The organism is Pseudarthrobacter sp. ATCC 49987 (assembly GCF_009928425.1).
Taxonomy (GTDB): domain Bacteria; phylum Actinomycetota; class Actinomycetes; order Actinomycetales; family Micrococcaceae; genus Arthrobacter.
Window position 1 is genome coordinate 2390650 of sequence record NZ_JAABNS010000001.1, and the last position, 56272, is coordinate 2446921.

Below are 56272 nucleotides of genomic sequence, written 5' to 3' on the forward strand. Positions count from 1 at the left end.
CCTGTACCGCTTCGCCACCCGGGAGGAATTCCGTGCCACCGGCCAGCGCTGGATCCGGATGCTGCTGGACGAGTCCATTCCGCCCCTGTCGCTGCCGCCTGGGGACTGAGGTGTCCGGGGACTGAGGTGCCCGGGCCCTCGCCCGGGCACCCGTCCATCCGGACTAGACCGACACCTCGTCCTTCACCGACACGGCCTCCAGCGAGGCCTGGCGGCGGCGAAGCCACCAGGAGCCCACGAAGATCAGGGCCATGGAGACGTAGACCACCACTGCGAAGGGCGAGGAGAACAGCGCCGTGGGGTCGTTCTGCGAAAGCTGCAGCGAGCGCCGCAGCTGCACTTCGAACATCGGCCCGAGGATCATCGCCACCACCATGGGCGCCACGGGGTAGCCGTAGCGGCGCATGAAGTAGCCCAGAATGCCGACCAGCAGGAGGATGCCGACGTCGGCCGCGGCGAAGTTCACCGAGAAGGCGCCCAGCGCCGCGAAGACCAGGATGCCCGCGTAGAGGTAGGGCCGCGGGATCTGCAGGATCTTCACCCAGAGCCCAACCAGTGGCAGGTTCAGCACGAGCAGCATCAGGTTGCCCACGTACAGCGAGGCGATCAGGGTCCACACCAATGCACCCTGGTTCTCGAACAGGAGCGGCCCGGGCTGGATCTGGTAGCGCTGGAATGCGGTGAGCATCATGGCCGCGGTCGCCGTCGTCGGAATTCCGAGCGTCAGCAGCGGGACCAGGACGCCGGCGGCGGCGGCGTTGTTCGCCGCTTCCGGGCCGGCCACGCCCTCGATAGCGCCCTTGCCGAACTGTGCCTTGTTCGCGCCCTTGGCCAGTTTCCGTTCCGCGGCGTAGGACAGGAAGGTGGAGACGTCCGCGCCGCCGGCCGGCACCGTGCCGATGGGGAACCCGATGAAGGTGCCCCGCAGCCACGGCTTCCAGGACCGTTTCCAGTCCTCCTTGGACAGCCAGGCGTTTTTGCCCTTGCTGACCGGGATGACCTCGACCGGCCCGTGCCGCAGCTTCGATGCCACGTACAGGGCCTCCCCGAGGGCGAAGAGGCCCACGGCGACGAGGACCATGTCGATCCCGTCCACCAGCGTGGGGTTGTCGAAGGTGAAACGCTGTTGCGCGGTGCTGTCATCGATGCCGATCATCCCGATGAACAACCCCAGTGCCAGGGAGGCGAGGCCGCGCAATACGGAGGCGCCCAGCAGGGCACCGACGGTGAGGAATGCCACCACCATCAGGGCCACGTAGTCCACGGGGCCCAGGCCCACGGCCAGTTCCGCGACGACGGGCGCCAGGAATGACAGCAGCACGGTCGCAATGGTGCCGGCGACGAACGAGCCGATCGCCGCTGTCGCCAGTGCCGCGGCGCCCCGGCCCGCCTTGGCCATCTTATTGCCCTCAAGCGCCGTGACAATCGAGGACGACTCGCCCGGAGTGTTGAGCAGGATGGAGGTGGTGGAACCGCCGTACATGCCGCCGTAGTAGATGCCGGCGAACACGATCAGGGCGGCCGCGGGATCCAGCGCATAGGTGATGGGCATCAGCAGCGCGACGGTCATCGCCGGGCCGATGCCGGGCAGCACGCCGACGGCGGTGCCGACGAAGACGCCGCCCAAGGCGTAGAGCAGGTAGACCGGCTGCAGCGCCGTCGAGAAACCCTCAAGAAGCATCATGAAGCTATCCATGGAAGAACGGCACCCCCTCAAGCAGGGGTCCCGGCGGCAGGGATACGCCCAGCAGGCCGCCGAAGACGTACTGCAGCACGAGCGCCAGGAGCACGGAAATGATGACTGCCTTCCAGAGCGGCTTGGCCTCGAGGGACCACGCCGCCCCGCTGAACAGCACTGCCGCGGCAACGGGCCAGCCGGCCGGTTCGATCAGGAAGATGTGGAGGACCACGAAGCCCACGAGTTTCGCCAGGGCCAACCAGTCGGTCTTGGCGGTGACGTCGAGGTCTTCGCTTTCCTCTGCCTCGCCCACCTTGCCGCGGAACACCTGGGCCACGATGCCCGTGCCGACGAGCACCAGCATGGCGCACACGATGTAGGGGAAGGCCCGCGGGCCGATGCCGGTCTCCGACGGCGGGATCGGAATGGACCCCGCCGCCAGGAGGCCTGCTGCGCCCACGCTCACGAACACCAGGGCGAAGAGGATCTCCCCCGTGGGCCGCTTGGCGGGCGTACTGACTTGGACGGACATTGTTACTTGACCAGGCCGATCTCGGTCAGCGTGGTCTTGACCTTGGCGATGTCCTCCGTCAGGAAGGTCTTGAAACCGTCGCCGGCGAGGAAGGCATCATCCCAGTTGTTCTTGGCCAGGGTCGCTTTCCAGGCTTCGGAGCTGTGCAGCTTGGTGACAACCTCGGTCAGCTTCGCCTTCTGCGCGTCATCAATGGAACCCGGTGCGACGACGCCGCGCCAGTTGGTCAGCACGACGTCGATGCCCTGGTCCTTGAGCGGTTTGACGCCCGGCAGGGCCGGGGCCTCGGACGTGCCGGAGACGGCGAGCGCCCGGACCTTGCCGGCCTTGACCTGCTCGGCGTACTCCCCCACACCGGAGATGCCGGCCTGGACCTTGTTGCCGAGCAGTGCCGCGATCGATTCGCCGCCGCCGGAGTAGCCGATGTAGTTGAGCTTGTCGGAGGCGATGCCCTGGGACTTCAGGATCTGGCCGGCCAGGATGTGGTCCGCGCCGCCGGCTGAGCCGCCGGTGATCGCGACACCCTTGCCGTTGGCCTTGATGTCATCCACGAGGTCCTGGACCGACTGGTACTTGGACGACGCCGGGACCACCAGGACCAGCGGCTCTTCGGTCAGGCGCGCAATGGGGGTGGTGTCCTCCAGCCGGGTCTTGGCGGCGTTGGTTTCCACGGCACCGACCATGACGTAGCCCATCACCATCAGCGTGTTGGCGTCCTTTTCGGTGGCCAGCTTGGCGAGGCCGTTGGTTCCGCCGCCGCCGCCGATGTTGCTGACCTGGGCGGAGGTGACGAACTTGTTGGACTGCAGGTCGGCCTGGATGGCACGGCCGGTCTGGTCCCAGCCGCCGCCCGGGTTCGCGGGAACGATGATGCTGAGCTTCTTGATCGGGTCGGCAGCCGCGCTCTGGCCTGCTGCCGCGCCGCTGGCACCGCCGGCACACGCCGACATGGCGAGGACGACGCCGGCCGCCCCGGCTGCGATGGCGGCCCGGCGGGTGAAGTTGAACCGCGTGGAATCGAAGTGGGAGGTCATGGGTTTCTCCTTGTTGAATGTGACGCACGTCATCGGAATCACTTCCCCGAGAGTAGGAGCGGCGCGCGCCGGGGAACAGAATTTGGCCGTAGAGGTAGTAGTGGTCATATTGGTCACGGCCCCGGGCCCGGGTTTGGGCCGTGGGCGGCGGTGGGGATGGGAAACTTGTGACATGGTTCACAGGATTCCCTTACGCTTCCAGCTGGTCGCGCTGCAGCTTGGCATCGTGCTGGCTGTCCTGACAGCGGTGGGAGCCGTGACCATCCGGATGCAGGAGCAGCAGCTCCGGGACGCGTACAAGGGCCGGCTGATCGGGGTGGCCGAAAGCGTCGCGCGGCTGCCCTCCGTGGTGAATGCCTTCGGGACACCGCAACCGGCCCAGACCATCCAGCCCATCGCCGAAGTCATCCGGCAGGCCTCGAATGTCACCTATGTTGTGGTGACGGACCGCCACGGCGTCCGGCAGTCCCACCCGAACCCGGCGGAAATCGGCAGGCCAGTGTCCACCGACCCTTCCGTGCCCCTCTCCGGCGAGATCTATGTCGGCACCCAGACCGGGACGCTGGGTGAATCCTGGCGGGTCAAGGTTCCCATTTTCGACAACGCCGGAGCCGTGATCGGCTCGGCCTCGGTGGGTGTGCTGGAAAGCACCCTGGCCCAGGACCTCTACGAGGACCTGCCGCAACTGTTCGGCTGGCTCCTCGGCGCCGCGCTGCTCGGATCGCTCGGGGCGATGTACATCTCAAAGCTTGTGTGGCGGCGGATCTACAAGCTGGAGCCGGAGGACATCGCGGCCCTGCTCGAGACCCGCGACGCGATGCTCCACGGGCTGGGCGAGGGACTCATCGCGGTCGACGCCGAGGGGAAGGTCGCGCTGGTCAATGACGAAGCCCGACGGCTGCTGGGCGTGGGTGAGGAAATCACCGGCCGGGCGGCCAGCGAATGCCTGGAACCCGGGGTCCGCCGGATGCTCACCGCAGGATCTGCCACGGAGGAACTGGTGCTCTCCGGGGAACGGATCCTGCTGGGCAAGGTCAATGCCGCCACCGTGGACGGCCGGGAAGTGGGCAAAGTCCTCATTCTTCGCGACCGCACCGAACTCCACACGATCCTCCGCGACCGCGACGGCGCCCTGGACGTGACGCAGGCGCTGCGGGCGCAGGCCCACGAATTCGCCAATAAGCTGCATGTGATCTCGGGTCTCCTGGAGCTCGGCGAACAGGGCAAGGCCGTGGAATACCTGGGCCGGAGCCACAGCGAGGCCGCGTTCGTCAACCGCCCGCTGGCTGCAGGAATCACCGATCACGACGTCCGGGCCCTGCTGATTGCCAAATCGACGGTCTGCGCCGAGCGCGGCGTCGAGATCCTGGTGGACCCGGCCTCGGTGTGCACGCCGGACGGGACAGGCGATGTCATCACGGTCCTGGGGAACCTGATCGACAACGCGGTGGATGCCGCGGGCTACGACAGCACCATCGCCGTCGGGCTGGATGAGGCTCCCGACGGCGAACGCACCATCACGGTCGAGGACGACGGCCCCGGCGTCCCCGAACCGGAACGGACCGCCGTCTTCGAGGCCGGAGTCACCACCAAACAGGCCGAGGGAATCAACAGCCGCGGCTTCGGGCTGGCCCTGGTCCAGCGCGTGGCCCGGCGCCGGGCCGGCGGGGCGTCGGTGGGGCCGTCCGTGCTGGGCGGTGCCTGCTTTACGGTAATACTGAGGACAAAAGAGGCGGAACTACAAAACAATGAGCTCCATACGCACCCTCATCATTGACGATGACGTGGCAGTGGCCGGAATCCACCACGGGTTCCTGCTGGCGCGCGGCGGCTTCGACGTCGTCAGCCTGGCCCATACCGGGCAGCAGGGCCTCGACCTGGCGGCCGAGCTGCGGCCCGAACTTGTCCTGCTGGATATCCACCTTCCGGACATGTCGGGCCTGGACGTGCTCCGGCAGCTCCGCGGCCGCCAGCAGGCGCTCGACGTCCTGGTCATTACGGCCTCGCGGGAGCTGGAGACGGTACGCGGCGCCATGGCGGGCGGGGTACTGCACTATCTGGTGAAGCCCTTCACGTCCCAGGCCCTGAACGAACGGCTCGACGAGTACCTGCTCCTTCGCCGCGAACTCGCCGCGGGCGGGGCTTCCGGGCCGCTGGACCAGGACAGCATCGACCGGCTCGTGGCGCCGTCGCGCCGGGCAATTGTCGCGGATTCCGGGACGGCGCCAGCGCCCGGTTCGGTGACAAGGCTGCCGAAGGGGTTGTCCAGGCCCACCCTGGACGCCGTCATCGAGGCGCTCAAATCAACCTCCGACGACGTCTCTGCCGCCGGGATGGCCCTGCAGCTCGGACTCTCGCGGGTCAGCGCGCGGCGCTACCTCGAGTATCTGGTCATCCACGGCTTTGCCCGGCTCACACCCCGCTACGGCGCGGCAGGGCGGCCGGAGAACCGGTACCTGTGGAAGCGCTGAGCATGCCCAGTTTGTAGGAGTTCCGAGGAGCATGTCCCGTTTGCAAGGGTTCCGCTGAGCATGTCCATTCGTCGCAGGCGAGCGCCGGGCAGGGTCGCGCACCTTGAAGCACCGATCTGACGCAAATGGCCGCTACCGGGCAACCAACTGACGCAAGTGGCCGCTATAGGACGCGTCAAAGCGGCCATACGTGACGAATCGACGCAGTTCATCCCCGCAGGACGTCCCCATGTGCACCGATCTGACGCAAATGGCCGCTACCGGGCAACCAACTGACGCATGTGGCCGCTATGGGCACCCAGCTGACGCAAATGGCCGCTACCGGGCAACCAACTGACGCAAGTGGCCGCTATAGGACGCGTCAAAGCGGCCATTCGTGACGAATCGACGCAGTTCATCCCCGCAGGACGTCCCCATGTGCACCGACCAGACGCGCAGAGCCGCCAGGACCCCCAGACCTGCAGAGGCTACAGCCCCGCGCGGCGGAGCGTGGATTCGGCGTGCTTGAGGATAGGGCCGTCGATCATCTTGCCGTTGAACTGAAACACGCCTGAGCCTGCCGCTGCGGCCGCGTCGAGCAGTTCGGTGGCTGCCGCGACCTCGGACTCGGTCGGCGCGTAAGCCCCGCGGACCACGGCCACCTGGTTCGGGTGGATGCAGGCCTTGGAGCCAAAACCCGAGGCGACGGCGTCACGGGATTCGTTGGCGAGTCCTTCAAGGTCGGGGATGTTGACGTACACCGAATCGACGGCGTCCTTGCCGAATGCGCGGGCGGCCAGCAGCACCGAGGAGCGGGCGTGCAGGGCGACCGCGCGGTAGGCGCCGTCGTCCGTCCTGCTGGAGGTGCCGCCGAGCGAGGCGAGCAGGTCCTCGGCGCCCCACATCAGCCCGACGACGTTGGGCTCCGCGGCGATGGCGGCGGCGTTGATGACCCCCAGCGCCGTCTCGCACAGCGCGATCACGCTGTAGCCCTCGAGCTCCCTCAGCTGGGCGGCGCTCTCAGCCTTGGCGAGCATCACGTGCCGGTAGGGAGTGTGCTTGAGGCAGTGCAGATCCTTCTCGAACTCCTCCGTGCCGGCCGGATTGATCCGGATGATGGTGCGGCTCGGGTCCAGCTCGGGGACGTCCCCGGTGGCGCCGAGCTGGGCGAGGATGGCGCCGCGGGCACGCTGTTTGTCCGCGGGCGCGACGGCGTCCTCGAGGTCCACGATCACGGCGTCGGCGCGCTCGGCGGCCTTCTGGTAGCGCTCGGGGCGGTCGGCAGGGCAAAACAGCAGGGCGGGGCCCATCAGGAAGCTCATGTGTCTATTCTGCCCTTTTGTGCCGGTTCTTTCCGGGCAGTGCTTGACCGCTGCAGGTTCTTTCCGGTCGCGTGTGCCTGCTGCGCAGCGGTGTGCGCGTCGCGTGTCCACATCAGGCAGCTGCGGGTGGCGAGGGCCACAACGTCGCCGTGCTGGTTCCGGCCGGTGTGCTTCATGGTGACAATCCCCTGGCCGGGCCGGGAAGAGGATAATCGTTTCCCGGTCACGACAGTCTCGGTGTACAGCGTGTCGCCGTGGTACATGGGGTGCGGAAACGACACGTCCGTGAGCCCCAGCTGGGCGATGATGGTGCCCTGGGTCAGCTGCGGAACGGACTGCCCCACCACCGTGGCCAGGGTGAACATGGAGTTCATGAGGCGCTGGCCGAACGGCTGCTCCGCGCTCCAGGCGGCATCGAGGTGCAGGGCCTGGGTGTTCATGGTCATGGTGGTGAAGAGGACGTTGTCCGCCTCGGTCACGGTCCGGCCCGGCCGGTGCGCGTACACCACGTCCTCGTCGAGCTCGTCGAAGTAGAGTCCGCGCTGTTCAACGACCCGCGGTTCGTTGCTCCGGGGTCCAGTCGCGCGCAATGGTTCAGTCGTCATACGGTCAGTTCCTGGTCTTCCTCGAAAAGTTCGGCGCCGGTGGCTGCGGCCACGTCCTCGGCCGTCACGTTGGGGGCGAGTTCGCGCAGCACCAGCCGGGACTGTCCGGCGTCGGTCACGACGTCGATGACCGCAAGGTCCGTGATGATCCGGTCCACGCAGGCTTTGCCGGTCAGCGGCAGCGTGCACCGCTCCACGATCTTGGGCCGGCCGTTCCGGTCCACGTGCTCCATCATCACGATCACCTTCTTGGCGCCGAACACCAGGTCCATGGCACCGCCCATGCCTTTGACCATCTTGCCCGGGATCATCCAGTTGGCCAGGTCACCGTTCTGGGCCACTTCCATGGCACCGAGTACGGCGACATCCACATGCCCGCCGCGGATCATGCCGAAGGAGGTGGCGGAGTCAAAGAACGCGGCGCCCTTGTTGACCGTTACAGTCTCCTTGCCGGCATTGATCAGGTCCGGATCGACGTCGTCCTCCCCCGGGTACGGCCCGACGCCGAGGATGCCGTTCTCGGAGTGCAGGACCACCTCGACGCCGGCGGGGATGTAGTTGGGGATCAGCGTGGGCATTCCGATGCCGAGGTTGACGTACTGCCCGTTGTGCAGTTCCTGCGCCACCCGGGCAGCCAGTTCGTTGCGCGTCCAGCCCTTGCTCTCAACACCGGCGGGGTGCTCGACGGCGGCGGGCCGGTATTCGTGGCGGACCGCTTCGGGACGGGGCGGCGCACCCTGCAGGCTGTTGGATTCCATGGCCTAGGCTCCTGACTGGTCTGTTGCTGGGGTGGCAGTGCCGGCGGCGGACGCGGCGGCCAAGGCCACCGTCCGCTTCTCGATCCGCTTCTCGACGTCCGGAGCGAGCACGACGCGCTGGACGAAGATCCCGGGGATATGGACGTGTTCGGGGTCCAGGTCCCCCGGCTCGACGAGTTCCTCGACTTCGGCGATGGTGATCCTCCCGGCCATGGCGCACAGCGGGTTGAAGTTCATCGCGGTGGCGTGGAAGACGAGGTTGCCGTGGCGGTCGCCCTTCCAGGCATGCACCAGGCCGAAATCGGGGGTCAACGACTCCTCGAGGACGTAGTCGGCACCGTTGAAGCTGCGCACCTCCTTCGCCGCAGAGGCGATCGCGACGTTGCCCTCGGCGTCGTACTTTTGCGGCAGGCCGCCGTCGGACACCTGGGTGCCCACGCCGGCCGGGGTGTAGAAGGCGGGGATGCCGGCCCCGCCGGCGCGCAGTTTCTCGGCCAGCGTGCCCTGCGGGGTGAGAACCACTTCGAGCTCGCCGGCGAGGTACTGTCGCGCGAATTCCTTGTTCTCCCCCACGTAGGAGCTGATGGTGCGGCGGATGCGGCCGTCCCTGAGCAGGATCCCGAGTCCCCAGTCGTCGACTCCGCAGTTGTTGCTCACGGTTTCCAGGTTCGTGGCGCCGCCCTGGTGCAGGGCATCGATGAGGGCGACCGGGATCCCGCACAGCCCGAATCCGCCGACGGCGAGTGAGGCGCCGTCGTGGATGTCCGCGACGGCCTCCGCAGCGCTGGCAACAACTTTGTTAATCATCGTTGATCCTTCCCTCGACGGTTGCGGCCAGCGGGCCGGTCAGAGCCCCAGTTCGCGGGCGATCAGCATCAGCTGGACCTCCGTGGTGCCCTCGCCGACTTCAAGGATCTTGGAGTCGCGGTAGTGGCGTGCCACGGTGAATTCGTTGATGAAGCCATAGCCGCCGAACACCTGGGTGGCGTCCCGCGCGTTGTCCATGGCTGCCTCGCCTGCGACCATCTTAGCGATGGCCGCCTGCGTCTTGAACGGCTTCCCGGCGAGCATCCGGGCGGCGGCGTCGTAGTAGGCCAGGCGGGCGGTGTGGGCGCGTGCTTCCATCCGGGCGATCTTGAACGCGATGGCCTGGTACTTGCCGATGTTCTGCCCGAACGCGCTGCGCTCCTTGGCGTATTTCACCGACTGGTCAACACACCCCTGGGCCGCGCCGACGGCGAGCGCGGCGATCGCGATCCGGCCCTCGTCGAGGATGGAGAGGAAGTTGGCATAGCCGCGGCCCTGGGTGCCCAGCAGGTTGGCCTCGGGGACGTGGACGTTGTCGAGTGTCAGCGGGTGGGTGTCCGAGGCGTTCCAGCCGACCTTGTTGTAGGCCTTCTCGGCCTTGAAACCGGGGGTGTTGGTGGGCACCAGGATGGTGGAGATTTCCTTTTTGATGCTGCCGTCCGGGCGCTCCGACTGGCCGGTCACCGCGGTGACGGTGACGAGGCGGGTGATGTCGGTGCCGGAGTTGGTGATGAATTCCTTGTTGCCGTTGATGACCCACTCACCGCCGCCGAGCTTGGCGGTGGTCTTGGTTCCGCCGGCGTCGGAGCCTGCTTCCGGCTCGGTCAGGCCGAAGCCGGCGAGCGCCTTGCCGGAGGCCAGCAGCGGCAGCCACTCCTCCTTCTGGGCGGCGGTGCCGAAGCGGTGGATCGGCATGGCGCCGAGGGAGACGCCGGCTTCCAGGGTGATGGCGACGGACTGGTCCACCCGGCCGAGCTGTTCCAGGGCCAGGGCCAGGGCGAAGTAGTCCCCGCCCATGCCGCCGACTTCTTCCGGGAACGGCAGGCCGAAGAGGCCCATGTCGGCCATCTGGGAGACGACCTCGTAGGGGAAGCTGTGTTCCTCGTCGTGCTTGGCGGAGACCGGGGCCACCACTTCGTCGGCGAATGCGCGGACGGTGTCGCTGAGGTCCTGGTAATCCTCGCTAAGTTCAAAATCTGGCATGGTGACTCCTTAGTGTGTGCTGCTGTCGAAGATCTGTGTCGGGTGGTGGTCTGGTGCTGAAGCCGTGGAGTGCTACTCCGCCGCGCCCATGGCGATGACGGCTTCCTCGATGGTGTCCTCGGCCTTGGAGGGTTCCGTCGGGTGAACAGGGTGGATCGTGGCGAGGACCTGGTCCGCCTTCACGAGGTCGCCGGACGTGATGCTGATGTGCACGGTCCCGTCCAGCGGTGCCACGAGCTGGTGCTCCATCTTCATGGCCTCCACCGAGAGCAGGACCTGGCCGGCTGTCACGGCGTCGCCGTTTTCGACCGAGACGGACACCACGGTGCCGGGCATCGGCGACCGTACTGCCGGGTCGGCGGCGCCTTCCTCGCGTTCGACGGCGGCGAGCACCCGGGCGAGCTTGGTTTCACGGGTGAGCGGTTCGAGCCGGCAGGACCAGCCGTCGTTGCCTACGAAGACGTACTGTGGATTCCCCTCCGGCGGGCAGTCCTCCCAGACGGCGCCCTGCGCGAAACGCTGTTCCCGTCCGTCGAGTTCCAGGTACACGTCGACACCGGACAGCCCCAGGACCTTCACGTCGTGCACCGGGCCGTTGTTGACCCGGACGGCGGCGTGACCGAGATCCACGTTGTTCAGCCAGGTCACGGCCACGGTGGCCAGCTCTCCGCCGGGAACACCGAAACTCATGGTCCAGGCCGCCGGTGTGCCCAGGCGCCAGCCACGGAGGGTGTCCCAGGGGGATCCCACCGTCGCCGGCCCTTCGGCCAGGACCCAGAAGGGCATGGCAGCGGCAATGAGCTCGGCGTCGCCGGCGCGGCGGAACGTGAAGCCGGGCATCTTCCGTTCGATCAGGCCGGTGTCGAGACGGCCGGCCCGGACGTCGGCGTCGTTGATCAGCAGCCGCAGGTATTCGACGTTGGTGTCGATCCCCAGCGCGGTGTACCGGGCAAGCGCCGTGTCGAGCTTATCCAGTGCCGCAGTGCGGTCTTTGCCCCAGGCAATGACCTTGGAAACCATGGGGTCATAGTCGCTGGAGATCTCGAGTCCCTGAACCAGCGAGGAATCGATCCGGATGTCCGGATCCGCGAGGGCAGGTGTGATGGCATCCAGGTCGTCCATGGCGGTGAAGGTCTCGCCGCGTTCGTCCAGGAGCACCACCTCGCCGCCGGAGGGCAGGAAGTTGCGTTCCGGGATTTCCGCGTAAACCCGCGCCTCCACCGAGTGCCCGGTGAGCACGACGTCGTCCTGGCGGACGGTGAGTTCCTCGCCGGCGGCGATGCGGACCTGCCATTCGACGAGGTCGACGCCGGTCACCATCTCGGTGACGGGGTGCTCGACCTGCAGGCGGGTGTTCATCTCCATAAAGAAGAACTCGTCCGGGGCGTTGTCGGAGACGAGGAATTCCACGGTGCCGGCGCCGCTGTAGTTGACGCTGCGTGCGGCCTGGCAGGCGGCCTCGCCGAGACGGGCCCGGATTTCCGCGCCGTCGGGCAGGGATTCCAGCAGCGGGGAAGGTGCCTCCTCGATGACCTTCTGGTGGCGGCGCTGCAGCGAGCACTCGCGCTCCCCCAGGTGGATGACGTTGCCGTGGTTGTCCGCCAGCACCTGGACTTCGATGTGCCGCGGGGTCAGGACGAGGCGTTCCAGGAACAGCGTGTCGTCACCGAAGGCGCTGGCCGCCACGCGCCGGGCGGTCACCAGGGTCGCCGCAAGATCCTCCGGGCGTTCCACGACGTGCATGCCCTTGCCGCCGCCGCCGGCGGAGGGCTTGATGAGCAGCGGGAAGCCGACGCCGGCCGCGGCCTCGATGAGCTGGACATCCGTCATGCCGGGCTCGGCGATGCCCGGGACCACCGGGACGCCGTAGCCGGTCACGTGGTTCTTGGAACGGATCTTGTCGCCCATGACATTGAGCGATTCGACGCCGGGGCCGATGAACGTGATGCCGGCCTTTTCCAGGGCGCGGGCGAAGTCCACGTTCTCGCTCAGGAACCCGTAGCCGGGGTGCACGGCCTCGGCCCCGGTAGCTTGGCAGGCCTGGATGATGGCGTCGATCTTCAGGTAGCTCTCGGCGGCGGCGGCCGGGCCGATCCGCACGGCGGTGTCAGCTTCACGCACGTGCCGGGCGCCGGCGTCGGCGTCGGAATAGACGGCGACGGAACGGATGCCGAGGGCGCGCAGCGTGCGGATCACGCGGCAGGCGATCTCGCCGCGGTTGGCGACCAGGACAGTGCCGAAGAGCGGGTTTCCGGCTGGTGCCGGATGCGAAGGGGTGGAAGGAATTGTCATGGCGGGCTCACATCCGGAAAAGGCCGAAGGAGGTCTCCGGCAGCGGGGTGCGGGAGACGACGTCGAGCGCCAGTCCCAGGACGGTGCGGGTGTCCGCGGGGTCGATGATGCCGTCGTCCCAGAGGCGGGCGGTGGAGTAGTAGGGGCTGCCCTGGTCCTCGTACTGGGCCTTGATCGGGGCCTTGAAGGCTTCCTCGTCCGCGGCGGACCATTCCTCGCCGCGGGCCTCGTACTGGTCACGTTTGACGGTGGCGAGCACACTGGAGGCCTGGTTCCCGCCCATCACGGAGATCCGGGACGCCGGCCACATCCAGAGGAAGCGCGGCGAGTAGGCCCGCCCGCACATCGAGTAGTTGCCGGCGCCGAAGGACCCGCCGATCACCACGGTGAGCTTCGGGACGCGGGCGGTCGCGACGGCGGTGACCATCTTGGCGCCGTTCTTGGCGATGCCGCCCTGTTCGTAGTCCTTGCCGACCATAAAGCCGGAGAGGTTCTGCAGGAAGATCAGCGGGATGCCTCGCTGGTCGCAGAGTTCGATGAAGTGGGCGCCCTTGAGCGAGGATTCGCTGAAGAGTACGCCGTTGTTCGCCACGATGCCCACCGGGTGGCCGTGCAGCTTCGCGAAGCCGGTCACCAGGGTGGTGCCGTAGTTCTTCTTGAATTCGTGGAAGCGGCTGCCGTCCACCAGCCGGGCGATGACCTCACGGACGTCATACTGGGCGTTGACATCGGTGGGGACAGCGCCGTAGAGCTCCTCCGGATCCGCCAGGGGTTCGACGGCGGTGTCGATGTCCCAGGCGGGGGCTGCCGGGCGGGGCAGGGTGGAGACAATGTCGCGGACGATCTGAAGGGCATGCTCATCGTTCTCGGCGAGGTGGTCGGTAACACCGGAGATCTTCGAGTGCACATCACCTCCGCCGAGTTCCTCGGCCGTAACAATCTCGCCGATCGCGGCCTTCACGAGCGGCGGTCCGCCCAGGAAGATGGTTCCCTGGTTGCGGACAATCACGGTCTCGTCGCTCATCGCGGGGACGTACGCGCCGCCGGCCGTGCACGAGCCCATCACCGAGGCGATCTGCGGGATCCGGGCCGCGGACATCTTGGCCTGGTTGAAGAAGATCCGGCCGAAGTGCTCCTTGTCCGGGAAGACCTCGTCCTGCTTGGGCAGGAACGCTCCGCCCGAATCCACGAGGTAGATGCAGGGCAGCCGGTTTTCCAGGGCGATTTCCTGCGCCCGGAGGTGCTTCTTGACCGTCATCGGGTAATAGGTGCCGCCCTTGACCGTGGCGTCGTTGGAGATGACCAGGACCTGGCGGCCGTGGACCAGGCCGATCCCGGCAATAACGCCGGCGCCAGGCGAGTCGTCGTTGTACATGCCGTTGGCTGCCAGCGGCGCGATTTCCAGGAACGGGCTGCCCTCGTCCAGCAGCTGGTCGATGCGTTCGCGGGGAAGGAGCTTGCCGCGGGCCACATGGCGTTCCCGGGATTTCTCCGGCCCGCCCAACGCCGCCGTGGCGAGGCGTTCTCTCAGCTCGCGGGCCAGCCCCAGCTGGGCCTCGCGGTTCGCGGCAAAGGCGGAGCTCGTGGCGTCCACCTGGCTGGCGATTGTCTCCATTGACTGCTTCCGTTCCTGGCCTTCATGCTGGGGGCCTGCCGTGCGCCCGTTCCAGCCATTTCGGTTAGTACCGCATAACTGAGATTTAGGTTAGTCTCTATTAACTGTGATGTCCAACACAAGGCCGCACAAATGATTGTTTTCTTGAGATGAGGGGTGTGCCGGTGACCGAACCCAGCGAGGCGAGCCGGACCGGCGCGCAGCTTGCAGCGACCCTGCCTCCGACGACCCAGCCTCCGACGACCCAGCGCAGCCAGGCCAAGGAGAGCCGCCGCCAGGCGCTGCTGGCCTCGGCGGCCGCGTTGTTCGCCGTCGACGGCTTCAACCGGGTCTCCCTCGAGGACCTCGGCGCCGCCGCCGGGGTCAGCGGCCCTGCGGTGTACCGGCATTTCGCCGGCAAGCAGGCCGTCCTCGGGGCGCTGCTGCTGAGTGTCAGCCAGGACCTGCTCGACGGCGGCCGGCGCGTCATTGCCGATTCCGACGGTGCCGCGGCTGCTCTGCGCCGGCTGGTTGGCTTCCACGTGGACTTCGCGCTCAGCAACCCCGACGTCATCCGGGTGCAGGACCAGGACTTCAGCAACCTCGCCGACGAGGACCAGGCCGAGGTCCGCGCACTTCAGAGGAACTATGTGGAGCTTTGGGTCGAGGTCCTGGCCGGGCTGCACCCCGGGACCGAGGCCGCCGAGCTCCGGATGCGCGCGCACGCCACGTTCGGCCTGATCAACTCCACCCCGCACTCGGTCCGCAGCCATGGACGGCGGATCGCGGTCAAACGCGCCCGGCCGCTGCTGCAGAGCATGGCACTCGCGGCCCTGATGGCCCCGGCCGTTCCCGCCGGCTGACGGCACCCGCCCGGGCGGCGCGTTCGAAGGGCACTTTGGCGCGGACAACCTCCGGACGGTACGCCTCGGCCGGCTCGGAGTTGGCGCGTTTGTTGTTCGCGGACTTCGATGTGTCGGTGGGCCATATTGTGGCGCAACCGTTTCTGTTGACGGCTGAGGTCGCCGGGGAGGTGCGCAGGGCAGGCACATTCCGGACCATCTGCTGCCCGTCGACGTGGGGCCGCTGGTGGTGGAGTACTTCCCCGACCGCGCGGAGGAATCGCGCTCAGCGCCTCGTCTCGTACCTGGTCAGGACCACCCCGCCGCGAAACGTCCGCGTCTCCACCAGGTTCAGGTTCACCCAGCTATCCAGCGCGGTGAAGAACGGCGTGCCGCCGCCCACCAGGACTGGATGAGTCACGATCGTGTACTCGTCGATCAGCCCGGCCCGCATGGCCGCCCCGGCGAGCGCTGCACCACCAACCCTCATCGGCTGGCCGTCCTCAGCCTTGAGCCGGGTGATCCGCGACCGCGTCGCCGGTGACCAGACGGGTGTTCCAGTCGACCTTGTCGATCGTTGAGGAGAACACCACCTTCGGTGTGTCCCGCCAGTTCCGCGCGAACTCGATCTGCGCCGGGGTGGCATTTGGCTGCTGGTCGCCGGTCGGCCAGTGGGAGCTCATGGCCTCCCACAGCTTGCGCCCATACAGCAACAGGCCGATCGCCCGCTCCTGATCGAGCCACCACTGGAACAGCTCGTCGCTCGGTCCGCTCCAGCCGAGGTCGTCGCCGGGCGCGGCGACGTAGCCATCCAGTGTCAGATTCATGCCGTAGATCAGTTTCCGCATCGCGCCATGCCTTCCGTCTCGTAGTGGTCGAGGGCGTCATTGATCTCTGTCGTCCCGCACATGATCAGCAGCCTCCTGTCCCTCATGGAGCCACCGTAACTGCCAATGATCTGGATGCCATAGCCTCCGGTCAGCGTTTCAACTGAGCTGCCCGGTGAAGGATCCTTCACCGGAACGGGCTGAGGGTGGAAACCCACTCTGTCCGGCATGATCGGGTGAATCTTGAGCAGTACTGGACGATGACCACGGCCATAATCGAGGTATGACTGAGCACTTACCGTCCTGGCCGACCACACAACCGACCTACGGTTCAGTCGTTTTGCGCGAGTTCACCGACGACGACGTACATCTCGCCTTCGAGTTGGGGGAGGATCCTTACATCCCTCTCACTGGCAGCCTTCCCGCACTCCCCACGGAACAGCAGGCGCTGGAGTGGATCCACCGGCAGCGCGGCCGGTTCACCGAAGGAAAAGGGCACCGGGGCCGAGGGATCGCCAGCAGCGCGTTGAAGGCACTGACCGCGTTCGCTTGGACCATCCCCGCTCTGCACCGTTCCCTTTACGACCATGTAGTGGCCGTGCAGACGACTTTGCACATTTCGTGCAGACGGCTCGGAAAATAGCCCCGCCCTATGCCCCGAACTGGGGCACCAGCATCAGATGGTGCCCCAGAAGAAGGCTGCCGGCCGCCCCCCGGAGAAGGGACAGCCGGCAGCCGTTCGCCCGGTGGTACTAGACCATGGCGAGGGCCATGCCCGGATCGGACAGGATGGCGCCGAGGTCCTGCAGGAACCGTGATCCCTGCTCGCCGTCGACCAGCCGGTGGTCAAAGGAGAGGCTGAGCGTCATGACCTGGCGCAGCGCCACCTCGTCCTGGTACTCCCACGGCATCTTCCGCACCGCACCGAGGGCCAGGATGGCGGCCTCCCCCGGGTTGAGGATGGGCGTGCCGGAATCAATGCCGAAGACGCCGATGTTCGTGATGGAAATCGTGCCGCAGGCGAGGTTGGCCGGGCTGGTCTTGCCGGCCCGTGCCGTGTCCGTCAGTTCGGTCAGCGCGGTGGAGAGCTCCAGCAGGGACATCCGGTCGGCGTCCTTGATGTTCGGCACGGTCAGCCCGCGCGGGGTGGCGGCCGCGATGCCCAGGTTCACGTAGTTGTACTGGACAATCTCCTGCCTGGCCTCATCCCAGCGCGTGTTGAGCGTGGGGTGGTTGCGCAGGGCGATCAGCACGGCCTTGGACACCAGCGTCAGCGGCGTGAGCTTGTAGCCGGCAAACGCCCGGCTCGCCTTGAGCTTCGCCAGCAGCTCCATGGTCGGGGTGACGTCAATGGTCAGGAATTCCGTGACATGCGGAGCCGTGAAGGCGCTGGAGACCATCGCGGCGGCGGTGAACTTCCGCACGCCCTTGATGGGCGTCCGGGTTTCCCGCTCACCCTGCGCCGGAGCCTGGCCCTGGGCCGAAACACCGGCCAGGTCCCGGGGTGCCACCGGCAGGTCTCCCCCGTCGACGAAGTTGCGGACGTCCTCGCGGGTGATGAGCCCGAATTCCCCGGTGCCGGTGACGGCAGCGAGGTCGACGCCGAGATCCTTGGCCAGCTTGCGCACCGGCGGTGTGGACCGCGGGCGTTCCGCCGAGTGCGGTGCCGGCCGGGTCTCAACAGGCCCGGCCACGGGAACCATTGGAGCAGCGGCGACCGTTTCGACGGCCGGGGCGGCGTGGACCTGCTCGACGGCGGCGAAGCTGCGGGCGCGGCGGGCCGGACGGCCGGAGCCTTCCAGGACGGCGCCGTAGCCGACGAGGTTCGGCTCGCGCTTGGCGGGCGCGTCGGCACCGGAACCGCCGGTAGGGCCGCCGTCGTCGCCCTCCACTTCGAAGGAGACGATCGGTTTGCCGACCTCCACCACGGTGCCGGGCTGTTCGTGCAGCGCGGTGATGACGCCGGCGAACGGCGAGGGGAGCTCGACGACGGCCTTGGCGGTTTCGACCTCCGCGATGATCTGGTTGAGCGCGACGGTATCCCCCACCGCGACCTTCCACGCGACGATTTCCGATTCAGTGAGACCTTCACCGAGGTCCGGCAACCTGAATTCCTTGATCATGGTGGCGCTCATCCTTCCAGCCCGCTCAGGGAGTTGGGGCGGCCCAGGGCGCGGTCGACGCCGTCGAGGATCCGGTCCAGGCCCGGCAGGTGGTGCATCTCAAGCTTCGAGTACGGGTACGGGACGTCGAAGCCGGTCACCCGGACCGGGGCGGCCTCGAGGTGGTAGAAGCAGCGTTCGGTGATGCTGGCGGCCACCTCGGCGCCGATACCGCCGGTCTGGGAGGCTTCATGCGTGATGACGAGCCGGCCGGTCTTCCGGACCGAGGCTTCCAGGGTCGCGAAGTCCAGCGGGGCGAGCGAGCGCAGGTCGATGACCTCGACCGACACACCCTCGTCGGCCGCGGCAAGGGCAGCGTCCTTGGCCGTCTTGACGAGCGGGCCGTAGGCCACGAGCGTGACGTCCGTGCCTTCAGTGACAACGCGGGCCTTCTCCATCGACAGGGCGGCGCTGAGGTCCAGGGTCTCGTCCACCTCGCCCTTGTCGTGGTAGCGGCGCTTGGGTTCGAAGTAGAGGACCGGATCGTCCGAGGCGATGGCCTGCTGGATCATGGTGTGCGCGTCCTGCGGGTTGGATACGGAGATCACCCGCAGGCCCGAGGTGTGGGTGAAGTACGCCTCGGGTGATTCGGAGTGGTGCTCCGGGGAGCCGATGCCGCCGCCGAAGGGCACACGGATCGTGATGGGCATCTTGACGGCGCCCTGGGTGCGGTAGTGCATCTTGGCGACCTGGCTGACGATCTGGTCGAACGCCGGGTAGATGAACCCGTCGAACTGGATCTCCACCACCGGGCGGTACCCGCGGTAGGCGAGGCCGACGGCGGTGCCCATGATGCCGGACTCGGCCAGCGGCGTGTCCACAACGCGGTGCTTGCCGAAGTCCTTTTGCAGGCCGTCGGTGACGCGGAAGACACCGCCGAGGGCGCCGATGTCCTCGCCCATGAGGATCACTTTGGGATCGTTCTCGAGGGACTTGCGCAGGCCCGAATTGATGGCTCGGGCAAAGGTCATCTGCGTCATCAGCGTGCACCTTCTTCAGAAGCGGCTTCTGCGGGATCGCCGAAGGAAGCCAGGTAGCGGGAATAGTGGTCCTGCTGGCGGTCCAGCGGGGAATGGGGTGTGCTGTAGACGTGCTTGAAGATGTCCATCGGCGCCGGCTCGGGCATGTTGATGGTGCCGGCCCGCAGCGCCTTGGCGACGGCGTCGGCTTTGGCTGCGACGGCGGCTTCGAGTTCCGCCGTGAGCAGTCCCTTGCGTTCGAGCAGTGACTTCAGCCGTGCGATCGGGTCCTTGGCGGCCCAGTCCTCGAGCTCGTTCGCGTCGCGGTACCGGGTGGGGTCATCCGCCGTCGTGTGTGGACCCATACGGTAGGTGACGGCCTCGATGAAAGTGGGGCCGCCGCCGTGGCGGGCCCGGTCGGTGGCGATGCGGGTTGCTGCCATCACGGCCAGGACGTCATTGCCGTCCACGCGCATGCTGGGGATCCCGAAGCCGGCCGCGCGGTCCGCGATCTGGATGTGGGACTGCAGCCGGACGGGCTCGGAAATGGCCCAGTGGTTGTTCTGGCAGAAGAAGACCACCGGGGACTGGAAGCTGGCGGCGAACACCAGGGCCTCGTTGACATCGCCCTCGCTCGTCGCGCCGTCGCCGAAATAGGCCACGGCGACCGAGTCGGCGCCGTCGTTCTGGATTCCCATGGCGTAGCCGGTGGCGTGCAGGGTCTGGGCGCCGATGATGATCTGTTGTGTGGCGACGTTGACCGTGTAGGGGTCCCACCCGGCCAGGGCGTTGCCCCGCCAGGCTTTGACGATGTCCTCCGGGTTGACCCCGCGGCAGTAGGCGACGCCGTTGTCGCGGTAGCTGGGGAAGACGAAGTCGTCGTCGCGAAGGGCCCGGGCCGAGCCGATCTGGGACGCTTCCTGGCCCAGGAGCGGCGGCCAGAGGGCGAGTTCGCCCTGCCGCTGCAGGGCGGTGGCCTCGGCGTCGATCCGGCGGATGACCACCATGTCCTCGTAGAGCGCGCCCAGCTGTTCGTCACTGACGTCCTGGACCCAGGGGTCGAACTCCGGATGGCTTACGCGTTCACCCCCGGGGGTGATGAGTTGGACGAGGTCCCCGCCCGACCGCCTGTTTGATTCTGCACTGTTTCCGGGGCCCCCGGCGGAAATGCCGCCCTTGCCCGCGTCGTCGGTAAACACAGTTGTCCGCACCTTCTGACGTCGTCTGACCGGCGCTCGCAGGACTCGTGATCCCGGTGCGCGCCAGCCGCCCGGGCGCCGTTGCCCCGGATATCTGTGACCCTACTCACAATGCCCATTGGGCACAACCACCTGCGAGTAAGTTGAGCATTCTGCACTGTCTGGCTCCAGCGGACCGTGCTAATCTTGCGCATTATGCAACCCTTGGATGGCACCGACACCCGCCTGCTTTCGGCCATGGCCGGGGACCCCCGGCGGACCGTGGTTGCGCTGGCCCAGAAGCTGGGTTTGTCCCGGAATACCGTGCAGGCCCGGATGGCGCAGCTGGAGAAGAAACACGCCTTCCTGTCCTTTGAGCGCCGCATCAATCCGGCCTCGCTGGGCTACCCGCTGATGGCGTTCATCTCGGTGCACGTGCAGCAGCAAAAGCTCGGCAAGCTGGCGGTGGAGCTGGCTGATATCCCGGAGATCCTGGAGGGCTACGGCCTCACCGGCTCGGCGGACCTGCTGCTCCGGGTGGTGGCGCTCGACGCCGAGGACCTGTTCCGGATCAACGGCAAGATCCTGGCCTGCGACGGCGTGGACCGGACGGATACGGCCCTGGCCATGAGTGAAATGATCCCGTTCCGGATCCAGCCGCTGCTGGAACGCGGCTCCGCCGAAGGTTAACGCCCAAGAGCGCAGGAGCCCCGTGCGTCTGCACGGGGCTCCTGCGCTCTGTCAGCCGGCGGTAATCACCGGCGGTTGATGCCTAGTGGTCGGTGGCCTTCTCGGCGCCCACACCTGTGAGGGAGCGGACTTCCATTTCGGCCTGCTTGGTGGTGTCTTCCAGCTTCTTGTCCAGCACCGAACCGAGCCAGCCCAGCAGGAACGCGAGCGGGATGGAGACGATGCCGGGGTTGCTGAGCGGGAAGATCGCGAAGTTGGCGCCCGGGATCATTGACGTCTTGGCTCCGGAGACCACCGGGGACAGGGCGATCAGGATGATTGCCGAGCCCAGGCCGCCGTACATGCTCCAGATGGCGCCCTGGGTGGTGAACTTGCGCCAGAACAGCGAGTACACGATGGTGGGCAGGTTGGCCGAGGCCGCCACGGCGAAGGCCAGCGCCACGAGGAACGCCACGTTCTGGCCGTTGGCGAAGATGCCGCCCACAATGGCCAGCAGGCCGATGACGACCACGGTGCGCCGCGCCACCTTAACCTCGGTGGCGGCGTCGGCCTTGCCCTTGGCGATGACGCTGGCATAGATGTCGTGGGCAAACGACGCCGCCGCGGTGATGGTGAGGCCTGCGACGACGGCCAGGATGGTGGCGAAGGCCACGGCCGAGATGAAGCCGAGCAACAGCGGGCCACCGAGGTGGAAGGCCAGCAGCGGTGCGGCGGAGTTGACGCCGCCCGGGGCGGCCTTGATGGTGTCCGCGCCCACCAGGGCCGCAGCGCCGAAGCCCAGGACCAGGGTGAACAGGTAGAACACGCCGATCAGCCAGATGGACCAGACCACGGACTTGCGGGCTTCCTTGGCGGTCGGAACCGTGTAGAAGCGCATCAGTACGTGGGGCAGGGCCGCGGTGCCAAGCACGAGGGCCAGGGCCAGGGACATGAAGTCGATCTTGGAGGTTTCAGTCTTGCCGTACTGCAGGCCCGGGTTCAGGAGGTTCGGGTTGCCCGAGGTTTCCACCGCGCCGCCCAGCAGTGCGGAGAGGTTGAAGCCGAAGATGGCGAGGACCCAGAGGGTCATCACAGCGGCACCGGCAATCAGGAGCACGGCCTTGATGATCTGGACCCAGGTAGTGCCCTTCATGCCGCCGATCAGTACATACATGATCATCAGGGCGCCAACGACGACGATGACCAGCGCCTGTCCGCCCCAGTCGCTGATGCCGAGGAGCAGGGAGATCAGGGTGCCGGCTCCGGCCATCTGGGCCAGGAGGTAGAAGAAGCAGACCACAAGGGTGGAGATGGCCGCCGCGATGCGCACGGGCCGCTGCTTGAGCCGGAAGGAGAGCACATCGGCCATGGTGAACTTGCCGGTGTTGCGGAGCAGTTCGGCCACCAGCAACAGGGCAACGAGCCAGGCGACCAGGAAGCCGATGGAGTACATAAAGCCGTCGTAGCCGTTGATGGCAATGGCGCCGGTGATCCCCAGGAACGAGGCCGCCGACAGGTAGTCGCCTGCGATGGCGGTGCCGTTCTGGGATCCGGTGAAGGACCGTCCGGCGGCGTAGTAGTCGGCGGCCGTCTTGTTGTTCTTGCTTGCCTTGACCACGATGACCATGGTGATCGCCACGAACAGGGCGAAGATGCCCATGTTCAGCAGGGTGGTGTCCTTGAGATCCGCAACGTTGACTGCGGGAACCATAAGCGTCATTTTTCTACCCCGGTGATCTGGTTGCCGTGCTTATCGAATTCGTGGCCTTCGATTTCGTGGCGGATTTCCGCTGCGATCGGGTCAAGCTTCCGGTTCGAGTAGCTGACGTACCAGCCGGTGATGGCAAACGTGGTCACGAACTGAAGCAGGCCCATGATCAGGCCAACGTTGATGTTGCCCCAGACCTTGGTGGACATGAAATCCACCGCGTAATCGGCCAGCAGGACATAAGCGAAGTACCAGAGCAGGAATGCAATGGCCATCGGAAAGACAAAGCTGCGGTGACGCTTGCGCAGTTCCTGGAACCGCGGCGTCGACTGGACTTCCTTGAAGTCCACGGCCGCCGTAGCGTCCGTTTCTTGGGCTTCGTGACCCATCGTTCCTCCTCATTGAGAGATTTGAGTCCACACCGGCTGCCCTGGCCTGCTCCGAACAGCCCTCCGGCCAATGTGACTGCAATCACTGTCTCCCGTGATGCGCCTTACAATCCACAACCGCCGTACCCTGCGTCGCTCAGCGGTCGGGATGCTGCGCTCAACGGCACGATCCGTGGAGCCGGCGCAGCCGCCGGGAACCCCCGTCGGCCCCGGCCGGGCAGGTGCCGCGATACGCTGGGCCCATGCCCGACTCTCCCCTGTTCATCGCCGCCGCCATCGCCGTGATCGCGGCGGCGATCGCCGTCGTCGTCGCCGTCGGGCTGAAGGTGCTCCGCTCGTTCCGGGAGCTTGGCACCGACGCGGAACGGGCCACCTACAAAACGCTGCACGCGGCGTCGCGCGCCGGCCAGCACCTGCGCACCGGGCTGAATCCTGCCGGTGCCGCCAAGGCCAGCCGGCAGCTGCGCAGCCTGCTGGGCTGCGACGCGCTGGCCATCACCGACACCACCGGCGTCCTCGCCTGGGACGGCGCCGGGGAAGAGCTTAAACCGCTGCTGATGGAGCTCGCGTCCGGGGTGCTCGACGGCGGCCACACCGCCGTCATCCCGGCCGGCGAAGTGCAGGAACTTGCCGGGGCGAAGAGCTCCGTGGCGACCCGCCCGGACGTGGAACGCGCCGCGGTGATCGCCCCGATCAGGGCCGGGACCCGGGTGGTGGGCGTCGTGGCCGCCTTTGCCCCGGCGGCCGGCGCCGGGCTGGTCCGGGCCACCAGCGAGGTGGCCGACTGGGTGGCGGCGCAGGTGGAGCTGGCCGAACTCGACGCGTCCCGCACCCTCCTGATGGAGGCCGAGGTGCGCGCGCTCCGGGCCCAGATCAGTCCGCACTTCATCTACAACTCGCTGAACGCGATCGCATCCTTCATCAATACGGACCCCGTCCGGGCCCGGGAACTTGTGGTGGAGTTTGCCGACTTCACCCGCTATTCCTTCCGCCGGCACGGTGACTTCACGACCCTCGCCGAGGAACTGCGCTGCATCGACCGCTACCTGCTGCTGGAACGCGCCCGGTTCGGGGACCGCGTCCAGGTGAGCCTGCGGATCGCCCCGGAGGTGCTCAGCACCGTCATCCCCTTCCTGAGCCTGCAGCCGCTGGTGGAAAACGCGGTCCGGCACGGCCTCGAGGCCAAGGAGGGTCCCGGACACATCTCCATCACGGCGAATGACTCCGGAGCGTTTGCCGAGGTGAGAATCGAGGACGACGGCGTCGGCATGGATCCGGAACAGCTGCGGGCCGTCCTCGCCGGACACGGCGACGGCGACCACGTCGGGCTGCGCAACGTCGACGCCCGGCTGCGGCAGGTCTACGGCGACGACAACGGACTGGTGATCGAGACGGCGCCCGGGGAGGGCACCCTGATCACGATGCGGGTCCCCAAGTCGCAGCCCCGCCACGATGCCTGACACGATGCCCGGTAGGGGCCAAAATGCCTGCGGCAGTAGTCTTGAGCCATGATTAACGTCCTCGTCGCCGACGACGAGCTGCCCGCTGTTGAGGAACTGGCCTTCCTGCTCGGCCGGGATGACCGGATCGGCACCATCCACCGCGCGTCCTCCGGGGCCGAGGCCCTGCGCGCCCTCGAGGCCGGGGATGTCGACGCCGTCTTCCTCGACATCCACATGCCCGCGCTCTCCGGCCTCGACATTGCCCGCGTCATCGCGCGCAGCAGCAAGCCTCCCGCGGTTGTGTTCGTCACGGCCGATGAGGACTGCGCCCTCGAAGCCTTCGAACTGGCTGCCGTGGACTATTTGCTGAAACCCGTCCGTGCCGAGCGGCTGGCCAAGTCGATCGGCAGGATCAGCGAGCTGCTCAAGGACGGCGCCCCGCGGCCGGAAATGATCACCGTGGACCTTGGCGGCACCACGAAGATGATCCGCCGCGAAGATGTCACCTACGTCCAGGCCCAGGGCGACTACGCCCGGCTCCACACCGCGGACGCAAGCTACCTCATCCGCGTTCCGCTGGCGGACCTGGAACAGCAATGGGCCGAGGCCGGGTTCCTCCGCATCCACCGTTCCTACCTCATCGCGCTGAACCATGTCAGCCACATGAAGCTCGCCGCCGCCCGGCCCAGCGTCACCGTGGCGGGGGCCGAACTGCCCATCAGCCGGCGGCACCTGCCCTCCGTGCGGGAGAAGCTCGAGGCGACCCGGATCCGGCCGCAGGCATGACCCGGGTCCGCGTCACTGCACCGCGCAGTGTTACGGCGCGCAGCATGACTCCGGGAAGCGCCGTGCTGCCGGCCGCGCGGTCGGCCGCCGACTCGCGCGACGCCGCGGAGGAGTCCGACGCCGGCCAGGTGTTTGTCCGCTCGCTGATCCGCTCGCAGCTGCGGCTTGCGGTGGTGGTGGCCGCGGGATTCCTGCTGATCCTGGTTGCGTTCCCGCTTATGCTGGGCCTGGTCCCCGGCCTCGCGGAGTCAACGATTGTGGGCCTGCCCTTCGACTGGGTCCTGCTGGGCGCCGGGATCTATCCGGTGATCGGGCTCAGCGCCTGGCTGTACATCCGCACGGCGGCCCGGAACGAGGCCCGCTACCGGGATCTCGTCGGGGACAAGTGAGGCGCCCGTGAACCCGGTCGTCGGCATCGCGGCGTTCGCCGCCGTCTCGCTGGCCACTGCCGTCATCGGCTTCTACGGGCTGCGGATCTCGCGCACCACCGGGGATTTCTATGTGGCTTCCCGGACGGTCCGGCCCTGGTGGAACGCCTCGGCGATCGGCGGTGAATACCTTTCAGCGGCGAGCTTTCTCGGCGTCGCCGGCCTCATCTTGCTCTCCGGTACGGACGCCCTGTGGTTCCCGGTGGGTTACACGGCCGGCTACCTGATGCTGCTGCTGTTCGTCGCCGCCCCTCTCCGCCGTTCCGGCGCCTACACCGTCCCCGACTTCACCGAAGCGCGACTCGACTCCCGGGTGGCCCGCAGCGTCACGAGCATCGTCGTGGTGATGGTCGGCTGGCTCTACATAGTCCCGCAACTGCACGGCGCAGCACTGGCCATCCGGATCACCACCGGGCTGCCGGCGTGGGTGGGGATGGTGGCGGTGGTCACCGTCGTCTGCGTCACCGTGGTGTCGGGCGGGATGCGGTCTATTACCTTTGTCCAGGCGTTCCAGTACTGGCTGAAACTGACAGCGCTGGCCGTGCCGATCCTGTTCATCCTCTTCACGCTGGCCGGGTCCGGAACTCCCGCCGTGGCGGCGGCGTCGGTGAACCCGACGGGTGCGGCTCCGGCCGGGCTTTACCAAAACATTTCCCTTCTGGTGGCGCTGCTGTTCGGGACGCTCGGGCTGCCGCACGTCCTGGTGCGCTTCTACACGAACCCGGACGGGCAGTCGGCGCGCCGGACCACCCTGATCGTTCTGGGCCTGCTGTCGGTGTTCTACCTGTTCCCGACGGCCTACGGGCTGATCGGCCGGATGTTCGCCCCCGGGCTGGCGCAGAGCGGGCAGGCCGATGCGCTGGTGCTGCTGCTTCCCGGAGAGCTGGTGGGCGGGATGGCCGGGGACCTGCTGTCCGCCCTGGTGGTGGCCGGGGCGTTTGCCGCGTTCCTGTCCACGACCTCGGGGCTGGTGGTCTCGCTCGCCGGGGTGATCAGCCAGGACCTCTTCGGCGGCAGCGTGAAAGGCTTCCGCCGGGCGGCCGTGATCTCGGCGGTGGTGCCGCTGGGAATAGCGTCCATGACGGGGTCGCTGGCGCTGGCAGGCAGCGTGGGGATGGTGTTTGCCTTCACCGCGTCCACGCTCTGCCCGGTGCTATTGCTGGGCATCTGGTGGCGCGGGCTGACCGATGCCGGGGCGATCGCCGGCATGGCGACGGGGGCCGTGTTGTGCGGCGGGGCCATGGTGGCCGGGGCTGTACTGGGTGCAGGCGGCACCGCGCCGTGGCTGGCACAGCCGGCGGCCTGGACGGTGCCGGCCGCCTTTGCCGTGATGGTCCTGGTCTCCCGGGCCACCCGGGCGCGCGTGCCGCGGACCATCACCCGGCTCATGACGCGGCTGCACACCCCGGAACGGCCGCTCGTCACCGAGCGCTAAGGGCGGTCAGTCGATGGCGGCCATGAGCTCAACGACGCGGTCCAGGAAGGCGTCCACCTGGTTTTCCTCGTAGCCGTCCTTGCCGACGGCGGGGCGGAAGACCGCGCGGCGGACATTGTCCACGCTGAGCGGCTTGTCCTCTTCGAGGTAGCCGATCAGCTCGTGGCAGAGGTCATCCACGTCCGTGGTGTTGTAGCTGCGGGCTTTGGCCTTGGCAGGGCGCCGGAAGCGCTGGCCGTCGGGGCGGTGCAGCCGTCCGCGGAGCAGGCCGGCGAGCCGGCCGATCTCGCGGAGCCATGCTTCCTCGCCCCGTTCGGCGACGAGCTCGTCGCGTTCCCGCAGGGCGAGGGCGTCCTCGAGCCGGTCCAGGGCCGCGTCCACGCCAGCCGCTGCATAGCCGCCTTTGACGGGGTCGAAGGCAACTGCCCTGACGTCCGCGCTCTTGACCGGGCGGCCGGCGGACTTGGGCGATTCGAAGGAGACGCGTGCGCGCTGCATGAACTGGTCGACCTGCTTGGCGTTGTAGCCGTACTGGTTCCGCTGCACGCGGTCAAAGGAAGCAGGAATCTGCCGTTGAATGTCCACTGTAACTTTTGTTTCCTTCAATGCCGTTCGGCTGGTTTGCCCGGCACCATTCTAGGGGCCGGAGGGTGGAAGAGGGGGTGCCTCACGCGCCGGCCAGGAGGGAGCAGAGGATAAATGCCACCGGGCAGGCGAAGACGATCGAGTCCAGCCGGTCCATGACCCCGCCGTGCCCGGGCAGGATGCTGCTCATGTCCTTGATCCCGAGTTCGCGCTTCACCATGGATTCGGAGAGGTCTCCGGCGGTGGCAGCGGCGACCATGCCCACGGCCAGCACCACGCCAAACCACCAGGGCTTGTCCAGCAGGAAGATGGCAGCGAGCACCCCGACCACCGTGGCACCGGCGATGGACCCGGCGAAGCCTTCCCAGCTCTTTTTGGGACTGATCTTCGGCGCCATCGGGTGCTTGCCGAGCGAGGCGCCGACGAGGTACCCGAAGGTGTCATTGGCGACCACCAGCAGCAGGAGGGTGGCAATCTGCCACGCTCCGGGGGGAACAACGCCGTCGGGCCATAGTCCCACTGGCGTTTCACCCACAGGGGTGTGCAGCGGCAGCACGGCGAAGCTGATCATGAACGGGATCCAGGCCAGGGTGAAGACACCGGCGAAGATGCTGCGTGCGGATCCGGCGGCGCCCTCGAGGGACCGCCAGATCAGGGCCGCGACGCTGCTGAGCATCATGGCGAACAGGAGGCTCTCGAGGCCGCCGAAGTAGGCGGAAGCGGGCATCGCGACGGTGCCGGTCGTGACCGGAATGATGGGAAGCCTGGTGCCCGAGGTTTCCAGGGCCCGGAAGACTTCCCACACGCCGAAGACCGCGAAGGCGGTGACAATGAGCACGAACCCCAGCGGAAGGAACAACAGTCCGCCGAGGACAAAGAAGAGCATGCCAAGGCCCACCGCTGTAGCCGCGGGAAGGTTCCTTCCGGCTTTCGGCGTCGGGTTCCTCCGCTGCTTCCGCCGCACCCGGACGTCGGCCCCGGGCTCCCCCTGTTCCTGCGCCATTAGACCTCGAGCAGCTCGGCTTCCTTGCGCTTGAGCAGCTCGTCGATCCCGTCGACGTGGGCCTTGGTCAGGGCGTCCAGTTCCTTTTCGCCACGGCTGCCCTCATCCTCGCCGGCTTCGCCATCCTTGACCAGCTTGTCCAGGGTTTCCTTGGCCTTGCGGCGGATGTTGCGGATGGAGACCTTGGCGTCCTCGCCCTTGGTCTTGACGATCTTGACGTATTCCTTGCGGCGCTCCTGCGTGAGATCCGGGATGGTGATCCGGATGACGCTGCCGTCGTTGGAGGGGTTGGCTCCCACCTCGGAGTCGCTCAGGGCCCGTTCGATGTCGCGCAGGGCGGTCTTGTCGAACGGTGTGATCAGGATGGTGCGGGCGTCCGGGATGGCGAATGAGGCCAGCTGCTGCAAGGGTGTGGGAGAACCGTAGTAGTCCACCAGGACCTTGTTGTAGAGGCCCGGGTTGGCGCGGCCGGTCCGGATCGAGGCGAAGTCTTCCTTGGCTACTTCAACCGCCTTGTCCATCTTTTCCCCGGCTTCGAGCAAGGTTTCTTCGATCACGATCTCTCCTCAGAAATTGGTGCACCCGCCGCTGGCGGGGTGCTGTTGTGTTCCGGCTGCTGGCCCCCTGCTGCGGGGGGTGCGGAACTGTCCTGAAAACATCCTAGCCGTTGCTAGGGGGTGACGATGGTGCCCAGGTCCTCGCCCCGAATGGCGCGGGTCACGTTGCCTTCGCCTTCCATCCCGAACACGACCATGGTGAGGTTGTTGTCCTTGCACATGGTCATCGCGGTCTGGTCCATCACCCGGATGTCGCGGCGCAGGGCGTCGTCGTAGCTGAGGCGGTGCAGCTTCTCTGCTGTGGGGTCCTTCTTCGGGTCTGCGGTGTAGACGCCGTCGACGCCGCTCTTCGCCATCAGGACGACGTCGGCGTGGACCTCCATGGCGCGCTGGGCGGCCACGGTGTCAGTGGAGAAGTACGGCAAGCCGGCTCCGGCGCCGAAGATGACAACGCGGCCCTTTTCCATGTGGCGGATGGCGCGGCGCGGAATGTACGCCTCCGCGACCTGGCCCATGGTGATGGCGCTCTGGACCCGGGTTTCGACGCCGGCCTGCTCCAGGAAGTCCTGGAGGGCCAGGCAGTTCATGACCGTGCCGAGCATGCCCATGTAGTCGGCGCGGGACCGGTCCATGCCGCTCTGGGACAGTTCGGCGCCGCGGAAGAAATTTCCGCCGCCGACGACGATCGCAACCTCGACGTCGGGGACTGCTGCGGCGATCTGCTTGGCCACGCCGCGGACGGTATCCGGGTCAACGCCGAGCTTCCCTCCGCCGAAGACCTCGCCGGAAAGCTTCAACAGGACTCGGCGCCGGCTCTTCTTTGGCTGGGCTGAAGTGGTGACGGTTTCCATGGTGCCTTCCCGTTGGTGAACTCTGAGCTAGGTTATCGTGCCGGGGACCAAAGGCGTGATTCCGCCCGGACCCGGTTCTGCACCGGTTCTGCACCGGAAGTATTTCCCGGGGGCATGCCCCCCGGGAGCGGTTCCCGGGGCAGACCGGCGTGCATGCAAAAGGGGCGGCCACCGCAGTGACCACCCCCTCAGCGTGTCGGACTAATGTCCGACGGGTGTCTGACTAGGAACCGACGCGGAAACGCGTGAATGCGGTGCCCTTGACGCCGGCCTCTTCGAGGATCTGCGCGACAGACTTCTTGGCATCCTTGGCGAATGCCTGGTCGAGGAGAACCTCGCCCTTGTAGAAGCCAGTGACACGGCCTTCCACAATCTTGGTCATTGCTGCTTCGGGCTTGCCTTCAGCCTTGGCAGTCTCCTCTGCGATGCGGCGCTCGGACTCGACGAGGTCGGCCGGCACATCCTCGCGGGAGAGGTAGTTCGGGGACATCGCGGCGATGTGAACGGCGACGTCGTGGGCTGCGGTGGCAGCTGCTTCGCCTTCGCCGTCCACAGCGAACAGGACGCCGACCTGGGCCGGGAGATCCTTGGAGGTCTTGTGCAGGTAAGCGTCGACCGTTGCGCCCTCGATGCGGGAGATGCGGCGGACAACAACCTTCTCGCCCAGAACGGCGCCCTCTTCGATGACAACCTCGGACAGCGGCTTGCCGTCAACCTCGGTGGCCAGCAGGGTCTCGAGATCGGCAGCGCCGGACTCGACGGCAACGGCCAGGACCTTGTCGGCGAGCTGGATGAACTTGTCAGCCTTCGCGACGAAGTCGGTCTCGCAGTTGACTTCAATCATCACGCCAACGCCGCCGTCGACCTTGGCAGCAACCAGGCCTTCCGCGGTGGAGCGGCCTTCGCGCTTGGTAGCGCCCTTGAGGCCCTTGATGCGGATGATTTCGATGGCCTTCTCGGCGTCACCGTTGGCCTCGTCAAGAGCCTTCTTGACATCCATCATGCCGGCGCCCGTGCGCTCGCGCAGAGCCTTGATATCAGCGGCAGTGTAGTTCGCCATGTGAACCCCTCTGTCTAGAAATTTTTATGTGGTGTACGGACTGACAGGACGGCAGCTCACCCGGTGAGCGGCCATCCTGTCAGTTCCCCTGCGCTGCGGAGAGCGGGCGGGGAGATCCGGATTTATTTGTCAGCTGAGCAAGCAGACTTTTTGGGTCTGACTACTTGGATTCGCCAGCAGCGTCTTCGGCAACCGGAGCGGCCTCGGCGGCGGGTGCCTCAACAGCCGCCGGAGCAGCTTCTGCGGCGGGAGCGGCAGCAGCTTCTTCGGTCTTGCTGCCTTCGAGGAGCTCGCGCTCCCACTCGGCCAGCGGCTCTTCCGGAGCTTCCGTGGTGCCGGTGGCGCGCTGGTTGCGGGCGATCAGGCCCTCAGCAACGGCGTCGGCAACAACGCGGGTCAGCAGGTTGACGGAGCGGATGGCGTCATCGTTGCCCGGGATCGGGAAGTCGACTTCGTCCGGATCGCAGTTGGTGTCCAGGATGGCAACAACCGGGATGTTCAGCTTCTTGGCCTCGTCGACAGCAAGGTGTTCCTTCTTGGTGTCAACGATCCACAGCGCGGAAGGCGCCTTGGTCAGGTTGCGGATACCACCGAGGTTGGTTTCCAGCTTGGTAAGTTCGCGGCGAAGGAGCAACAGCTCCTTCTTGGTGTACGCGGAACCGGCGACGTCGTCGAAGTCGATCTCTTCGAGTTCCTTCATGCGCTGGATGCGCTTGGAGACCGTCTGGAAGTTGGTCAGCATACCGCCGAGCCAACGCTGGTTGACGTACGGCTGGCCAACGCGGGTGGCCTGCTCGGCGATGGATTCCTGCGCCTGCTTCTTGGTGCCGACGAAGAGAACGGTGCCGCCGTGTGCAACGGTGGCCTTCACGAACTCGTAGGCACGGTCGATGTAGGACAGCGACTGCTGCAGGTCAATGATGTAGATGCCGTTGCGCTCCGTGAAGATGAAACGCTTCATCTTCGGGTTCCAACGGCGGGTCTGGTGTCCAAAGTGGACGCCGCTGTCAAGCAGCTGGCGCATAGTTACGACGGGCATGCCGGCGCTCCTTCCGGCAGGTCATTCATGAGACAGCCCATGGGCTGTCTTACCCTGCCAATAGTTGACGGTTGATTAGCAACACCCAGGCGGGCGGTGCTCCTGGCATCCACTGCGCTTCTTATCCGGACCATAGGCCCGGACCGAAAGAGGCGCAGTCCTCCGCACCTGAAGAGTTCAAGCTTCGAATGAGGAGGGCTGGATACGCGTAGTCAGCCACTGCTCCCCCGCACCCCAGAATGAGGCGTGCCGGCTTGGACAATTGGATTGATCAAGCGTGAGGGCACAGCAAACTGCTCCACCTAGTGTACTACAGGGCAGCTGCCGGATTGCACGATTCCGGCGGTGGCCGGTGGGCTGCGGAAGGCCGCGGATGGGTCTCCCGGAGGGCCGGGCTACGCTATCCACATAGCCTCGGGTAGCGCTTTCGTGGATACGGCGGCAGCTGCAGGCTTGGACCATGAAACCCCCGGCATATCTGGCCGCCCTTCTTGCCCTGCTGCTCCTGTGGCCTTCGCCCGGGGCGGCGTCGGAACGCCCGGGACTGGCTGCCGGCGCTGCTGCCGGCGCTGCTTCCGGCACTGCTTCCGGCACTGCTTCCGGCGCCGCGTCCCGTGCCGCCGTTGCCGGCCCAGGCCTGGCGGCCGCCGGGTGGAGCTGGCCGCTGAACCCCAAACCTGCCGTCCTGCGCGCCTTTGATCCGCCGGCGAAACCGTGGCTGGGCGGCCACCGCGGTGTGGATCTTCAGGCATCGCACGACAGCGCCCCGGTCACCTCGCCGGCGCACGGCACAGTGAGCTTTGTCGGCGTCGTGGTGGACCGTCCGGTTATCACCGTCGACCACGGCAACGGATTGCGCAGCAGCTTCGAGGCCGTTCGCAGCGACCTGGACGCAGGCGCCGCCGTCGCCGAGGGGGACGTCCTGGGGTGGATCCAGCCCGGCCACTGCACACCCGGTCCCTGCGTCCACTGGGGCGTCCGCCGCGGTGAAACCTACCTCAATCCACTGGCGTTCGTGTCCGACCTGCGGCCCTCCGTCCTGCTGCCTCCCCTGGACCCCGCGCCCGGGTAGGGCGCAGGGTCTGGAGTCGTCAGGACGGATGGGTACCGCCGAGGCGCGGCCGGCCGCCGAAATGCGGCCGCGCGGGCACCCGGGTACGCCGTGGCCCGACCGCTGGGCGGGCGCGTGCTAGACGATCGCGGAGATGCCCGTGATGGCGCGGCCCGTGACGAGGGTATTGATCTCGTGGGTGCCTTCATAGGAGTAGATGGCCTCGGCATCCGAGAAGATCTTGGCCATCTCAAAGTCGGTGACAATCCCGTTGCCACCGAGGAGGCTGCGGCCCAGCGCAACACTTTCGCGCATGCGTGCCGTGGTGAAGGCCTTGGCCAGGGCGGACTGCTCATCCTTGGCCTGCCCCACGTCCTCGAGCTGGGAAAGCCGGACCATCATGCCCATCGAGCTGACGGCGTTCCCGAGGATCTGAACGAGCTGGTGCTGCACCAGCTGGAAGGATGCGATCGGGCGTCCGAACTGGCTGCGTTCCACAGCGTAACGGCGGGCGACGTCGAAGGCCGCGAGCTGCTGGCCGACCGCCTGCCAGGCAACGGAAAGCCGGGTGACCTTCAGGACCTTGTTCGTGTCTCGGAAGCTGTTGGCGTTCGCGAGCTTGAAGAAGTCCGGCACCACAACGTTGTCGAGGACGATGTCGGCGTTCTGGACGGTGCGCAGCGAAATCTTGTTCTCAATCTTGGTGGCGCTGTATCCCTCGGTCCTGGTGTCGACGAGGAAGCCCTTCACCTGGTTGTCGGCGAGGTCACGGGCGAAGATGACCACCCAGTCGGAGAACGTGGCGTTGCCGATCCAGCGCTTTGCTCCGTTCAGGATCCAGCTGTCCCCCTCCCGGCGGGCAGTCGTGCGGGTGCCGCCGGCAACGTCGGAACCGCCGAGGGGCTCGGTGAGGCCGAAGGCGCCGATCTTCTTGAGCGAATAGATGTCCGGGAGCCACGCCTCCTGCTGCTCCTGGGAGGCCAGCGCTTCGATGGAGCCGGTGAAGAGTCCGTCGTGGACGCCCAGGAAGGTGGCGATGGAGGTGTCGGCGCGGGTTGCCTCGGCGTGCATGATGCCCGCAAAGAGGTTGGAGTATCCCTGCCTCCGGACCGGGCTGACCAGATCGATCTCGGCAAGCTTCGGAATCAGGTCCATCGGGAACTCACCACGGTTCCAGCAGTCGACCGCGATCGGCTTGACCTCGCGGGCCAGGAACTCGCGGACCTCCGCGAGCCGGTCCTGTTCCTTGCCGCTGAGCAGTTGCTCGAAGGCGAAGAAGTCGCCATCGGCGTACGGGAGGTTATTGATGTCGATGTCAGCTTTGGACATGGTGTTCCTTCACGTGGGATCAGCAGCGACCAGGATGACGCGGGCGATGCGCCGGCGGGATGTTACTCACGAGTAACTTATCGCAACCCGGCGGAACACCGCAAGTGACGGAGGCCATAGGGACCGACACAAACCCGGACCAGCCGCAGGCGCAGAACAGGGCGGTCGGCCCCGGCCGGACGCAGGGCCGACACACAGGGCCGACACACAGCCGGACACAGCAAAGGAGCCGGGCCGACGTCGCAACATCAGCCACGGCTCCCGTGGATGCGGATCCCCTTCAGGGTTCCGCGTGAAGGTAGGGCTACTCGGACTTGAACCGAGGACCTTAGGATTATGAGTCCCGCGCTCTAACCAGCTGAGCTATAGCCCCGCGTCCCGGAAATCGTTCCGGCCCACAGGGGGCCGGACAGTTTCCGGGCAAAAATCACTCTAGCAAGAGAAGTCGGCCCGCTCAGACGACGAGGTCGTCGTAGCTCGCGCCGCGGTACAGGTCCTCGAAGGCCTGCAGGGTGCGTTCGAGGCTGTGGTTCTCCACCATCCCCCGGCTCGCCTTGCCCATCGCCGCCAGTTCATCAGCGGGCAGCGACAGCACACGGACCATCTTCGCGGCGAGGTCGTCGCTGTCATTGGGCGTGAACAGGTAGCCGTTTTCGCCGTCGCGCACCAGATGAGGCAACGCCATGGCGTCCGCCAGCAGCACAGGAGTGGAAGCGGACATCGCTTCCAGCGTCACGAGCGACTGCAGCTCGGCAGTGCCGGGCATGCAGAACAGGTCCGCCGCCAGGTAGGCCTTGCGGAGATCGGCGTCGCTGGCCAGGCCGAGGAACGCGACCCGGTCCTGCAGGCCCAGCCGGGCAACCTGGGCCTCGAGCGCCGGGCGCACTTCGCCGCCGCCGACGATCTCGAGGTGGACGTCCAGCTCCTTGGGCGTCTTGGCGACAGCGTCGATGAGGACGTCGATGTGCTTTTCCTCGGCGAGCCGGCCCACAAACAGTACCGTGGGACTCGAGTGGCGCACCAGCTCTTCGCCGGGCTGGAGTTCGTAATCGGCGGAGTCGATGCCGTTCGAGAGCGGCAGCACCTTCCGGAGGAAGGCGTGCTGGTGCATCGCCTTGGCTGCCAGCGGGGTCGGGGTGGTGACGACGTCGGCCTGGCCCATGACCTTGCCCATGTCCTTCCAGGAGATGCGTCCCACGATGTCCTTGAACCACTGCGGGAACGGCAGGAACGGGTTCAGGTTCTCGGGCATGAAGTGGTTGGTCGCCACAATCCGGATGCCGCGCTTGACGGCTTCGTAGAGCACATGCTCGCCGATCATGTAGTGGCTCTGGATGTGCACGACGTCGGGCTGGATCCGGTCGAACAGCAGGCTGATTTCCTTCTTGATTTCCCAGGGGAAAGTAATCCGGAAGTATTCGTGGGTGGGGACTGAGTGCGAGCGGATCCGGTGAACGGTGCCTTCGTCGCTGAATTCGGTATAGCTCTTGCCCTTGTCCGGGCGGCAGGCGAGGACGTGAACGTCGTGACCGCGCGCCTTCATGCCCTTCGCCAGGCGGTAGCCGAACATGGCAGCGCCGTTGACGTGGGGCGGGTAGGTGTCCGCGGCAATCAGGATGGTCAGCGGTTGCTGGTTGTCAGGCATGGTCACGTGGAGAGCTCCTGGTGGTCACGGTGCGGGCAGCTGGTCTGGGGCGGCCGGCTGGCCGTCGGCACAGGCGCGCCGGGCCGGCTGCTGAAGTCTGGTTGATGTCCTACGACACGCGCCCCGCAGCCTTCCGCGCGTCCTTCTTGCGCTTGGTGACTTCGGGGTGGTGCCTGGACAGGGCGATCACTCCCACGATAGCAAGCGAACCGGCGGCCCCCATCGCAATCGCCGTCACGGCGTGGACATCGGGGCGCAGCTCGCCGAGGATCGTGATGCCGATCGCGATGCCGACGATCGGGTCGATCACGGTCAGCCCGGCAATCACCAGGTCCGGCGGGCCACCGGAGTACGCGTTCTGGACGAACCACGAGCCCAGGCCGCCGGCGGCCGCGATGGCGACCACCGAGTACCACGGCACGTTTAGGACGCCCAGCCCGTTCGGATCGAGCAGGTGCTTGCCGATGATGCGGGTCAGGACGGCCACGAAGCCGAACAGGATACCCGCGCCAAGGATATAGATGAAGGCGCTCATCCGGTGCCGGAACATCAGGGCGAGCGTCCCGAACAGTCCAACAGCCAGGGCCAGCAACAGCACGATGGTCAGCTCGTCGGAGGAGCTCACCTGGTGGTTTTCCTGGGTCACATTGACCGCCAGCACCACGAAGAGCGCCGAGCCCGTAACGCAGGCGGAGATGGCCACGACCGTGGCACGGTTGATGGTCAGCCCTTGGTCCTTGGCGTTGACGATCGTGGTGATGACCAGGGCAATCGCCCCGATCGGCTGCACCACAGTCAGGGGCGCCATGACCAGGGCGACGGCGTTCATCGCCATGCCCACAGTCAGCAGCAGCAGGCCAAACACCCAGCGCGGGTTGCGGAGCAGGCGCAGCATGCCATGGCTGCTAAGCGCCAATCCCCCGGTGTCCGCCTTGACGGCACTCCCCTGGCGCTGGGCGCCAATCGCGAGGCAAAATGCGCCCAGCACTGCCAGCAGGACGGCAACCCACACCATCAGCGGGTGCCGCCGTCGGCGTCGAGCTGGTGGCCCTTGAGCTTCCTGCCCTTGCGGATGATGGCCCAGAAGTAGTTGTAGCCGGCGATCCAGTGCCCCACGAGCCCCAGCCCGAGGAAGATCCAGGCGGCGATGAAGTACACCTCGGCGCCAGGGACCGGGAGTTTCGAGAGCACGAGCAGCGGCGTGCCGACCAGCAGGAGTGCAGTCCGGATCTTGCCGATCCTGCTGACCGGGAGGTCGGGGTGTCCGTGGAAGAAGTAAAGCGACAAGGCGAGCAGAATGGCGTCCGGGACGAGCAGCGCCGCGAGGTACCACCATTCCACGACGCCGGCGATCACGAGCGTCACGGCGACCGCAATCAGCGACAGCCGGTCCGCGATCGGATCCATGACCCGCCCGAGGTTGGACATCTGGTCATACCTGCGGGCTACGTAGCCGTCCACCCAGTCGGTGCTGCCCATAACTGCCAGGACGAGGGCGGCGTAGCCGTATTCCTGCGCCCCGAGGACGAGCCAGATGAAGAGAGGGACGCCGAGGAACCGCACCACGGTCACTACGTTGGGGATGGTGAAGACCCGGTCGTGGTGGATCTGGGGCTGACCAGGCCGGGCACCAGCGCCGATGAACCTCATCGGGTCCCCCTTTCCATGGCCGGCAACGAGCGGGCGTTGTTCAGCGGGCTGCCTAGCCCTTGAGCAGTTTGCGCAGCATGAACACGAGCGCGGCGGCCGAAGCGGTCAGTGCGACGAGCGGTTTCCACCGCTGGCCCAGCTGGCCGGCCACGCCTGCGCCGTCGGCAGCGGCGCCGCCCGACGTCGTCGGACGTTTCGTGGTGCGCCCGGAGCGGAACCCGGCGACCTTGCCGCTGAGCTGTTCCTTGCCGCCCTGCAGCTTCACCTGGGCGGCGGCCAGCAGGACCTGCGCCTGGGTCTTGACGTCCAGTTCCTCGTTGAGTTCATCGCGGACCCCGGCGAGGTGGGCGCGGCGCTGGTCGAGCCGGCGTCGCAGTTCCGCTTCGGTGGGCGGCGGACCGAGATCCGGCTCGGCGGCCTTCTTGGCTTCCTTCTCGGCCTTGGCCTTGGCGGCCGCCTCTGCCTTGGCGGCCTTGGCCGCCTTGTACTGCTCGGACTCCGGATCCAGCACGGCAGGATCGAAAGCAGAGCCCTCCTTGGCGATGCCAAGGTCGTGCTTGAGGCCGCGGATGGTATCCGCCGGAACCAGGGGCATGGCCTGCTTGAACTTGCTGACACCCACGAGGCCTGCGATCACGGCGATCAGCAGGAAGACACCGCAGACCAGCAGGGCCGCGAGCCAGGCGGGCATGATCGTGGCGAGGCCCATGATGGCGGCGACGATAAGGCCGACCACGAGGAAGGCGACGAAGACCAGTGCAACCGCGAGTACAGCGGCAGCAACGCCGACCTCGATGCCCTTGCGCTTGATCTCGACCTTGGCCAGGGCAATCTGGTCATTGAGCTGCCGCGGAGCCAATTTGAAGATCAGCTTCAGGGTCCTGGGCAGCGCTGAAATGCGCAGCGCCCCGTTTGTCCCGCCGCTGTGACGTCCGCTCATCGGTCCCGCCTAACTGGTTACACCTGTGATTCCGCTTCCGCGGGCTTGCCGGTCTGCGCAGCTCATGCAGACCCCGGTGTCAAAACTACCATTCAGGCTCCCGGCAGCGGCGCGGGCGCGGGCTGTGGCGCGCCACCACCCACCGGCCTGACCGGCTGGCGTGAGCCCTAGGATTGACCTCTGTGACTACACACACCAATCCCGGCGATTCCCTGAGCCGCCGCCGCAAGCTCCTCTACATACTGATGCTCGGTGCGCTGACCGCCCTGGGACCCTTCACCGTGGACCTGTATCTTCCGGCGTTCCCGGCGCTGGAGGAGAGCCTGGGCGTCTCCGAGGCGGCCGTGCAGCTGACGCTGACCGGCACGACGATCGGCTTTGCGCTGGGCCAGTTGGTGGTCGGGCCGCTCAGCGACAAGTTCGGCCGGCGGATGCCGTTGATCCTGGCGACGGCGGTGCACATCATCGCTTCCCTGGGCGCCGCCCTGTCGACCGACATCTCGACGCTGGGCTTCTTCCGTGTGCTGATGGGCATCGGCGCAGCGGGGGGCGGCGTCGTGGCCATGGCGATGGTGCGGGACTTGTTCAGCGGCTTCGCCATGGTGCGGATGTTTTCCCGGATGGCCCTGGTCAACGGCCTGGCCCCGATCCTTGCCCCGGTGATCGGCTCGCAGCTGCTGCTGTTCATGCCGTGGCCGGGAATCTTCTTCTTCCTGGCCGGCTACGGCATGTGCGTCCTCACAGCCGCGGTGTTCGTGGTCCGCGAGACGCTGCCCCGGGAACTGCGCGGAAAGACCGGCATGACCGCGCGTCAGCGCTACGGTGTCCTGTTCGCGGACCGGATCTTCGTGGGGCTGCTGCTGGTGGGCGGCATGAACTTCGCCGGGCTGTTCACGTACCTTTCCGCATCGCCGTTCCTGTTCCAGGATGTGTATGGCTTCAGCCCGCAGCAATACGGCTTGCTCTTCGGCGTGAATTCGCTGGGCATCGTCGCGGGCGTGCAGACCAGCTCGAGGCTCATCCGGCGGGTCCCGCCGCAGTGGATCCTGGCCTGCTCCACGGCGTGGATGTTCCTGATGGCCGTGCTGATCGTGATTTTCGACCAGCTGGGCTTCGGGCTGTGGGGCGTGATGGTTCCGCTGTGGTTCTACATCCTTGGCGCCGGGTTCACGTTCCCCTGCGTGCAGGTGCTGGCACTGACCAAGCACGGGGCGCAGGCCGGAACGGCTGCCTCCTTGCTTGGTGCTGCCACCTTCCTGATGGCGGGGCTTATTTCGCCGGTGGTGGGCTGGCTCGGCGTCACGTCCGCCACGCCGATGGGTGCAGTCCAGGCCGCATGCATCTTCCTGGCGGCTACTGCCCTGTGGCTCGTGGTCAGGCCCCGGACGGTCCCGGCGATCCAGTAGCCCGCCTCCCGGCACCACGTCCGCGGGACATGCCCAGCCTTGGCTCGCAGGAATGGGCATACAGGCACTATGTCCCGTAGCCAACCGCAGCGCGGGGCATGTCCCCCGGCCGGCCGGGGAAGCGTGCGGCCCACCCGGGAGGACATGCCCAGTGGCCGCAGCCAAGGAAGGGCATATAGGCACCATGTCCCCCCGCCAACCCAAACGCGGGGCATGTCCCCCGGCCCGCGCAGATGGCTGCAGGCCCTGTTGCGGCACCACACCGGGCGATAAAGTTGTTGTTGTGCCCCACTGGCAGGATCATCCGCCCCTACCAGCCACGTGGCAGCGGTGCGACACCGGAATCCTGCCCCTGTGGTGGGATCGCCTGTGCAGCCAGACCAGCCAGCAGTCGGCGGCCTTGTTCGCGGCCGGCCTGTTCACCGAGGACCGCCGGCGCCCGATCGCCCAGTGGTACAACCCGGCCTACGATTCGGCGCTCCTGGTCGCCCCCGAGGCCTCCCCTGAGTGGCCCGTGCAACGCTTCGGCATCTTCTACGCCCCGCCCGGCGGCGGTTTCACCCAGGTCCACTCCAGTCCGCACGAATGGCACCCGCGCGAACCCCGCAAGTCCCCCACCGAGCTCGAAGCATTCCAGGCAGCCGTGGCAGAGGCCGAGCGGTTCCTGCAGGTGGAGATGGACTTCGTCTGAGCACGGGATAAGCGGGTTAGCGGCCAAAATGTGTGTATGAGATTGGCTTGGTTGCCAGTGTTCGCGCGGGTTGTAGGGGTGTCCACATGCTTTGAAAGCATGTGGAGTGACGGTTCGATCAAATCAGCCCCGGTGTGGTGTATGTGCTCAGAAGCTTGTGAAGAACGGTTCGACCAGTGCCGGGCGGACGAGATGGCGGTGTAGGTCGTGTGGTGCTTCGAGTACTCAATCCCGGGTTGATGTCACGAAGAGGGCAGAGTTCACGGCCTTCATTTCCTGGATCACGGGGAAGCAGCGGCAAGGCGCCCACGCCGGCTCGGAGAGGACCTTCAGGCGCCGGAGTGCCTGGTGCTGGAATGTCGCCCCGGCGGCCGCGCGGACCGGGGAAATACACCCGGTGATCATGCTCGATGGCACCTACTTCAACGGCTGGTGCGTCCTGGTCGCTTACACCGGCGAGCACGTCATCGCGTGGCAGTGGTGTGACCGGGAAAAGCACGCCTCGTGGGCTGCGCTTCTGCGGCAGATCCCGGCCCCGGCGGTGGCCGTCGTGGACGGCCACAAGGGCCTGGAGAGCGCCTTGAGGGAACACTGGCCGGAAACGAACGTTCAACGGTGCCTGTTCCATATCCGGCAGAACATCCGCACGCATCTGACGATGCGTCCGAAGCTCGATGCCGGTAAGGAACTACTAGCCCTGGCCAAGGCACTCACCCACGTCACGGACCTTGACCAGGCCGCCGCCTGGTCCGGTGCGTTCGCTTCCTGGGAGGCCCGCTGGGAGAGCTTCCTCAAGCACCGGACCTACGCGAAGAAAACCGGCGCCAGGCCCTCACACATCGGACCGGCACAGACCTGGTGGTACACACATCTGGGCCTGCGCCGGGCACGGGGAAGCCTGGCCGCTGCCATCAAGGCAGGGCACCTCTTCACCTGGCTTACCAGCGCTACCGAAGGCCAGCAGATCGCCCGGACGACCAGCCCGCTGGAGGGAGGAATCAACGCAGGCCTCAAAGACCTTCTGCGGAACCACCGCGGCCTCAGCGAAGACCACGCCACACGCGCCGTCGACTGGTACCTCTACCAGCACACTGAATCACCCCAGGACCCTTGGGACCTCGTGAAACCACACCACTGGCAACCCCAAAAGAAGGAGTCAAAGGAGGTGGAGGAGCCCATCCAACCGGCCCTCTACGACACAGCCTTCAGCTTCGAAGACGGCAACGGAATCCAGCAAGGATGGGGCGGAAGAAACCGGTGACACGCCCAAGCCATACACACATTTTGGCCGCTAACCCGGATAAGCCGCCGTAAGAGGGCACAAAAAAGGTCCCGCAGCCAGTTGTTCACCGGCTGCGGGACCTGTCCGCTCCTCCTGCTGGACTTGAACCAGCAACCCTTCGATTAACAGTCGAATGCTCTGCCAATTGAGCTAAGGAGGAATGAAGCAGGTATGACATTAGCAAAGGTTTTGCCGCTTAGGAAATCGGCCCGCCACCTGCCCCGAAGTATCCCGCCAATACCCCCTCCGGGTATAAAAAAGTCCCCGCCCCGGTGACCCGGGACGGGGACTGCGCGCTCCTCCTGCTGGACTTGAACCAGCAACCCTTCGATTAACAGTCGAATGCTCTGCCAATTGAGCTAAGGAGGAATGAAGCGGATATAAGCCTAGCAAACACCCGGCCGGGAAGTGAAATTGACCCCGCACGGGACAAGAGAACGGGAAAAAGCCGGGGACAGCAGGCCCGCGACCAGACAGGGGTGCTCAGGCCTCCGAGCGCAGGGACCGCCGTTGCATTTCCAGCTGCATCAGCTCGCGGTTCAGCCGCTGGAACTCCTCCGGGTCGGAAGAGGCGTCCAGGCGCTGGAGCTGTCCCATCTTGTCCGCCTTGACCCTCGTGATCTGCAGCTCAAACAGGCGCGCCAGAATGTCCCGGCAGTAGCGCAGGACGCCGTCTGCGGTGCTGGCGGGCAGCGGCACGACGGCCAACTCGGACACCAACGGGCGCAGCGGCCCGGGAACCTCCTGCAGAAGCTGTTCCACCCAGCGCCCCGGGTCACCCGCGAACGCCAGGCCGGTGGCCCGGATGGCCTCGTGGATGGCCAGGTACGCCGGCGTCGAGAATCTCGCTTCGGAGAAACGCTGCCACGTCTCACCTTCCAGCATCCCGGGCTGCTGCAGGGCAACCTCGAGCGCCTGCCGTTCCATCGCCGCCACGGGGTCGCGCGGGTCGGGGCGGTTGAACGCCGGCAGCCCGGCCGACGGCGGCAAAGGGGCAACGCCCGGCCCGGATCCCCCACCGGTTACCGGCGCATACCCTGAGCCCTGGCCGCGGCCCGGACCGTTTCCCTGCCCCTGGTACTGGCCGGAGCCGGCCCCGCCCGACGGCGCCTGTGCAGCGCGCTTGGCGGCCGCGCCCACGGCGCGGCTGACTTCCTCGACCGGCATGCCCAGCCAGCCGGACAGTTCCCGGGCGTAGCCGGGTCGGATCCCGGCGTCGCGGATCTGGGCGACAACCGGGGCGGATTCCCGCAGGGCGGCGATCCGGCCCTCGACCGTGTCCAGGTTATGCCGTTTAAGGGCGGCCCGGATGGCAAATTCAAACAGGGGACGGCGGGTGCTGATGAGGTCCCGGACGGCGGCGTCGCCCTTGGACTGACGCAGCTCGCACGGGTCGGCGCCGTTGGGCTCCACCGCCACATAGGTCTGCGCGACGAACCGCTGGTCCTCTTCGAAGGCGCGCAAGGCCGCCTTCTGGCCGGCGGCGTCGCCGTCGAAGGTGAAGATGACTTCGCCGCCGCTGCCGTCGTCGGAGAGCAGGCGGCGGGCAATCTTGATGTGCTCGGTGCCGAATGCCGTACCGCAGGTGGCGACGGCTGTGGTGACCCCGGCGAGGTGGCAGGCCATCACGTCGGTGTAGCCCTCCACGACGACGATCTGGCGGTCCTTGGCGATGTTGCGCTTGGCGAGGTCGATCCCGTAGAGGACCTGGGACTTCTTGTAGAGCGCAGTCTCCGGCGTGTTGAGGTACTTGGGTCCTTGGTCGTCCTCGTAGAGCTTGCGGGCGCCGAAGCCGATCGTCTCGCCGGCGATGTCGCGGATGGGCCAGATCAGCCGGCCGCGGAACCGGTCATAAATTCCCCGACCACCTTCGGAGAACATTCCCGTGAGCTTGAGCTCGGGGTCGGTGAAGCCCCGGCCGCGGAGGTGTTTGAGCAGCGAGTCCCAGCCCTGCGGGGCGTAGCCGACACCGAACTGGTCTGCTGCGGTGCGGTCGAAGCCGCGGTCGTGCAGGAAGTTGCGGCCCTGGGTGGCCGCGGGGGTCAGCAGCTGGGCACGGAAGTACTCGTCCGCGACCTTGTGGGCGTCGAGCAGGCGCTGCCGCCGGCCGACGTCCTCGCGGTTCGGGCCGGAGCCGCCGTCCTCGTACCGGAGCTCGAAACCGATCCGGGCAGCCAGTTTTTCCACGGCCTCGTGGAACGACGTGTGGTCCAGTTTCTGGACGAAGGAGATGACGTCGCCGTCCTCGCCGCAGCCGAAGCAGTGGTACCGGCCCACCTGGGGACGGACGGTGAAGGACGGCGAACGCTCGTCGTGGAAGGGGCATAGGCCCTTGAAGGAACCGAGCCCTGCGCCCTTGAGGGTCACGTAGCCGTCGACGACTTCCTTGATGTCCGTGCGCTGGCGTACTTCGTCGATGTCTTCGCGTTTGATCAGGCCGGCCACAGTGCCATCCTAGTACCGCGCCCCGACAGTATCGGCGCAAAGCAGGTCACTGCGGGCAAGGTCACCAGTCCCGTCACCACAGTGACGGCAGGCTGCCCACGAGCCGCTCGTACATGCCCAGCGCGGACCCGTCGGTCAGGGACGCGACCTGGTCGATCACGACTCGCAGCCGCGCGCCGTCGTCCTCCGCGTCGCGCCAGTCGGCCGCGAACATCGGCTCCAGATGGCGGTCGCCGGTGGCGCTCAGTGCCGTGACGAGGGCGTGCAGGACCTCGCGCTGGCGTTCGTAGATGGGCTGCCGGTGCTCGGTGGTCATCACGAAGGTGGTGGCAAGGCCCTTCATTACCGCGATTTCCATCACGGTCTCGTCCGGAACGATCAGCTCCGCGTTGTAGCGGGTCAGGTTCTCCGGGCCGTACACGGCGCGGGTGGACGCCAGCGCACTCTGGCAGAACCGGCCGATCAGCTGGCTGGTCATGTCCTTGAGCGCTGCCATCGATTTGCGGCTGCCGTCGGCCTCGCGCACCCACACGCTGGTGGCCTCCAGCCGGGCCAGGGCCGCATCAATCGCAGCGGGATCGTTCTGTGGCAGGTACCACTGCTTCGCATAGCCGACCACCCGGGCGCGGTGGTCCGGGTTGTCCATCCAGCGCAGTTGGAAGTGCCCGGCGACGATCGCGTCCTCGACGTCGTGCACGGAGTAGGAGATGTCGTCGGCGAGGTCCATGACCTGCGCCTCGAGGCAGGAGCGGCGCTCCGGGGCGTCCTCGCGGATCCAGTCGAAAATCGGCAGGTCGTCCTCGTAGGCACCGAACTTGCTGGTCCGCACGCCGTGGATGATGGGGGCGTTCGCGGCCGACCACGGGTACTTCGCCGCGGCATCGAGGCTGGCCCGGGTGAGGTTCAGCCCGGCGGGACGCCCGTCCGGGGCCAGGACCTTGGGCTCGAGACGGGTCAGCAGTCGCAGCGTCTGGGCGTTGCCCTCGAAGCCGCCGATCCCGTGGGCGACCTCGTTGAGGGCCGATTCGCCATTGTGGCCGAAGGGCGGGTGGCCGAGGTCATGGCTGAGGCAGGCGGTGTCCACAACATCGGGGTCGCAGCCCAGGGCGCGGCCCAGCTCGCGGCCCACCTGGGCGACCTCGAGGCTGTGGGTGAGGCGGGTGCGGACGAAGTCGTCGGTGTCCGGCGCCACCACCTGGGTCTTTGCCCCGAGCCTGCGCAGGGCCGAGGAGTGCAGCACCCGGGCGCGGTCGCGTTCGAAGTCGGAGCGGTACGTGGACTTGGCCGGCTCCTCCACCCAGCGGGCGGAGTCGCGGGCGACATAGCCGTCCAGCACGGGCGCGGTGGTCCTGGTTTCAGCCACCGGACACGTCCAGTTCCGCGTGGGAGATCTCGCGTGACTGCTCGGCGTCCATGTTCCGGTCCAGCAGCCAGTCCTTGGGCAGGGCGGGCTTCTTGGGCGAGCCTGCGCGGCCGCGGGGGCCCTCGGCGTCAACACCGGGGTACGGCGAATCGAGGTCCAGCTGGTCCAGCGTTGCGCGGAGGACCTCGAGGCTGGTGACCATCGCCAGTTTGGTCCGCAGTTCGCTGCCGACCACGTAGCCCTTGAAGTACCAGGCCATATGCTTGCGGATTTCGCGCAGCGCCTTGCCTTCATCGTTGCCGAACGTTTCGACCATCAGCTCGGCATGGCGGTACACGCTTTCCGCCACCTGCCCCAGGTCCGGTTTGTGCCGCTCGTCGCTGCCTTCGAAGGCGGCCATGAGGTCACCGAACAGCCACGGGCGGCCCTGGCAGCCGCGTCCCACCACCACTCCGTCGACGCCGGTTTCGCGGACCATGCGGATGGCGTCCTCAGCGGACCAGATGTCGCCGTTGCCGAGCACCGGAATGTCCGGCAGAGCTTCGCGCAGCCGGGCAATCGCGGACCAGTCGGCCTGGCCGGAGTAGAACTGCGCGGCGGTGCGGCCGTGGAGCGCGACGGCGGCAACCCCGGCATCGCGGGCGATCCGGCCGGCGTCAAGGTAGGTGAGGTGGTCCTCGTCGATGCCCTTGCGCATCTTGATGGTCAGCGGGACGTTGCCCCTGGAGGCTTCCTTGACGGCGGTCCGGACGATCGAGGTGAACAGGTCGATCTTCCAGGGCAGGGCCGAACCCCCGCCCCGCCGGGTCACCTTGGGCACCGGGCAGCCGAAGTTGAGGTCGATGTGGTCGGCGCGGTCTTCCTCGACAAGCATCCGCACGGCCTGGCCGACGGTGACGGGGTCCACGCCGTAGAGCTGGACGGAGCGGACTTTCTCGTCGTCGTCGTGCGAAATGATGCGCAGGGATTCCGGCGTCCGCTCCACGAGGGCACGGGACGTGACCATCTCCGCGACGTACAGGCCGCCGCCGTATTCACGGCAGAGCCTGCGGAACGCGGAGTTGGTAATGCCCGCCATGGGAGCCAGGATCACGGGGGTGTCCACCGTGAGGGGGCCCAGCTTCAGGGGCGGGAGTTCCAGCTTGGGGGCGGGTGGGGTAGCTACAACAGTCACCCGTTCATTGTCTCAAATCCGGGCAAATCGGCCGGATCCGCGGTCGCTATGTGGAGAAACCGGCGTCAGTCACGTACGGCGGCACGCCGCCCGCGGCGCCCGGCCGGCGCCGGTTCGAAGGCACCGGCGGGGGCGACGGCGTCGACCTGCGGCCGTGCTCCGGCGTCGACCGCGGTGACGGCGGGGGCTGCCTCTCCCCCGGCTGCGCCGCGGCCGCGCGTGGTCATCCCGGTCGCCTTGACGACGAGTACCGCGATCAGCGTGGTGACCGGGATGGCCAGGACCAGCCCGACGGACCCGACGAGGGTGCGGATCACTTCCTCCGAGAGCTCGGCGCTGGTCAGTGCGTCCCCGAGCGGCCGCTCGTACAGCATCACCAGGATCAGCACGGGCAGCGCGGCACCGGCGTAGGCGAACGCGATGGTGTAGACCGTGGAGGCGATGTGGTCCCGGCCGATCCGCATGGCGGAGGTGAACAGCTGTCGGGCGGACGTCTCAGGGGCCAGTTCCCACAGCTCCCAGACGGCCGAGGACTGTGTGATGGTGACGTCGTTCAGGACGCCGAGGCCGGAGATGATGAGGCCGCACAGGATGATGCCGGAGATGGAGATGTTGTCGGAGATATTCGCGAGGGTGGCGGAATCGTGGCTCCCGACGCCGGCGAGGTTGGCGGCGTCGGTGGCCCACGCCGCCAGCAGCGCGGTGATGGCGAGCCCGAACATGGTGCCCAGCAGCGCCGTCGAAGTCCGGGCGGAGAAGCCGTGGGCGAAGTAGAGCACCCCGATCATGATCACCGTGGACCCCACCAGCGCCAGCAGCAGGGGCGGTTTGCCTTCCACGAGGCCGGGCAGCATAAAGCTGACCAGCACGCCGTAGGCCCCGACCAGTCCGATCAGCGCGCGCAGCCCGCGCCAGCGCGCCACTGCGATCACGACGACGGCGTACAGCACCGCGAGGAAGATGATGGGCATGGTCCGGACAAAGTCGACGAAGACATAGGCCGGCGTGCCCTGGGCGGCGGCGCCCGGGGCCTTGGAGAGGTTCAGGTAGCGGATGTTGTCGCCGGGCTTCACGCCGTGGGATTTGGCGACGTCGGGGTTGATGACCACTTTGACGGGGTTGCCGCCCTTGTCCGGGTCCGTGAACGCAAAAGTGCACTCCGCCCCCTGTTGCGGGGCTGCGTCCACGGCGGCCTGTCCCTGCTGGGTGCCGTCCATGCAGCTGCCGGTGACAACGCGCTGGATCTTCCCGGTGTCGAAGGTGACGCCGGGCGCGGCGGCGTAGGGGCTGGCGAGCGTGATGCCTTCTTTGCTGCCCGAGGGCCACAGCAGCGCCATCGCCACGAGCGTCAGCAGCGTCAGCGGGATCAGGATGGCGGCCAGGATCAGGTTGGCTTTCTTCCGGGCGGCGAGCGCCAGGGGCGTCGGATCCGAGTGCCCTTCCGGGGTGTGTGAATGTCCGGCGCCCATCAGCAGTTCAACCTCATGCCGAAGACTTTACGGCGTTCCGCCGCCTCCTGATGACGCGGCGCCGTCATGACGCATGACGGCACCCCCGCGCACAGCAACCGGCACACGGCAACCGGCCAACCCCAATCTTTCCAGGGCACCGCTCCGAATGTCCTGTGGGCATGTCCCCCTGCGAACCGGTTGTAGTGCACCGTCCTCAGGGGAACAGCTTGAACTGCGGGCACAGCGCCCTATGGTTGGAAATGACGGACGAGACGTGGAGGATACGGCGTGGCCATACGCAAGATAGACGACCGCGGACCTGGGGTGGCAGGCCCCGGGGCAGCCGCCAAGGCCGTGTTGAGCATTGCCGGAGCCTCCGGGGAAACCCGGGGAGTCGCCCTGGTCCTGCACGGCGGGCGGTCCAACAGCTTCGAATCGGTGCGCGGCAGGCACCTGAGCCCGGCCCGGATGCTGCCCTTCGCCCGGGCCCTCCACACTGGCGGCGGCCCCCACGGCCTGGCCGTCTGGACCCTCCGGAACCGGTACCGGGGCTGGAACGGGGCGGACATGTCCCCTGTCCAGGACGCCCAGTGGGCGCTCTCCCACATCAGCCGCGAACACCCCGGGGTCCCGATTTACCTCCTCGGCCACTCGATGGGCGGCCTGACCGCACTCTGCGTCGCCGACCACCCCCAGGTGGAAGCCGTCGCCGCCCTCGCGCCCTGGCTCAGCGCCGAAACCCCGGTGGAACGCGTGGCCGGCCGACGGATCCTGATCGTCCATGGCACCGACGACCGCTGGACCAGCCCCGCGAACTCGCTCGCCTACGCCCGCCGGGCCGACGGCGTCGCGGAGTCCGTGGACTACGTCGCCCTCAAGGGCGCCGGTCACTTTATGTTCCGCCGGGTGGGCCTGTGGAACTCACTCGCCAACGGCTTCATCCTCGACGCCTTCGCCGGAACCTCAGGGCGGGACCTCAAGGGCAGCGCCGGCTCGTTCCGCAGCCTCATTCCGGCCGCCGGCGCCAGCCTCCCGGTGGTGCTGTGATGCCGGAGCTCAGTGTTTTCCCGGCTGGGGCCTTCCCGTTGGGGGCTTTCCTGGCCAGCCTCCCGTGGGTGGCGGTGGGTCTCGCCGTGCTGCTGGCCGTCACTTTCGCCGTCGCCGTCCGCCAGAGCCGCCACTCAGTCATCGACACCGTCTGGGGCCTCGGTTTCGTCGTCGTGGCCGCCATCTCCTGGTTCCTCTCGGCCGGACACGGCGACGGCGGCCGCCGACTCCTGCTGCTGGCACTCGTGGCGGTGTGGGGCATCCGCCTCGCCCTCCACATCGGCCTCCGGGCCCGCGGCGGGCACGAGGATCCCCGCTACGTGGACATGCTCTCCTCCGCCCCCGGGTCCCGCAACACCTATGCCCTACGCAAGGTCTACCTGCCCCAGGGCGTGATCCTGTTCTTCGTCTCGCTCACCGTCCAGGTGGGGATGTTCAGCACCGGAAGCCTGGGCTGGCTGGCGTGGCTGGGCGTGTTGTCCTGGGCCGTAGGGTTCGTTTTCGAGACAGTCGGCGACTGGCAGCTGGCGCAGTTCAAGGACGATCCGTCCCGCCGCGGCACCGTGCTCAACACGGGGCTCTGGCGGTACACCCGCCACCCGAACTACTTCGGCGACGCCGCCGTCTGGACCGGGATTTTCCTGATCGCCGCCGATTCCTGGCCGGGGGTCCTGACGGTCCTCTCCCCCGCCCTGATGATCTGGCTGCTCGCCGGCAAGTCCGGCAAGCCGCTCACCGAGAAGGCCATGTCCGCCCGCCCCGGCTACAAGGAATACGTCGAATCGACGTCGGGCTTCCTGCCGCTGCCGCCCCGCCGTCCCCGCAACGGCGGACAGCAAACGGGCAGCCGCCATCCGGGCGGGCGCTGACGTGCCCTGGCGGCCCCGGCCCAACGACCGCTTCTACCGCGTCATAGTCCGCACCGGGCTGGCATTACGCCGGCTGTTCCGGATCCGGGTCATCGTCACCGGACAGGAGCACCTCCCGGCGCCGGAGTCCCGCGGCGAGGGCCCGCACAGCCCGCCCCACGGCTCGTCCCGCGGCGTGCTCCCGGGCCGGGGAGCCGTCGTCGCCATCACCCACTTCGGGTACCTCGACTTCGCGTTCGCCGAACTCCTGCTGTGGGGGCACGACAGGTCCCGGATGCGTTTCCTGGTCACGCAGGGTGCGGCCGACCACTGGTTCGCCGGCCCCGCCATCATCGCCGCCGGGCACGTCGTCGTCGGGTACGGGACAGGCTCCCACGCCTACGACGCCGCCGTGCAGAAACTCCGCGAGGGCGAGTACATCGCGATCCTGCCGGAGGCCGGGGTCAGCCGCAGTTTCCGGGTGCGCGAGTGCAAGACCGGCGCCGTGCGGATGGCCGCCGAGGCAGGGGTGCCCATCATTCCCGTGTCCGTCTGGGGCGCCCACCGGCTGATGACCCGCCATCACGGTTTCTCCCCGGCCCGCGCCTGGCGGGCCCCCGTCCGGATGCACGTCGGCGAACCGGTCCAGGTCCACCCGCCCATGGACACCCAGGCCGCCACCGAATCGCTGCGCGAAACCCTCCAGGCCGGCATCGACGCCTGCATCGCGGACTTTCCCCTGGCGCCGGCCCCGGGCGCGTGGTGGATGCCGGCGGGGCTTGGCGGCGGAGCCCCCACCGAGGAAGAGCGCCAGCGGCTGGACGAGGCCGAAGGCCCGCGGCGCGCGGGCGGCCGACGCCGAAGCCCGGATACCGCGATCGTCTTGACTAAGCTCCATCGGGTACAAAATCGCACTCAATGGAGAGGTACTCCTCTGTGGCAAACACAGTCCTGACGAAAAGCGGCATCGGCGAAGAACGCGGTCTCGCCCGAATAGCCCAACGGATGGCAGCCTGGACCGGGAAGTGGTTCCCTGACGCCTACATCTTCGCCCTGGCCGGCGTCATCATCATCGCTGTGGCCGCCCTGGCCATCGGCGCCTCGCCCCAGTCAATCGCCGATTCCTTCGGCAACGGTTTCTGGGACCTGACCGCGTTCACGCTGCAGATGGCCATGGTGGTGCTGACCGGCTACGTCGTGGCGACCTCCCCGCCCGTGGCCAAACTGATCAACCGGCTGGCCCTCATCCCTGCCACCGCACGCACCGCCGTGAGCTTCGTGGCGCTGATGTCGATGTCGGTCTCTTTCCTCAACTGGGGCCTGAGCCTGATCTTCGGCGGCCTGCTGGCCCGCGCCATCGCCCGCCGCAAGGACCTGACCGTGGACTACCGCGCGCTCGGCGCCGCAGCGTTTATGGGCCTCGGCGCGGTCTGGGCGCTCGGCCTGTCCTCCTCCGCGGCGCAGCTGCAGGCCACCGCCGCGTCGCTGCCGCCGGCCCTGCTGAAGATCACCGGCATCCCGGACTTCGGCACCACGATTTTCACCTGGCAGTCACTGCTGACCCTGGCCATCCTGATGGCCCTCACCACGGTGATCGCGCACTTCTCGGCCCCCCAGGGCGGGTCAATCCGCACCGCAGCGGACCTCGGCGTCGACCTCGACGACGAACCGAGCGAACCGGCGCCGCGCTCCCGCCCGGGCGAATGGCTTGAATACAGCATGATTCTGCCGATCCTGGCCGGCATCCTGACGCTGGGCTGGCTGGTCTCGCAGTTCCTGACCAAGCCCTTCCTGACCGTGGTGAGCAGCCTCAACGGCTACCTGCTGGTGTTCCTGATCCTGGGCCTGGTGCTGCACGGCACCCCGCGGAACTTCCTCCAGGCCGTCACCAAGGCCGTCCCGGCCACCGCCGGCATCCTGGTCCAGTTCCCGCTCTACGCCGCGATGGCCGCGATCCTGACCAAGGCCACCGGCCACGGCGGCATGACCATCTCAGCGCACCTGGCCGAGTTCTTCTCGGACATCGGCAGCGGCGGCGGATTCGCCGTCGTCATCGCGCTGTACACGGCCCTGCTGGGCCTGCTGGTCCCCTCGGGCGGCGGCAAGTGGCTCGTCGAGGCGCCGTACGTCATGCAGTCCGCCGCCGATGTCCAGATGAACCTCGGCTGGACGGTGCAGATCTACAACATCGCCGAAGCCCTGCCGAACCTGATCAACCCGTTCTTTATGCTCCCGCTGCTTGCGGTGCTGAAGCTGCGGGCCCGCGACCTGGTCGGCTTCACGTTCCTGCAGTTCGTGTTCCACCTGCCGGTGGTGCTGCTGCTCGTCTGGCTGCTCGGAGAGACGTTCGACTTCGTTCCGCCGGTGATGCCGCCGGGCAAGTAGCTGCAAGCGCAACTGACCCGCAGCTGTGGCCGTTTTCACGCTTCATAACGGCCACAACTGCGGGTCAGTTGGGTAAAAGGGCTTTACGCCGGGTCGGAGACCACCAGGGTCTCAGCGCCCTGGACGCGGGCCTTGCCGCTCTCCAGCAGAGGCTCGACGACGGCGCGCAGCGCCTCCATCGAGTCGTCCAGTTCCAGCAGAACCGGGTGCTGGAACGCAATCAGCGCCAGCAGGTCCCGGACCGCGGCCTGGGCCTCGTCCGCGGAGAGTTTCGGATCATGGCCCAGGAACACGTCGGTGGGCTGGCCGGCGGGCGCGCCCGCACCCGCCGCGTTGTCCCCTGAAGGGGCGAGTTCCGCGTAGCTGATGGCAAAGGCCTCCAGCCGGCCCTTCCTGCTGGCGGGCACGCCCTGGCCGAAAGCGCTGGCCTTCGGGGCGCGCAGCACAATCGCGCCGTGTGCCCCGCTGAGCTCGTCGAGGAACAGCCGCTGGACCGTGGCAATGCTGAGCTCGCCGGGGCTGTCCCAGCCGTGCACGGCCGTGTAGTACCGGCCCACGACGTCGCTGAGCTCCACCGAACCGGTGGCCAGGTCCTCGACCTGCTCGGACGCGGCAGCCTCCGAACCGTCGCCGAAGACGGGCAGCTTGAGCGCGCCGGGCTCGACGACGACCAGCCGGGACCGCTGGATCGGGGCCAGGCCTGCCGCCTCGGCGAAGGCCGCGCCGGGGGTGCCCGGCTCCACCTTGGTCCGGAGCCGGGTGACGCCCGACGGCGACTGCGCCGCCTCGTGCCGCAGCATGGTCAGCAGCGTGGAGCCGACGCCGGTGCGGCGGTGGAGCCGATCGACCTCGACATAGGCCCAGAGCCGTTCCGGATGCAGCGAGGCCTCGTGGACCACTCCGGCAGCGACCGGGATGGCCACGCCGTCGACGACGTCCTCGGCCACGATGCAGCGCCGCCACGGCGCGTTGCCCGACGGTGCCAGCGTGCCGCGGAACTGCCGGGCCTGCTCGGTTTCGGGCCCGCCCCAGATTTCGAGCAGGGCGAGGTCATCGCCGTCGCGCCATTCACGGTATGCGATCGCCATGGTCAGGCGCCGATCAGCCGTGCGGCCAGGTAGCCCTCCACCTTGTCCAGGGAGACGCGTTCCTGGCTCATGGTGTCGCGTTCGCGGATCGTGACGGCCTGGTCATCCAGGGTCTCGAAGTCCACGGTGATGCAGAACGGGGTGCCGATCTCGTCCTGGCGGCGGTAGCGGCGGCCGATCGCGCCGGCGTCGTCGAACTCGATGTTCCAGTTCTTGCGCAGCTGGGCGGCGAGGTCCTTGGCCTTCGGGGACAGGTCCTCGTTGCGGCTCAGCGGCAGCACGGCTGCCTTGACCGGGGCCAGACGCGGATCGAGCTTGAGCACGGTGCGGATGTCGACGCCGCCCTTGGCGTTGGGGGCCTCGTCCTCGGTGTATGCGTCGATCATGAACGCCATGAAGGAACGGGTGAGGCCGGCGGCCGGTTCAATCACGTACGGGGTGTAGCGCTCGTTGGTGGCCTGGTTGAAGTAGCTCAGATCCTGGCCGGAGGCCTTGGAGTGCGTGGAGAGGTCGAAGTCGGTGCGGTTGGCGATGCCCTCGAGCTCGCCCCACTCGGAGCCATGGAAGCCGAAACGGTATTCGATGTCCGTGGTGCCCTTGGAGTAGTGGCTGAGCTTCTCGAGCGGGTGCTCAAAGAAGCGCAGGTTCTCTTCCCGGATGCCGAGGCCGGTGTACCAGGACATCCGCTCCTTCATCCAGTACTGGTGCCACTGCTCGTCGGTGCCGGGTTCGACGAAGAATTCCATCTCCATCTGCTCGAACTCACGGGTGCGGAAGATGAAGTTTCCCGGGGTGATCTCGTTGCGGAAGGACTTGCCGATCTGGCCGATGCCGAACGGGGGCTTCTTGCGGGACGTGGTGAGCACGTTGGAAAAGTTGACGAAAATGCCCTGGGCCGTCTCGGGACGCAGGTAGTGCAGGCCCTCTTCGCTGGCCACCGGGCCGAGGTAGGTCTTGAGCAGGCCGGAGAATTCCTGGGGCTCGGTCCATTCGCCCCGGGTGCCGCAGTTGGCGCAGGCGATGTCCTTGAGGCCGTTCTCGGCGGGACGGCCCTTCTTCTCCTCGTATTCTTCCTCGAGGTGGTCAGCGCGGTAGCGCTTGTGGCACGAGAGGCACTCGACCAGCGGGTCGGAAAACACGTCGACGTGGCCGGAGGCTTCCCAGACCTGGCGGGGCAGGATTACGGAGGAGTCCAGGCCGACGACGTCTTCGCGGCCGCGGACCACGGACTGCCACCACTGGCGCTTGATGTTTTCCTTCAGCTCGGCGCCGAGGGGCCCGTAGTCCCAGGCAGAACGCGAGCCACCATAGATTTCACCGGCCTGGAATACGAAACCCCTGCGCTTGGCGAGGGAAATGATCTGGTCGAGGACGGATTTTGCTGCCATGGGAACTCCACTTTCTACAGGGCCGCTGGGTGCGGTCCGCGGTCTCAGCCCCGGGGACCCCGGCTGGTTGCCGGACGGGGCACTACAAAACGCAAAACTAAACGCAAAACAAGCTGACGCAGCAGGCACACGGCCGAGCAGAGGTGCTCAATGTTGGCGGTGCAGGACGCTGCGTCTCCTAGCCTACCGGCCCGTTGGTCCCCGGCGCCGCCGGCGGTGGATGGCCCCGGCCGCGTCAGCGGCCCCGGCGCAGGGCGCCCCGGGGCCAGGGCAGGCTCGCGAGCACAATCGCTCCAAGGGTCAGCAGGGTCCCGAGCACGGTGGGCAGCTCCACCACGGTGCCGGGTCCGGGGAACGCCAGGTCGAGCCCCAGGGAGCCCAGCAGCTGGCCCGCGATCATGCCGAGTCCGGTCACCAGCACGCCCAGGCTGCGGACCAGCAGGGCACCGACGCCGATAAAGACGCAGCCCAGGGGTCCACCAAGGTAGTACCACCACTGGCCCGGCAGCGCGTTGCCGGGCCCCGCGACGGCGATCTTGACCAGCCAGGCGGCCCAGAGCAGGACCGCGCCGGCGATGAAGTTCATCAGGGTCGCCGCGATGGGGGTGCCGTAGTGCACCGCGGCGGTGCCGTTCATGGCCTGCTGGAAGCTCATCAGGAAGCCGGCCAGCACGGGAAGGATCACCGGGACCAGCAGCTCCGCCGGCCCGGCTCCCGCGCCGGAGAACCGCGGCGAGACGGCCCAGGCGACGGCGGCGACGGTCAGGATGCTGCCGATCACCCGGATCCCGGTGATGGATCTCCTGCCGGCCGGTCCGATGCCCATCCGGTCCACCAGCAGGCCGCTGAGGGTCTGTCCGGTCACGGTGGCGACGGTGAACAGTGCGACGCCCA

51 protein-coding genes, 3 tRNA genes and 1 pseudogene (2 of these 55 running past the window's edge) are annotated in these 56272 nt (G+C 67.3%); 18 read left to right on the forward strand and 37 right to left on the reverse strand.

All coding sequences use genetic code 11. The features are described 5' to 3' along the window. Positions 1 to 109: the end of a lipase maturation factor family protein gene (locus tag GXK59_RS11235; protein ID WP_160666807.1), read on the forward strand. It extends 1388 nt beyond the left edge of the window; 109 of the gene's 1497 nt are visible here — the last part of the coding sequence; the start codon falls outside the window, past its left edge; it ends in the stop codon at positions 107 to 109. 54 nt (positions 110 to 163) lie between these two features. Here the strand turns inward: GXK59_RS11235 and GXK59_RS11240 are convergent, their stop codons facing one another. From GXK59_RS11240 to GXK59_RS11250, 3 genes are read right to left on the reverse strand one after another with little or no spacing between them, the layout of a single operon-like run. Then, positions 164 to 1696: a tripartite tricarboxylate transporter permease gene (locus GXK59_RS11240; RefSeq protein WP_160666809.1), complete on the reverse strand. Its 1533-nt coding sequence runs from the start codon at positions 1694 to 1696 to the stop codon at positions 164 to 166. After that, the gene (locus GXK59_RS11245; protein WP_160666811.1) at positions 1689 to 2210 is read right to left on the reverse strand and encodes a tripartite tricarboxylate transporter TctB family protein; all 522 of its coding nucleotides are present in this window, start codon (positions 2208 to 2210) and stop codon (positions 1689 to 1691) included. Before GXK59_RS11245 ends, GXK59_RS11240 begins: the two co-directional genes overlap by 8 nt. 2 nt (positions 2211 to 2212) lie before the next feature. Then, positions 2213 to 3244, reverse strand: coding sequence for a Bug family tripartite tricarboxylate transporter substrate binding protein (locus tag GXK59_RS11250; protein ID WP_160666813.1), 1032 nt, complete (start codon positions 3242 to 3244; stop codon positions 2213 to 2215). Positions 3245 to 3416: 172 nt separating this feature from the next. Here GXK59_RS11250 and GXK59_RS11255 point away from each other — a divergent pair, with 172 nt between their 5' ends. Next, complete coding sequence (locus tag GXK59_RS11255; protein WP_160666815.1) at positions 3417 to 5021, forward strand: ATP-binding protein; 1605 nt, start codon at positions 3417 to 3419, stop codon at positions 5019 to 5021. Continuing rightward, positions 4993 to 5715: a response regulator gene (locus GXK59_RS11260; RefSeq protein WP_160666817.1), complete on the forward strand. Its 723-nt coding sequence runs from the start codon at positions 4993 to 4995 to the stop codon at positions 5713 to 5715. The genes GXK59_RS11255 and GXK59_RS11260 overlap by 29 nt, the downstream gene beginning before the upstream one ends. A gap of 467 nt (positions 5716 to 6182) precedes the next feature. On the opposite strand, the gene GXK59_RS11265 is transcribed toward GXK59_RS11260, so the two are convergent. From GXK59_RS11265 to GXK59_RS11295, 7 genes are all read right to left on the reverse strand, one after another. After that, complete coding sequence (locus GXK59_RS11265) at positions 6183 to 7016, reverse strand: HpcH/HpaI aldolase/citrate lyase family protein (RefSeq protein ID WP_160666819.1); 834 nt, start codon at positions 7014 to 7016, stop codon at positions 6183 to 6185. After that, positions 7013 to 7621 (reverse strand): MaoC family dehydratase, encoded by a 609-nt coding sequence (locus GXK59_RS11270; RefSeq protein WP_237393866.1) that lies wholly within the window; start codon positions 7619 to 7621, stop codon positions 7013 to 7015. Before GXK59_RS11270 ends, GXK59_RS11265 begins: the two co-directional genes overlap by 4 nt. Beyond that, a complete protein-coding gene (locus GXK59_RS11275) occupies positions 7618 to 8379 on the reverse strand; it encodes a CoA transferase subunit B (RefSeq protein WP_024367547.1) in 762 nt (253 codons plus the stop codon). The genes GXK59_RS11270 and GXK59_RS11275 overlap by 4 nt, the downstream gene beginning before the upstream one ends. Before the next feature lie 3 nt (positions 8380 to 8382). After that, entirely contained in the window at positions 8383 to 9186 is an 804-nt protein-coding gene (locus tag GXK59_RS11280; RefSeq protein ID WP_160666821.1) for a CoA transferase subunit A, read from the reverse strand. Between the two features lie 39 nt (positions 9187 to 9225). After that, positions 9226 to 10389, reverse strand: coding sequence for an acyl-CoA dehydrogenase family protein (locus GXK59_RS11285; RefSeq protein WP_160666823.1), 1164 nt, complete (start codon positions 10387 to 10389; stop codon positions 9226 to 9228). A gap of 72 nt (positions 10390 to 10461) precedes the next feature. Next, positions 10462 to 12681 carry an acetyl/propionyl/methylcrotonyl-CoA carboxylase subunit alpha gene (locus GXK59_RS11290; protein ID WP_160666825.1) on the reverse strand — a complete coding sequence of 740 codons (2220 nt, stop codon included), beginning with the start codon at positions 12679 to 12681 and terminating at the stop codon, positions 10462 to 10464. 7 nt (positions 12682 to 12688) lie between these two features. Beyond that, complete coding sequence (locus GXK59_RS11295) at positions 12689 to 14296, reverse strand: carboxyl transferase domain-containing protein (protein WP_160666827.1); 1608 nt, start codon at positions 14294 to 14296, stop codon at positions 12689 to 12691. Between the two features lie 164 nt (positions 14297 to 14460). Between GXK59_RS11295 and GXK59_RS11300 the strand changes: the two genes are divergently transcribed. After that, the gene (locus GXK59_RS11300; protein ID WP_443094282.1) at positions 14461 to 15138 is read left to right on the forward strand and encodes an SACE_7040 family transcriptional regulator; all 678 of its coding nucleotides are present in this window, start codon (positions 14461 to 14463) and stop codon (positions 15136 to 15138) included. Between the two features lie 265 nt (positions 15139 to 15403). Here the strand turns inward: GXK59_RS11300 and GXK59_RS11305 are convergent. Continuing rightward, positions 15404 to 15965: pseudogene (locus GXK59_RS11305) on the reverse strand (dihydrofolate reductase family protein). Positions 15966 to 16227: 262 nt separating this feature from the next. Between GXK59_RS11305 and GXK59_RS11310 the strand changes: the two are divergent. Continuing rightward, entirely contained in the window at positions 16228 to 16587 is a 360-nt protein-coding gene (locus tag GXK59_RS11310; RefSeq protein WP_160666831.1) for a GNAT family N-acetyltransferase, read from the forward strand. A gap of 109 nt (positions 16588 to 16696) precedes the next feature. On the opposite strand, the gene GXK59_RS11315 is transcribed toward GXK59_RS11310, so the two are convergent. From GXK59_RS11315 to pdhA, 3 genes are read right to left on the reverse strand one after another with little or no spacing between them, the layout of a single operon-like run. Further along, the gene (locus GXK59_RS11315) at positions 16697 to 18079 is read right to left on the reverse strand and encodes a dihydrolipoamide acetyltransferase family protein (protein WP_160666832.1); all 1383 of its coding nucleotides are present in this window, start codon (positions 18077 to 18079) and stop codon (positions 16697 to 16699) included. Next, positions 18076 to 19086 (reverse strand): alpha-ketoacid dehydrogenase subunit beta, encoded by a 1011-nt coding sequence (locus tag GXK59_RS11320; protein WP_024365698.1) that lies wholly within the window; start codon positions 19084 to 19086, stop codon positions 18076 to 18078. Before GXK59_RS11320 ends, GXK59_RS11315 begins: the two co-directional genes overlap by 4 nt. Continuing rightward, the gene (pdhA, locus tag GXK59_RS11325) at positions 19086 to 20264 is read right to left on the reverse strand and encodes a pyruvate dehydrogenase (acetyl-transferring) E1 component subunit alpha (RefSeq protein WP_160666834.1); all 1179 of its coding nucleotides are present in this window, start codon (positions 20262 to 20264) and stop codon (positions 19086 to 19088) included. Before pdhA ends, GXK59_RS11320 begins: the two co-directional genes overlap by 1 nt. Before the next feature lie 195 nt (positions 20265 to 20459). Between pdhA and GXK59_RS11330 the strand changes: the two genes are divergently transcribed. Next, positions 20460 to 20933, forward strand: coding sequence for an Lrp/AsnC family transcriptional regulator (locus GXK59_RS11330; RefSeq protein ID WP_160666836.1), 474 nt, complete (start codon positions 20460 to 20462; stop codon positions 20931 to 20933). Between the two features lie 82 nt (positions 20934 to 21015). Here GXK59_RS11330 and GXK59_RS11335 read toward each other — a convergent pair whose 3' ends face one another. After that, on the reverse strand, positions 21016 to 22632 hold the full coding sequence (locus GXK59_RS11335; RefSeq protein ID WP_024365700.1) for a solute symporter family protein: 1617 nt from the start codon (positions 22630 to 22632) through the stop codon (positions 21016 to 21018). Beyond that, positions 22629 to 23009 (reverse strand): DUF485 domain-containing protein, encoded by a 381-nt coding sequence (locus tag GXK59_RS11340; protein WP_024365701.1) that lies wholly within the window; start codon positions 23007 to 23009, stop codon positions 22629 to 22631. The genes GXK59_RS11335 and GXK59_RS11340 overlap by 4 nt, the downstream gene beginning before the upstream one ends. Positions 23010 to 23251: 242 nt before the next feature. Here GXK59_RS11340 and GXK59_RS11345 point away from each other — a divergent pair, with 242 nt between their 5' ends. From GXK59_RS11345 to GXK59_RS11360, 4 genes are read left to right on the forward strand one after another with little or no spacing between them, the layout of a single operon-like run. After that, positions 23252 to 24469: a sensor histidine kinase gene (locus tag GXK59_RS11345; protein ID WP_160666838.1), complete on the forward strand. Its 1218-nt coding sequence runs from the start codon at positions 23252 to 23254 to the stop codon at positions 24467 to 24469. A gap of 48 nt (positions 24470 to 24517) precedes the next feature. Beyond that, on the forward strand, positions 24518 to 25237 hold the full coding sequence (locus GXK59_RS11350) for a LytR/AlgR family response regulator transcription factor (protein ID WP_160666840.1): 720 nt from the start codon (positions 24518 to 24520) through the stop codon (positions 25235 to 25237). Beyond that, positions 25234 to 25626 carry a hypothetical protein gene (locus GXK59_RS11355; RefSeq protein ID WP_160666842.1) on the forward strand — a complete coding sequence of 131 codons (393 nt, stop codon included), beginning with the start codon at positions 25234 to 25236 and terminating at the stop codon, positions 25624 to 25626. The genes GXK59_RS11350 and GXK59_RS11355 overlap by 4 nt, the downstream gene beginning before the upstream one ends. A gap of 7 nt (positions 25627 to 25633) precedes the next feature. Further along, the gene (locus GXK59_RS11360) at positions 25634 to 27100 is read left to right on the forward strand and encodes a sodium/solute symporter (protein WP_160666844.1); all 1467 of its coding nucleotides are present in this window, start codon (positions 25634 to 25636) and stop codon (positions 27098 to 27100) included. A gap of 6 nt (positions 27101 to 27106) precedes the next feature. Here the strand turns inward: GXK59_RS11360 and GXK59_RS11365 are convergent, their stop codons facing one another. From GXK59_RS11365 to rpsB, 6 genes are all read right to left on the reverse strand, one after another. Then, complete coding sequence (locus GXK59_RS11365; RefSeq protein WP_160666846.1) at positions 27107 to 27685, reverse strand: DivIVA domain-containing protein; 579 nt, start codon at positions 27683 to 27685, stop codon at positions 27107 to 27109. 82 nt (positions 27686 to 27767) lie between these two features. Next, positions 27768 to 28688, reverse strand: a complete 921-nt coding sequence (locus GXK59_RS11370; RefSeq protein ID WP_160666848.1) for a phosphatidate cytidylyltransferase — start codon at positions 28686 to 28688, stop codon at positions 27768 to 27770. Further along, positions 28688 to 29245 (reverse strand): ribosome recycling factor, encoded by a 558-nt coding sequence (gene frr / locus GXK59_RS11375; RefSeq protein ID WP_160666850.1) that lies wholly within the window; start codon positions 29243 to 29245, stop codon positions 28688 to 28690. Before frr ends, GXK59_RS11370 begins: the two co-directional genes overlap by 1 nt. Before the next feature lie 113 nt (positions 29246 to 29358). Then, positions 29359 to 30096 carry a UMP kinase gene (pyrH, locus tag GXK59_RS11380; protein ID WP_024365709.1) on the reverse strand — a complete coding sequence of 246 codons (738 nt, stop codon included), beginning with the start codon at positions 30094 to 30096 and terminating at the stop codon, positions 29359 to 29361. Positions 30097 to 30319: 223 nt separating this feature from the next. Continuing rightward, a complete protein-coding gene (tsf, locus tag GXK59_RS11385; RefSeq protein ID WP_024365710.1) occupies positions 30320 to 31156 on the reverse strand; it encodes a translation elongation factor Ts in 837 nt (278 codons plus the stop codon). A 160-nt stretch (positions 31157 to 31316) separates the two neighbouring features. Next, positions 31317 to 32195, reverse strand: a complete 879-nt coding sequence (gene rpsB / locus GXK59_RS11390; protein WP_160666852.1) for a 30S ribosomal protein S2 — start codon at positions 32193 to 32195, stop codon at positions 31317 to 31319. 460 nt (positions 32196 to 32655) lie between these two features. On the opposite strand from rpsB, the gene GXK59_RS11395 reads away from it, so the two are divergent. Next, positions 32656 to 33267: a M23 family metallopeptidase gene (locus tag GXK59_RS11395; protein ID WP_160666854.1), complete on the forward strand. Its 612-nt coding sequence runs from the start codon at positions 32656 to 32658 to the stop codon at positions 33265 to 33267. Between the two features lie 117 nt (positions 33268 to 33384). On the opposite strand, the gene GXK59_RS11400 is transcribed toward GXK59_RS11395, so the two are convergent. From GXK59_RS11400 to GXK59_RS11425, 6 genes are all read right to left on the reverse strand, one after another. Beyond that, positions 33385 to 34575 carry an acyl-CoA dehydrogenase family protein gene (locus tag GXK59_RS11400; RefSeq protein WP_160666856.1) on the reverse strand — a complete coding sequence of 397 codons (1191 nt, stop codon included), beginning with the start codon at positions 34573 to 34575 and terminating at the stop codon, positions 33385 to 33387. 299 nt (positions 34576 to 34874) lie between these two features. Next, positions 34875 to 34948 (reverse strand) — tRNA-Ile (locus tag GXK59_RS11405). Between the two features lie 81 nt (positions 34949 to 35029). Further along, positions 35030 to 36226, reverse strand: coding sequence for a glycosyltransferase (locus GXK59_RS11410; protein WP_160666858.1), 1197 nt, complete (start codon positions 36224 to 36226; stop codon positions 35030 to 35032). Between the two features lie 103 nt (positions 36227 to 36329). Beyond that, complete coding sequence (locus tag GXK59_RS11415; RefSeq protein WP_160666859.1) at positions 36330 to 37235, reverse strand: DMT family transporter; 906 nt, start codon at positions 37233 to 37235, stop codon at positions 36330 to 36332. Further along, positions 37235 to 37870 carry a CDP-alcohol phosphatidyltransferase family protein gene (locus GXK59_RS11420; protein WP_160666861.1) on the reverse strand — a complete coding sequence of 212 codons (636 nt, stop codon included), beginning with the start codon at positions 37868 to 37870 and terminating at the stop codon, positions 37235 to 37237. Before GXK59_RS11420 ends, GXK59_RS11415 begins: the two co-directional genes overlap by 1 nt. A gap of 52 nt (positions 37871 to 37922) precedes the next feature. Next, a complete protein-coding gene (locus GXK59_RS11425; protein ID WP_160666863.1) occupies positions 37923 to 38810 on the reverse strand; it encodes a phage holin family protein in 888 nt (295 codons plus the stop codon). 182 nt (positions 38811 to 38992) lie between these two features. Here GXK59_RS11425 and GXK59_RS11430 point away from each other — a divergent pair, with 182 nt between their 5' ends. The 3 genes from GXK59_RS11430 to GXK59_RS11440 all read left to right on the forward strand — a co-directional run bounded on the left by GXK59_RS11430 (position 38993) and on the right by GXK59_RS11440 (position 42168). Next, positions 38993 to 40216: a multidrug effflux MFS transporter gene (locus GXK59_RS11430; RefSeq protein WP_202129116.1), complete on the forward strand. Its 1224-nt coding sequence runs from the start codon at positions 38993 to 38995 to the stop codon at positions 40214 to 40216. 283 nt (positions 40217 to 40499) lie between these two features. After that, entirely contained in the window at positions 40500 to 40907 is a 408-nt protein-coding gene (locus GXK59_RS11435) for a hypothetical protein (RefSeq protein ID WP_160666865.1), read from the forward strand. A gap of 106 nt (positions 40908 to 41013) precedes the next feature. Further along, a complete protein-coding gene (locus tag GXK59_RS11440) occupies positions 41014 to 42168 on the forward strand; it encodes an IS1249 family transposase (RefSeq protein WP_160664191.1) in 1155 nt (384 codons plus the stop codon). A 108-nt stretch (positions 42169 to 42276) separates the two neighbouring features. On the opposite strand, the gene GXK59_RS11445 is transcribed toward GXK59_RS11440, so the two are convergent. The 6 genes from GXK59_RS11445 to GXK59_RS11470 all read right to left on the reverse strand — a co-directional run bounded on the left by GXK59_RS11445 (position 42277) and on the right by GXK59_RS11470 (position 48640). After that, positions 42277 to 42349 (reverse strand) — tRNA-Asn (locus GXK59_RS11445). 136 nt (positions 42350 to 42485) lie between these two features. After that, a tRNA-Asn gene (locus GXK59_RS11450) sits at positions 42486 to 42558 on the reverse strand. Positions 42559 to 42672: 114 nt separating this feature from the next. Further along, entirely contained in the window at positions 42673 to 44634 is a 1962-nt protein-coding gene (gene dnaG, locus GXK59_RS11455; RefSeq protein ID WP_160666867.1) for a DNA primase, read from the reverse strand. Between the two features lie 73 nt (positions 44635 to 44707). Then, positions 44708 to 45997 carry a deoxyguanosinetriphosphate triphosphohydrolase gene (locus tag GXK59_RS11460; protein ID WP_160666869.1) on the reverse strand — a complete coding sequence of 430 codons (1290 nt, stop codon included), beginning with the start codon at positions 45995 to 45997 and terminating at the stop codon, positions 44708 to 44710. Further along, positions 45990 to 47171: a tRNA dihydrouridine synthase DusB gene (gene dusB / locus GXK59_RS11465; RefSeq protein ID WP_160666871.1), complete on the reverse strand. Its 1182-nt coding sequence runs from the start codon at positions 47169 to 47171 to the stop codon at positions 45990 to 45992. The genes GXK59_RS11460 and dusB overlap by 8 nt, the downstream gene beginning before the upstream one ends. Before the next feature lie 65 nt (positions 47172 to 47236). Continuing rightward, positions 47237 to 48640 carry a YibE/F family protein gene (locus GXK59_RS11470; protein ID WP_160666873.1) on the reverse strand — a complete coding sequence of 468 codons (1404 nt, stop codon included), beginning with the start codon at positions 48638 to 48640 and terminating at the stop codon, positions 47237 to 47239. Positions 48641 to 48916: 276 nt separating this feature from the next. Here GXK59_RS11470 and GXK59_RS11475 point away from each other — a divergent pair, with 276 nt between their 5' ends. The 4 genes from GXK59_RS11475 to GXK59_RS11490 are packed head-to-tail and all read left to right on the forward strand — an operon-like array spanning position 48917 to position 52902. Next, positions 48917 to 49669 carry an alpha/beta hydrolase gene (locus GXK59_RS11475; protein ID WP_237394002.1) on the forward strand — a complete coding sequence of 251 codons (753 nt, stop codon included), beginning with the start codon at positions 48917 to 48919 and terminating at the stop codon, positions 49667 to 49669. After that, complete coding sequence (locus GXK59_RS11480) at positions 49669 to 50538, forward strand: DUF1295 domain-containing protein (protein ID WP_160666875.1); 870 nt, start codon at positions 49669 to 49671, stop codon at positions 50536 to 50538. Before GXK59_RS11475 ends, GXK59_RS11480 begins: the two co-directional genes overlap by 1 nt. Position 50539: 1 nt before the next feature. Beyond that, positions 50540 to 51472 (forward strand): lysophospholipid acyltransferase family protein, encoded by a 933-nt coding sequence (locus GXK59_RS11485; RefSeq protein ID WP_160666877.1) that lies wholly within the window; start codon positions 50540 to 50542, stop codon positions 51470 to 51472. Continuing rightward, positions 51454 to 52902, forward strand: a complete 1449-nt coding sequence (locus GXK59_RS11490) for a short-chain fatty acid transporter (protein WP_237393867.1) — start codon at positions 51454 to 51456, stop codon at positions 52900 to 52902. The genes GXK59_RS11485 and GXK59_RS11490 overlap by 19 nt, the downstream gene beginning before the upstream one ends. Positions 52903 to 52985: 83 nt before the next feature. Here the strand turns inward: GXK59_RS11490 and GXK59_RS11495 are convergent, their stop codons facing one another. From GXK59_RS11495 to GXK59_RS11505, 3 genes are all read right to left on the reverse strand, one after another. Beyond that, the gene (locus tag GXK59_RS11495) at positions 52986 to 53990 is read right to left on the reverse strand and encodes a GNAT family N-acetyltransferase (protein ID WP_160666881.1); all 1005 of its coding nucleotides are present in this window, start codon (positions 53988 to 53990) and stop codon (positions 52986 to 52988) included. 2 nt (positions 53991 to 53992) lie between these two features. Further along, positions 53993 to 55378: a glycine--tRNA ligase gene (locus GXK59_RS11500; protein WP_160666883.1), complete on the reverse strand. Its 1386-nt coding sequence runs from the start codon at positions 55376 to 55378 to the stop codon at positions 53993 to 53995. Between the two features lie 235 nt (positions 55379 to 55613). After that, positions 55614 to 56272: the 3' portion of a DMT family transporter gene (locus GXK59_RS11505; RefSeq protein ID WP_160666884.1), read on the reverse strand. The gene runs 316 nt beyond the window's last position; only the last 659 of its 975 coding nucleotides appear in the window; its start codon lies off the right edge, out of view; the stop codon is at positions 55614 to 55616.

Coding starts and splice junctions, on each gene's coding strand:
- GXK59_RS11240 (WP_160666809.1), bottom strand. CDS start 1,696: ATGGATAGCTTCATGATGCTTCTTGAGGGTTTCTCGACGGCGCTGCAG.
- GXK59_RS11245 (WP_160666811.1), bottom strand. CDS start 2,210: ATGTCCGTCCAAGTCAGTACGCCCGCCAAGCGGCCCACGGGGGAGATC.
- GXK59_RS11250 (WP_160666813.1), bottom strand. CDS start 3,244: ATGACCTCCCACTTCGATTCCACGCGGTTCAACTTCACCCGCCGGGCC.
- GXK59_RS11255 (WP_160666815.1), top strand. CDS start 3,417: ATGGTTCACAGGATTCCCTTACGCTTCCAGCTGGTCGCGCTGCAGCTT.
- GXK59_RS11260 (WP_160666817.1), top strand. CDS start 4,993: ATGAGCTCCATACGCACCCTCATCATTGACGATGACGTGGCAGTGGCC.
- GXK59_RS11265 (WP_160666819.1), bottom strand. CDS start 7,016: ATGAGCTTCCTGATGGGCCCCGCCCTGCTGTTTTGCCCTGCCGACCGC.
- GXK59_RS11270 (WP_237393866.1), bottom strand. CDS start 7,621: ATGACGACTGAACCATTGCGCGCGACTGGACCCCGGAGCAACGAACCG.
- GXK59_RS11275 (WP_024367547.1), bottom strand. CDS start 8,379: ATGGAATCCAACAGCCTGCAGGGTGCGCCGCCCCGTCCCGAAGCGGTC.
- GXK59_RS11280 (WP_160666821.1), bottom strand. CDS start 9,186: ATGATTAACAAAGTTGTTGCCAGCGCTGCGGAGGCCGTCGCGGACATC.
- GXK59_RS11285 (WP_160666823.1), bottom strand. CDS start 10,389: ATGCCAGATTTTGAACTTAGCGAGGATTACCAGGACCTCAGCGACACC.
- GXK59_RS11290 (WP_160666825.1), bottom strand. CDS start 12,681: ATGACAATTCCTTCCACCCCTTCGCATCCGGCACCAGCCGGAAACCCG.
- GXK59_RS11295 (WP_160666827.1), bottom strand. CDS start 14,296: ATGGAGACAATCGCCAGCCAGGTGGACGCCACGAGCTCCGCCTTTGCC.
- GXK59_RS11310 (WP_160666831.1), top strand. CDS start 16,228: ATGACTGAGCACTTACCGTCCTGGCCGACCACACAACCGACCTACGGT.
- GXK59_RS11315 (WP_160666832.1), bottom strand. CDS start 18,079: ATGAGCGCCACCATGATCAAGGAATTCAGGTTGCCGGACCTCGGTGAA.
- GXK59_RS11320 (WP_024365698.1), bottom strand. CDS start 19,086: ATGACGCAGATGACCTTTGCCCGAGCCATCAATTCGGGCCTGCGCAAG.
- GXK59_RS11330 (WP_160666836.1), top strand. CDS start 20,460: ATGCAACCCTTGGATGGCACCGACACCCGCCTGCTTTCGGCCATGGCC.
- GXK59_RS11335 (WP_024365700.1), bottom strand. CDS start 22,632: ATGACGCTTATGGTTCCCGCAGTCAACGTTGCGGATCTCAAGGACACC.
- GXK59_RS11340 (WP_024365701.1), bottom strand. CDS start 23,009: ATGGGTCACGAAGCCCAAGAAACGGACGCTACGGCGGCCGTGGACTTC.
- GXK59_RS11345 (WP_160666838.1), top strand. CDS start 23,252: ATGCCCGACTCTCCCCTGTTCATCGCCGCCGCCATCGCCGTGATCGCG.
- GXK59_RS11350 (WP_160666840.1), top strand. CDS start 24,518: ATGATTAACGTCCTCGTCGCCGACGACGAGCTGCCCGCTGTTGAGGAA.
- GXK59_RS11355 (WP_160666842.1), top strand. CDS start 25,234: ATGACCCGGGTCCGCGTCACTGCACCGCGCAGTGTTACGGCGCGCAGC.
- GXK59_RS11370 (WP_160666848.1), bottom strand. CDS start 28,688: ATGGCGCAGGAACAGGGGGAGCCCGGGGCCGACGTCCGGGTGCGGCGG.
- pyrH (WP_024365709.1), bottom strand. CDS start 30,096: ATGGAAACCGTCACCACTTCAGCCCAGCCAAAGAAGAGCCGGCGCCGA.
- tsf (WP_024365710.1), bottom strand. CDS start 31,156: ATGGCGAACTACACTGCCGCTGATATCAAGGCTCTGCGCGAGCGCACG.
- rpsB (WP_160666852.1), bottom strand. CDS start 32,195: ATGCCCGTCGTAACTATGCGCCAGCTGCTTGACAGCGGCGTCCACTTT.
- GXK59_RS11395 (WP_160666854.1), top strand. CDS start 32,656: ATGAAACCCCCGGCATATCTGGCCGCCCTTCTTGCCCTGCTGCTCCTG.
- GXK59_RS11400 (WP_160666856.1), bottom strand. CDS start 34,575: ATGTCCAAAGCTGACATCGACATCAATAACCTCCCGTACGCCGATGGC.
- GXK59_RS11415 (WP_160666859.1), bottom strand. CDS start 37,235: ATGGTGTGGGTTGCCGTCCTGCTGGCAGTGCTGGGCGCATTTTGCCTC.
- GXK59_RS11420 (WP_160666861.1), bottom strand. CDS start 37,870: ATGAGGTTCATCGGCGCTGGTGCCCGGCCTGGTCAGCCCCAGATCCAC.
- GXK59_RS11425 (WP_160666863.1), bottom strand. CDS start 38,810: ATGAGCGGACGTCACAGCGGCGGGACAAACGGGGCGCTGCGCATTTCA.
- GXK59_RS11470 (WP_160666873.1), bottom strand. CDS start 48,640: ATGGGCGCCGGACATTCACACACCCCGGAAGGGCACTCGGATCCGACG.
- GXK59_RS11480 (WP_160666875.1), top strand. CDS start 49,669: ATGCCGGAGCTCAGTGTTTTCCCGGCTGGGGCCTTCCCGTTGGGGGCT.
- GXK59_RS11495 (WP_160666881.1), bottom strand. CDS start 53,990: ATGGCGATCGCATACCGTGAATGGCGCGACGGCGATGACCTCGCCCTG.
- GXK59_RS11500 (WP_160666883.1), bottom strand. CDS start 55,378: ATGGCAGCAAAATCCGTCCTCGACCAGATCATTTCCCTCGCCAAGCGC.